Genomic DNA, 57,671 nt, shown 5'->3' on the forward strand with positions numbered 1-57,671 from the left:
TGGTAAGTAAAGATAAATGTCAACTTCTTGTCCTCTGAATTTGTTTTTTACATCTGTCAGAAAATAGTTATCCAAAAGTAAATGATTTCCGTTAATTTGAAACTTATAATTAATTTTTTCTGCTCTTTTTTTAGCATTTGTAAATGAATTTCCTCTTGCACTTTTTTCGATCTGAATAAACGGAGCCGATTCGTCTGTATGTAATACGTGTAAACGTACATCATTAGAATAAATCAATTCGTTGTTTGCAGAATCTTGTACAAATTCGAATTCTCTATAGTGGTTCAAGCTTTTTGTATAATAATCATTGTACTTGAACTTGATGTATAAAGTATCGACAGGTTTAATTGCCAGAACTTTTTTCTCTACTATTTTATTATCGTATGAAATTTCAGTTGCCTGTTTGATTCCAATACTAGTAAGAATTGCAATAGAAATAATCCAAAGAGCCAAAAGCGTATATTTTGTAATGTTTCCAATTGATTTTAAGTTTGGAGATAACAGTTTAAATCCTAAAAGAGTTAAGAAGAAAAACGGAATTCCAACAGCAAAGAACATCAATAAACCAAATGACCAGATAGGATAATCAGTAAAGTTTCCGGCTTCTATAAAGTTTTGCCATGGAAAATCAATAAAGATATTTGTTCCCAAAGTAAAAACTCCAATTAATAATCCGATTAAAACACTAATCCCTGATATGATTAGAATTACTCCTAAAAATTTAGCAAAGATTTTAAAAACCGTCATGACAAAGTCTCCAAATGAACTACTTATTCTCCCAGCTCCCGACTTTACCTGGTTTCCCATTTTGTCATAATCTGCATTTTTGAATTTTTCAGAAAGTGAATCAATTTCTTCGCGAACTTTTTTTTCGATGTTCGAAATAGTTACTGGTTCTCCTGTCATTTCCAATTTTTCAGAAGTTGTAACTGCTTCAGGAGTTACAATCCAAAGAACGAAGTAAGCTAAAATTCCAGTTCCAAAACCTGCAAAAACGAAGATTAAGAATATGATTTTAATCCAAACAGCGTCAATTCCAAAGTAATGTCCTAAACCTGTAGCCACACCTCCAATCATACCTTTTTCTTTATCGCGGTATAATTTTTTGTGTTTTCTTGCACCGTAATTATTGTAAGATTGGTTTGTGTTTTCCTCGTCTTCAATTCGGTAGTCTTCTGGCTGTCCCATTACCGCAATCACTTCGTCAACATCTTTCAGTCCAACAACATGTTTTTCGCTTTTTTGTTTTTCTGTCAGTAATTCAGAAACACGCATTTCGATATCTTTAATGATTTCATCTTGTCCAGATGAGTTGTTAAGTGATCGTTTTATAGCGTCAAAGTAGCGTGTCAATTTTAAGTATGCATCTTCATCGATGTGAAAAAACATCCCGCCTAAGTTAATATTTACTGTTTTGTTCATGACTTATTGATTTTGATTGGTGATTAGATTTACGGCGTCGGATAACTCTGTCCAAGTACCGCTAAGTTCGTTTAAAAAAGTTTGTCCTATTTCGGTTAATCCATAATATTTTCGCGGTGGCCCAGAGGTCGATTCTTCCCAGCGATAATTAAGTAAACCATCATTTTTTAATCTAGTTAACAACGGGTAAACGGTTCCTTCTACAACTAGTAATTTTGCGTTTTTTAAAGTGTCTAATATTTCAGATGTATATGCGTCTTTTTCTTTTAGAACTGATAAGATGCAAAACTCAAGAACACCTTTGCGCATCTGTGCTTTTGTGTTTTCAATGTTCATAATTTCATTTTGTTTTTTTTTGATTGAACAATTCGTTTTTTGATTGATGATGATTTGATTGATGATTGATTTCGAAACTTATATGATTTGATTGATGTTTCGACTATAACTTTTAATTTTTTTAGTGTCACTTTATAAAAGGAATCGTAATTGGATATTTGTATAATTCTCCATTTGAGGCTTTTATCGAAGCGTAGATTACCAAAAAGAATTCAACAAATTTTAATAATCCGAAAAGTATAACAGCTGTTATGGCTACACTTAAAGTTCCAATGTGCCCTTCGAAGTTGAAATTTCTAATTACAAGATTCTCATTGTACATAAATGCTTCGATTGGAATATTTTGTAAAACTACTGTTATAAAAATTGGTATCGCAATAAGCGCTAAAATCAAAGAATAAAGCAAAATGCTTAATTGAAAGTTCAAAGCCTGTTTTCCGTGATGATCTGCAAATTCAGATTTGTCTTTATAGTTGGTCCAAATGATTACCGGAAAAATATAGTTTCCAAACGGAATTATATATTGGCTTAATGTACTCAAATGAGTAAATGCTGCCGTATTCTTTTCTGATGTTTTTTCCATGATGAGTGGTGTTGTTGTTTCCATGATTAAAAGTATATAGTAATTTCTTATGCAAATATATGTCTAAAAGACAGTATCTTGTTTTGCATAGTACTAATTATTAACAAAAATTTAACAAATATTCAAGTAGGAAATTCTGTTTAAATTGCTGAAAATCATTCGGAAGTACCATATTTATTGAGGTTATTTTGATAGTTTAATAATTTATTGTGCGTGCATAGTTTTTTTGTATTTTTACATAAAAAATTTATTCTATGGCACTTTCGGTATCAAAACTTAATAAATTCGTCTTATTCAAATTGCCTTCAGCATACTTTTGCGGAGTGCGTGTAAAAGATATAAACGATAGCAGCTGTACAGTTACAGTAAAACACAGATGGATCAATCAGAATCCGTTTAACTCGATGTATTTTGCAGTTCAGGCAATGGCTGCTGAGTTGACAACTGGAGCTTTGGTGATTTCTCAAATTCAGCAAAGCGGTAAAAAGATTTCTATGTTAGTAGCCAACAACAAAGGTAACTTCACAAAAAAAGCTACGGGACGAATTGCATTTGTCTGCAAAGACGGACATTTAATTGCTGATGCCATCAAAAAAACAATAGAAACTGGAGAAGGACAGACGTTTTGGATGAAATCTATTGGAACAAACGAAGAAGGGGTTCAAGTTTCAGAAATGGATTTTGAGTGGAGTATTCGAGTTAAATAGTTTTGAATCTTTTTGCCACGAATTTCCCAAATTTTCGCAAATTTTTAAGTTGGAAAACTAAATGAGTTATTTAATTTACACAAATTAATTCGCGTTAATTCGCGGAATTAGTGGCAAAGAAATAAATATAAAAAAGGCCTCAAATATTTTTTGAGGCCTTTATCTTGAAATTAGCATTTCAATTATTTTTTAACACAGCAAGATTTTGTGTCTTTTTTGTCTGTTGTTTTTTTACAGCACGATTCTTTTTTGGTTTTGTCTTTTGTTGTTGGTTTTGTGTCCTGAGCCATTACGCCAATAGAAAAGAAAGCAACTGTTACTACGGTGATTACTTTTGTCATTTTGTTTAAATGTTTTTTGTGTTAGAGATTATAATTGGTGAATCAAATATAATTCGAATTCTTATAGCTTATTCTTACAAATTGTTAATGTTTTTGTAAAATCTGTTAATGAGTTGTAAAGTCTCCACTATTGTATTTAATAGTTAAGATTAACCCCAAACCCAATTCCCATATCGCTATCATAATGTGTTGTGATTCCGAAGTTACGACCAACGATATATTTCAATCCGGCCATGTATTCTTTATCAGTATTCCACATTAAATTCATTCTAAGTCTTTGCGAAAGCGGAATATCTTTTCGTTCAAATTGTACTCTTACATTTCCGTCAGTATAAACCTCAACTTGTGCTTTTATGAGCATTGGTAAAGTATATTCGACACCGGCACTAAAAACCGAACGATTGTCTTTGGTGTTTTTTTGACCAAAAAGATTCTGTTCCTGTTCGTCCATTCCCATTTTTCGGTATCGCCAGTCAAAACCAATAAAAGGCATTATCAACTGATTTTTTCCAAAATAACGGCCAATATGAGTTTCGGTTTCATAACCATGTTTATCGTTATAACCCAATCTCCATTCGGTTCCAATGCTCCAACGCGTATTACTGAACATCGCTTCACCATCATTTCCATTTGTGGCAAAATCATTTTCTGCCATAAAATGAAACATTCTGTCATCCATTTTCAACATTTTGAAAGCCATTTCCGGATGATGAATCAACGGATTTGGAGCAGAGTTTTCATAAGTAAAAATCCTTCCCATTCCGGCCATCATGTGGTATAAAATATGACAATGAAAAAACCAGTCGCCATCTGCGTTGGCTTGAAACTCGATCGTATCGGTTTCCATTGGCATAATATCAATCACATTTTTTAGTGGAGAATAATCTCCATGTTCGTTCAGAATTCTAAAATCATGTCCGTGCAAATGCATTGGGTGACGCATCATCGAACCGTTGTATAAAACAATACGAACATTTTCTCCTTTTTTAATTAAGATTTTATCGGTTTCAGAAACCACTTTATTATCCAAACTCCAAACATAACGATTCATATTTCCAGAAAGCGTAAAACGTAATTCTTTTACAGGTGCATCTTTTGGAAGATTAGTTTTAAAAGGAGATTTCAGCATTCCGTAATTCAAAGTTACAATTTCTGAAGTTTCAGTACTGTCGCTTTCCATTTTCATGTCTTCCATGTTATGATTTGAATGATCCATTTTTGGTTTTGAATTTTCACCTTCACCAGAAATTTCAGGATACATTATGGCATTCATGTCCATTTTGTTCAAAGTCATATTCATGCCCATGTCGTTCATTTCGCCGTTCATTTTCATCATATCATTCATCATTTTCATCCCTTCAAAATATTTTAATTTTGAAAGATGATGAACAGGCTGTTTTTCTCCACTTCCTAAAAATAGAGATGCAGATCCCGTTCTATCTTCGGCTGTAGCCAAAAAAGCAAAAGATTTATTATTTTCTGGAACGGTAACGACAACGTCATAAGTTTCAGAAACCGCAATAATCAAACGATCCACTTCTACAGGATCAACATCATTTCCGTCGCTGGCTACAACTGTAATTTTTCCTCCACCGTAAGTTAGCCAGAAATAGCTGGAAGCACCACCATTGGCAATTCGCAATCGAACTTTTGAGCCTGGCTTAAGATTTGAAAACTGCTGTTCGTTTTTTCCGTTGATTAAAAACTTTTCATAGTAAACATCGCTCACATCCATTGCATTCATTCGTTTCCATTCGTTGGTCACTTTGGTCGAAAAATGTCCTTGTTTTATGGCTTCTGCATAACTTTGTGTTGTTCCTTTTTTGATAGCAAACCAATCGTTGGCATTGTGAAGCATTCGCTGAATATTCTCGGGTTTCAAGTCTGACCATTCACTTAAAATAACTGGAATTGTTGGCAAATCGTCAATTCCCTTACGAATAGTTGGATCATCTTTTTTCTTATTGATGATAAAAAGTCCATATAAACCAATTTGTTCCTGAAGACCAGAATGGCTGTGATACCAATACGTTCCGTTCTGAATAATTGGAAAAGTATATTTGTGAGTTGTTCCAGGTTCAATTGGCATTTGCGTCAGATATGGAACTCCGTCTTCTTTATTTGGCAGAAATAATCCGTGCCAGTGCATCGAAGTGCTTTCTTTTTTTAATTCGTTATGCACATAAATTTCTGCAATATCGCCTTCGGTAAAAGTCAAAGTTGGCATCGGAATTTGTCCGTTCACAGCAATCGCCCGTTTTTCTTTACCTGAAAAATTGACAATCGTATCGCGAACATGTAAATCGTAACGCACAACTTTCTGAGCCTTTAGCTGAAAAGCAATTAAAAAAAGGATTAGTATATATTTAATCTTAATCATTAGTTTATAATTTTAAATCAATTGAGAACAATTTAATTTTGTTAAGCTCCGGCGGAGCTAAATATTTATAGAAATTCAATTCCGTTGATATAAAAGAGCTCCAGCGGAGCGAAATATACGATCAATGAAAAAAAGTTGTCGCTCCGCTGGAGCTTTTACGATCGAGACTAATACTATGTCTATAAATATTTCGCTTCTCCGAAGCGTATTTTTTGTCTAATTTTTTTCGCACAGCATCATTTAAATTAGTGAAACGCCATTAACCACATTCCGTATAGTTATTGGGAATGTTTCTATGTGTTTAAAATAATTTCACTCCAACTTACAATTTTAAATTTCTCAATCGCAACGCATTTACGATTACGGATACAGAACTTAAACTCATTGCTACAGCAGCCAACATCGGCGAAAGCAATATTCCTAAAAACGGATATAAAATTCCTGCTGCAATTGGCACGCCTAAAGTGTTATATATAAAAGCAAAGAATAAATTCTGTTTAATATTTGACATTACAGCATGGCTGAGGTTTTTGGCTTTTACGATTCCATTTAAATCGCCTTTTACTAAAGTAATTTTAGCACTTTCAATTGCAACATCAGTTCCGGTTCCCATTGCAATTCCAATGTTGGATTGAGCTAGAGCAGGCGCATCATTGATTCCGTCTCCAGCCATGGCAACGATTTTTCCTTGTGCTTGAAGTCGTTGAATTTCTTTCAATTTATCTTCTGGAAGACAATCTGCCTTAAAAGAACTCAAATGCAAATGTTCGGCAACAGCTTTTGCCGTATTATGATTGTCACCTGTCATCATGATAACCTCAACCCCTTGAGCAATTAATTCTTTAATGGCTTTTGCGCTGTTTTCTTTGATGGCATCGGTAATGGCTACGAAGCCTAAAACGCTTTTTTCAATGGCGATGTACGAAATAGTTTTTCCTAAATTCTGTTCAGAAATTACTTTTTGTTCTAAATCATTAGAAACAGAAGCGCCAATTTCATCCATTAATTTTTTGTTTCCTAAAGCGACACTTATGTTTTCTATAGTTCCTAAAACACCTTTTCCTGCAATAGTTTCAAAACCTTGAACTTCTTTGAATGAACTATTTTTTGCTTTCGCGAAATTGACTACGGCTTGCGCCAAAGGATGTTCGCTATGCTGATTTAGAGAAGCAATGTTTTGAAGCAGAAAATCTTCGTCATTATTTATGGCATAGATTTTTTCTACAGATGGTTTTCCTTCGGTAATTGTTCCTGTTTTGTCGGTAATTAAAACATCAATTTTATTCATGTTTTCCAGCGCTTCGGCATTTTTGATCAGGATTCCGTTTTGGGCTCCTTTTCCAACACCAACCATAACCGACATCGGAGTCGCGAGTCCAAGGGCACAAGGGCAGGCAATAATTAAAACGGCAATCGCATTAATTAATCCGTAAACGTACGCAGGTTCTGGACCAAATTTTGCCCAGACAAAAAAGGTTACAATCGAAATGATAACAACTGTCGGTACAAAATATTTAGAAACGCGATCGGCTAATTTCTGAATAGGAGCACGAGATCTGCTGGCATCATTTACCATTTGGATAATCTGCGACAACATGGTTTCTGAACCAACTTTTTCAGCAATCATAACAAATGATTTTGTTCCGTTTATAGTTCCAGAAATTACGGCATCGCCTGTTTTTTTGTCTACCGGAATTGGTTCTCCCGTTATCATCGATTCATCGATACTGCTTTCACCAGTTGTTATTTTACCGTCAACTGGAATTTTTTCTCCTGGTTTTACACGAAGTAAATCTCCTTTTTTGATATTGTGGATTGAAATCACTTTATCAATTCCGTTTTCAACCAAAGTTGCTTCTGTTGGAGCTAATTTTAATAATTCTTTTATGGCTCCGTTGGTTTGTCCGTGCGCTTTGGCTTCTAATAATTGTCCCAATAAGACTAAAGTGATGATTACCGTTGCAGCTTCAAAATACAAATGAATCGTTCCATGATGCGATTTGAATTCGGATGGAAAAATATCAGGAAAAAACATTCCGACAATACTAAAAAGAAAAGCTACACTTGTTCCAATTCCGATTAAAGTAAACATGTTTAAATTCCAAGTCACGATTGATTTGTAAGCGCGAACGAAAAACATCCATCCTGCATAAAACAAAACGGGAATCGAAAATAAAAGCTGAACCCAATTCCACTTTTCAATAGACATTATATTGTAAAGCGGATTATTCGGAATCATTTCTGACATGGAAATAATGAAAATAGGAAGCGTGAATAAAATCGCAATTTTCATTTTTTTCAATAAATCAGTATAGGTTTTGTTTTCTTCGCTTTCAGAAGTCTGCATCGGAACCAAATCCATTCCGCAGATCGGACAATCGCCCGGTTCGTTTGAAACAATTTCAGGATGCATCGGACAAGTAAATTGTGTTGCAGTTACAGCAACTTGCGGTACTAAATCCATTCCGCAGACTGGGCAATCTCCAGGTTTGTTGTATGTTTTGTCACCTTCGCAATGCATTGGACAATAATAAATGCCATTTGCACTATGCTGATGCACTTTTTTAGTTTCTGTTTTATGATGATTGTGATCATGATGCTCTTTTTTGTGACTAGAGCAGCAAGATTTAACGGCAGTTTCTCCATGATTTTTAGGAGAATCCATTTCAATAGTATATTTTCCAGCTGCAGATAAAACTTCCTGAAACTTTTCAGTAGGAACATGTTTCTCCATTGTTATGGTAGCCGTTGGAGGATTTAAGGTTACTTCTGCCTGAACGCCTTCAACTTCATTTAAAGTTTTCTCTACTTTTTTGCGGCAGCCGTCACACGACATTCCTGAAATTATATATTGATGAGTCATTGTATTGGTTTTTAAGTATTACAATGCAAATTTCCGAAGTAAGTCTGAGTTAGGTTTGTAGAATTTTGGGAATGATTTGTAAGATTTACAAAGATTTTTGTTTCACGCAGATTTTGCGGATTAGGTCAGATTTTTTTTAAGATAATATTAATCTCGCAAAGGCGCAGAGGCGCGAAGTTTTATATTTAATAAGATAATTAAAAATACTCTCCCGCAGATTCAGCAGATTTGGCAGATAAATTAATTGTAAGTATTAAAATTTAAATCTGTTAAATCTGCTGAATCTGCGGGAGAGTAAAAAAAACTTTGCGCCTCTGCGACTTTGCGAGAAATTGACTTTTTTACAAATTCTCTATCTGAATACGCATTTTATCTTTTGATTGTTTGAAAGAAGTAGGAGTAAAGCCTGTAATTTTCTTGAATTGATTGCTTAAATGTGCTACATTACTGTAGTTGAGAATATCGGCAATTTCGCTTAAGGAAAGCTCATTGTAAATCAATAATTCTTTTACTTTCTCAATTTTCTGACTGATGAAATACTTTTCGATTGTGGTGTTTTCGATTTCAGAAAACAGATTGCTCAGCGAATTGTAATCTTGATTTAAGTTTTCTGCCAGATATTCTGATAGGTTGATTTTAAGATCATTGTTCTTATGATGAACCAAATCGACGATTAGGTTTTTTATTCTTTCGACGGTTTTTGTTTTTTTATCATCGATTAAATCAAAACCCAAAGCTTGCAGGTTTTCTAATAAAACTTCTTTTTGTGCATCATTGATTTCTTCTTGTAACTCAACCTCTCCTAATTCTACAGAAATAGGTTGAAGTCCGAGTTTTTCGAACTCAGACTTCACTACCATTTTGCATCTGCTGCACACCATATTTTTGATGTAGAGCTTCATATTTATTTGATCGTTTCTACCACGTTACCACAAGTCAGCATCGAAGAACCGTAGTACGGATTCTTAACTGCTTTTTCTTTGCTTAACCAATCAGCGTCTGCCATTGGGCAATATTGTTTGTAGATTGGTTCACTTGGGCTTGAAACTTTTATTAAATCGTAAGTGCTTTTAGATAGAGATTTAAAAGTCTCACGCTGTTTTTTAAGATCTGTTGTTGCTGAAATACTTTTGGCATCGGCAGTTAATTTTTTAACTACTTTCATCCAAACTGTATGTTCATTGCTTTTTAGTTTGTCCATTTTTACGGCAGTAATAGCAGTCAATAAAGTTGCAGCTTTCGCCGAAGTTAGTTTGCTATCACTTTTAATAAGTGCATCTTTTACAGAAAAATAAGCATCATAAACAGATTGTAATTGAGAATCTGCCATTTCAATTTCTGTTAAGTCAGAATTATTCGTTTTTGCCTGAATCGTATTTGCAGTTAATAATACTGTTACTGCCATTGCTAAAGCTATAATTGATTTTTTCATTGTATATAATATTTGGTAAAGGATTTTTAATTCCTTTAAAATTAATTAAAAAATTTGATTTTAAAAAGACCCAATATGGGCTATCACAAATACAAACAATTATATTTTCGGCTTCAGCCAGATAGAAGTAAATCCTGAAGAAATAGTAGAATTGCTATAGGAAGAAATTGTATTTTTTAACGAAAAATTGAAAACATCGTTTTGTAAATCAAAATCATTTAAAGTTAAAAGAAGGTTTAATGTTGAGGTATTACAGCCTGAGTGACGGCACTTTCCTTCGCAATTATGTTTTTCCTGTTTTGAAGTTTTCTTTTCACAGCATTTTTTAGAACAGCTGTTTTCTTCTTTGGTGGCAATTTCCTTTGAGTTTCCAGTATGGCATGCGTAAGTATAACTCGGGTTCAAAAAGAAACCAAGTGTTATAAAAAGCATTATTATGTGGATTTTCTTGCTCAAAGAAATTGTTTAGAAATGCAAATTTAGCTAAAAATGCTCGAGAAAATTATTTTTTAAGATTTCGATAACTAGAGTTTTTTGAAATCGGTGGGTTTCATGTTTTTACGTTTCTTGAAATAATTGGTCAAATGGCTTTCGTCGGTAAAACCAAATTCATAGGCAATTTGTTTAATAGGCAATTGATTGTTGTGAAATCTTTTTTCGATTAAAGTCAATCTTAAATTATGAATGTATTCACGATAACTGATGCTGAAAGTTCTTTTAAAATAAGCACTAAAATAGGTTTGAGCGATATTAAAATGTTCTGCAATTACTTTTACCTGAACCAATTTTGGCTGATAAATATTCTGATGGATGTAATTGGCTATTTGTTCATTATCCAGATGTTTTGATGTCATCTGTAAATTCATACATCGAATGGTTTCTTTGATCAACCCAAAAATGGAAAGTATCTGATAGAATACAATTGGGGAATTGGTAACATCAATGTACTTGCCATATGTTACAATGTTTTCAACTGTGTTTTTTAAAATCGTTTTGCAAGGTTCATCAAATTTTAAAACTGTTTCTTTTAAAATTTTATCACGCATGAAACTTTCAGGTGTGTGAATCAAGAATTCGTCGCAGGTTAAGTTTTGTTTCGAATTAAAATAATTATCAGTGAATTTTATAAAAATAAAACGAGTGCTTTTTTTAATATCGAAATAATGTTCGTCATCAGGTGAAATCACAAAAAGATCTCCTGCTTTATAATGAAGCAGATTATTATTTATATGATGAATACCGCTTCCTTTCTTTATATAAATGATTTCGTAATATGTATGAGTATGCGGAGGAAGATGAAATTTTTCTTCTTCAAACTCATCCAGAACAAGCGTTTTAAACTGATTTAATTTCGGCATAACTTAATTATACAATTTTATGTCACAAATATACAATTTTTAATTCGCTTAACGGTGTTAATTTTGCGTCGTAGAAATCTATTCCTTTCTACAATAATCAAAATGAAAAAAAGTCTCATTGCACTCTCTTTAGGAGGGTTAACTATTGGAATTACAGAATTTGTAATGATGGGATTACTCCCAGATATTGCTTCAGATATGAAAGTTTCGATTCCGGTTGCTGGATATTTAATTTCGGCTTATGCACTTGGAGTTGTTATTGGAGCACCTTTATTAGTAATCGCAGGAAGAAATTATGCGCCTAAAAAAATGCTATTAATTTTGGCTTTGATGCTGGCAGTATTTAACTCATTGTCTATTATTGCTCCCGATTATACTATTTTATTTGCATCCCGTTTTCTTTCTGGTTTGCCACACGGAGCATTCTTTGGAGTGGGAGCGGTAGTTGCAAGCCGTTTGGCAGATAAAGGAAAAGAAGCGCAGGCAATCTCAATTATGTTTGCCGGTTTGACGATTGCAAACTTAATAGGTGTACCGATCGGAACTTATATTGGTCATCATTTTATTTGGCGTTATACATTTGTATTGATCGCTATTGTTGGATTGCTAACCTTTCTGGCAATTTATTTATGGATGCCAAATCTTGAAAAAGGAGAAAGCGTAAACATGAAAACGCAGCTTCAGTTTTTTAAGAAAACAGAGGCCTGGTTAATTATCGGAATTACAGCAATTGGTTTTGGAGGTTTGTTTGCTTGGATCAGTTATATCGCGCCTCTTTTAATTAATGTATCAAAGTTTTCGCCAGAAGATGTTTCATCAATCTTGATTTTAGCAGGATTAGGAATGGTAGTGGGTAACTTCGTGGGAGGTAAATTGGCAGATCGTTTCTCGCCAGCTCCAACCACTTTAGCTTTATTGCTTGTTATGTCTACCGATTTGGTTTTGGTTTATTTCTTCTCGTTCAATCAATACATATCTTTATTTCTGACTTTCTTAACGGGGGCTATTTCATTCTCAGTGATTGCGCCAATCCAAATGTTGATGATTCGTACAGCAAAAGGAGCAGAGATGATTGCTTCGGCTTCTCTTCAAGGAAGTTTTAATATTGGAAATGCTTTAGGTGCTTTTCTTGGCGGATTGCCTTTGGCGGCAGGATTCAGCTATTCTTCTCCTAATCTTATCGGGGTAGTAATGTCGGTTATCGGAATGGTCATCACATTCGTATTGATGAGGTTACATCAAAAGCAATTGCAGTTGCAGCGCATTTAAGCACTCAGAATTTAATTTTTTTAAGCCCTTAACTTTTGTTTAAGGGCTTTTTTTATGCTTATAAGGATATGAACTTATGGTCAAAATTACTTTTTCTATTGTCTCGGGGGTCTTATTTATAGGTAAAATCGTTGTAAATTTTAGAATATAAAGGAAATCTCTTCATTTTTTTTAGCACTACTTTAACTTTTTAAGTGTAAAAACAACACCTAATAATTTCGTAATAGTTATTGATGTAATCGATTGTTTTTTTTATAAAAATCGAATCAAACGGACAATTAATAAAAATATATTTAATATTTTAAATCGGGATAAATTATATATGTAATAGAAAAAACCGATATAATTTTTAATATGTAATTTTTTTTATGAAATTTTTATGAAATTTTATTTTTCGTTTTAAAAAAATATCTATGTTTGTGTAATCGATTACAACTTTATTTTTAACCTTCGAAATCGATTAAGTTGTAAGATGGAAAACAGAGCAGGAATAAAGCTTTGGAGAGGAGGTAAATAAATTACTGTTAAATAAAAACCACAAATATTAACTATAAAATGAATTGAAAGTAACCACAAAAAACCACTTAAACCAAAAAGAAAAAACTTTTAATAACTTAAACAATCAACCATGAACTTTAAAGAACTATTAAACAAAGGAGCAAATTTTTGCTTTAAACTTGTTTTCTTACTGTGCTTATTGATCGGCAGTCAAGTACACGCACAGGGCACAACGATTGAGGGAACCGTGAAGGATGCTGCGGGACTTTCTCTTCCTGGGGTAAACGTCTTAGAAAAAGGAACTAAGAACGGAACTTCTACCGATTTTGACGGGCATTACAAAATAAAACTAACCAATCCAAAAGCGGTTTTAAGTTTTTCTTTCATCGGATTTAAAAGTATTGACATTTCTGCAGATGGAAAATCGAAAGTAAATGCAACGATGTCTGAAGATTCTAATAATTTAAATGAAGTTGTTGTAATTGGATATGGAACTTCTAAGAAATCTGATTTGACTGGTGCAGTTGCTACGTTTTCTGGAAGCGAGGCACGTAAAATTCCAGTTCCAAACGTAGCAGAAGCTTTAACGGGACGTGTTGCGGGGGTTCAAGTAACTTCTTCCGAAGGATCACCAGATTCAAATGTGCAAATTAGAATTCGAGGAAATGGTTCATTAACGCAAGATGCATCTCCATTGTATATTGTAGATGGATTTCCGGTAAACAATATTAATGATATTTCTTCTTCTGATATTGACACTATGACGATATTAAAAGATGCATCATCTACTGCAATCTATGGTTCTAGAGGAGCTTATGGAGTTGTTATTGTAACTACTAAAAAAGGTAAAGATGGTAAAATTGCTGTAAACTTTAATATGTTCTATGGAATGAAAAAAATGGCTAATACTATCGGTGTTGCATCTCCAGAAGACTATGTAAAATGGCAGTACGAATATGCGATGCTTAAAGATAATACTGATGTAAGCTCTTACGAAAAATATTTTGGAGCGTGGCAGGATTATGATATGTACAAAGGCATGAAAGGAAACAATTGGCAAAAGCAAGTTTTTGGACGTACCGGAGAAGTGCAGAGCCGTGACTTATCTATTCGTGGTGGAAGTGAAAAAATGAATTATAACTTCAATTATGCGCATTATGATGAAAAAGCAATTATGTTGGGATCGGATTTTAATAGAAACAATTTATCTCTTGCATTAAATAGCAAAGCTTCTGATAAAATTGATTTAAGTTTCACGATGCGTTATTCTGATACAGAAATTAATGGTGCAGGTATGAATGAACAAAACGAAGCTTCTTCAGCAGATTCTCGTTTAAAAAATGTTGTAGGATATGCCCCAATTCCAGTTCCAGGTTTGACAACAGATGATACAGATGAGGCAGTTTCTGATAATTTAACACATCCTTTTGTGGCTATTACAGACAACAACCGTCAGCAGTTTAGAAAAAATTTCAACATGTTAGGGAGTTTTTCATGGAAATTCACTCCAGATTTAGTTTTCAAGACAGAATTAGGTTTAGATAACTATAACTATCAAGATTATCGTTACTATGGACGTACAACTTATTACGTGAAAAACACTCCAGCAGCAGAAAGACAAGGAATGCCAGCGATGATAATGGGAGATAGAAAAGATACACGTTTTAGAAATGCAAACACGCTTAACTATGACATGAAAAAAATAGTTGGGGAGGACCATTCTTTAAAATTTCTTCTTGGTGAAGAGTCTATCGATTTTAAAAGAAACGATTTGACAAATACTATTCACGGATTTCCATTATCTTTTGATTTAGATGATGCGAAAAAATTAACCACACAAGGAACTCCAGTTTCAGTTGATAATTTCTACTATCCAGATGATAAATTACTTTCTTTCTTTGGACGTGTAAATTATGACTATAAAGATCGTTATTTATTTACAGCGACATATAGAGCGGATGGATCTAGTAAATTTTCTGAAGGTAATAAATGGGGATTCTTCCCTGCGGCAGCGGCAGCTTGGAAAATATCAGGGGAAGAGTTTATGAAAAATGCAACATGGATTAATTTGCTTAAACTAAGAGTAAGCTACGGTGAAGCGGGTAACAACAATATTCCAACAGGACAGATGGTTCAAAGCTTTGTTTCTACAAATTCTACTTGGATTAATGGCGTTAATAATTATTGGGCATCTTCTAAAATTATGGCTAACCCAGATTTGAAGTGGGAAACTACTGTAACACAAAATATAGGTTTAGATTTTGACTTGTTTAAAAATAAAGTAACAGGATCTGTGGAGTTTTATAAAAACATCACGAAAGATTTATTGATCAATTTCCCAATTTCGGGAGGAGGTTATGATTCTCAATACAGAAATATGGGTGAAGTTCAAAACAGTGGAGTTGAAGCTACTTTAAACCTTAACCTAATTGAAAAAGCTAAATACGGATTAAGCTTATCTTTCAATGCAGGATTTAACACTAATAGAATTAATTCACTTGGCGTGATGAACAATTTTGGATGGGCTTCGGGATGGGCTTCTACAGCCATCGGAAATGACTATTTAGTAAACGTAGGACAGCCAATTGGTATTATGTACGGATATAAAAGTGATGGGCGCTACGAAGTTTCAGACTTTGATTATAATGCAGGAGCATACACTTTAAAAGCAGAAGTGGCAGATGGGACTACAATTGTTGGACCAATGAAACCTGGCGCTATGAAATTAAAGGATATTGATGGTGACGGTAAAGTGAATGCTAATGATCTTACTGTTATCGGAAATGCTAATCCTAAAACTACAGGAGGTTTTGTTCTGAATGGAAATGCTTATGGTTTTGATCTTTCGGCAGCATTTAATTATAGTATTGGTAATGATATCTATAATGCTAATAAAGTTGAATTTGCTACTTCAGTTCCAAATGGACAATATAGAAATTTAAATTCTGAAATGGCAGATGGAACAAGATGGACAAATCTTGATCCTAATACTGGACAATTAGTAACAGATCCCGCAGCTTTAACAGCTTTAAATGCAAATACTACAATGTGGTCTCCTTATATGCCGCGTTATGTTTTCAGTGACTGGGCTGTTGAAGATGGGTCTTTCTTAAGGCTTAATACTTTAAGTTTAGGTTACACTACACCAGAAGCTTTAACCTCTGCATTAGGGGTTTCTAAATTGAGGTTTTACCTTACAGCTAGTAATGTTTTTGTTTGGACTAAATATTCAGGTCCAGATCCTGAAGTTTCAACAAGAAGAAACACGCCGCTTACACCAGGAGTTGATTATTCAGCTTATCCAAGAAGCAGACAGTTGATATTTGGTTTAAACCTTAATTTCTAATTCAGTAAAATTTTCACAAGATGAAACATAAAATATTAATTGCAGGAATTGCACTGGTAAGCCTTTTTACTTCCTGCTCAGAAGATTACTTAGATGCTCCAGCAAAATCAACATTAGACGAATCAGTTATTTTTTCTAGTCCAGGATTAGCTGAAGGAGCAATTGACGGGATTAAAATTCCGTTTGCAGAAACTAACTCTTATAGAGGCCGTTTTCTTCCTTTTTACGGATTAAATACAGATACAGAATGGTATAATTCTTCACAAACAGTTAGTGATGCATCAGATTTATGCACTTATGATGCCAAAACTAACAACTCTCAGATGAATACGACAAACAATGCTTGGGCAATGATGTATTCTGGTATTGAGCGTGCAAATATTGCCATCAGAGGTTTGCGTACTTATGGTAATCCAACACCTGGTTCACAGTTAGGATATTTGCTTGGAGAGGCTTTAACGTTAAGAGCTATTTATTATGCCGACTTGATTAAAGCTTGGGGAGATGTTCCTGCTAGATTTGAACCAGTAAACAATGCAACACTTTATGTTGAGAAAAGCAGTAGAGATATTATCTACAAACAACTTCTTGCTGATTTAGCAGAGGCATCTACATTAGTTCCTTGGCCAGGTGAAAGCACAGCAACAAGTACCGTAGAAAGAATTAATAAGGCATTTGTAAAAGGATTTCGTGCTCGTTTAGCAATGGCAGCCAGCGGTTATCAACAATATCCTGATGGTATTAGAAGAAGCACAGATCCTGAATTGTCTGTAGGAAATATGTATGCATTAGCTTTAGCAGAATCTCGTTCTGTTATTGCAAGTGGAAAGGCGCATCTAGAATCTTCATTTGAAACTTTTTGGAAAAACTATAACCAAGAAAAAATTAATGCAGGAGGTGAGTCTCTTTGGGAACTTCCATTTGCAGATGGTAGAGGTCGTATGTTATTTACATTCGCAGTACGTCATACAACAGAAGACCAGTTTCATAGTAATGGTCCAAATCGTGGTGGAACTGCTGGTCCTCTTCCTACAGTATTTTACGATTACGATCAAGCAGATACAAGAAGAGATGTAACTTGTGTCCCTTATAAATATGGTACAGCAGTAAATAATATTGCAAAACAAGAATTAGGAGCCTTAAATACATGGTATTTTGGAAAATACCGTTACGAATGGATGACGCGTTTTGTTACTTCGGATAATGATGATGGTGTAAATAAAATTTATATGCGATACGCAGAAGTTCTTTTGATTGCAGCAGAAGCAGCTAATGAATTAGAAGGGCCAGCAGCAGCTGCACCTTATCTAAAAGAAATTAGAAGAAGAGCATTCCCAACTGCAGTACAAACAGAAAAAGTAGAAAACTATGTAAATGGGCTGACTTCTAAAGAAGCGATGTTTAATGCTCTTGTTAACGAGAATAAATATGAGTTTACAGGTGAAATGGAACGTAAACAAGCTCTTATTCGTTGGAATTTATTGAAGGTAAAATTAGATGAAGCCAAAGTAAAAATGAGACAGCTTGCTGATCGCACAGGTGATTATTCAGATGTTCCTGCAACATTATATTATAAATACCAAGCAGATAATGTAAGTTTAAATATTTACGGACTTAATCGTGGGGAAACGACTAATCCAGGTGCAGACTGGACACAATTTGCATGGACATGGACAGGTGCTGCAACCGAAACTAAGATCAGTACTTTATATAAACCTGGAGTTAATCCAGACAATAGACAATTCTGGCCAATCTGGCAAGTATTCCTTGATGGAAGTAACGGAAAATTGACTAATGATTATGGGTATTAATAACTTGGTGAAAATTAATAAAGTATTATTATGAAAACAAAATATATAGTAAAAGGATTAATTGCCACATTAGCACTCATGCTTACTTTTTCTAGTTGTGAGACTTTTAATGAGGCCGTGATTGAAAATTTGGATGTAAGTAGAGAATTCTCTCCACTTGGACTTACAGCTAAAATTAGAAATTCAACTACAGTAGAATTAAACTGGACTGTTAAAAAAGAAGAAAATCCAGATCATTATGTAGTAGAATTTAGTGCTGATGATCCAAATTTTACAACAATTTTTAAAACTGTAAATGTAGCGCCAACAGAACTCCCTGTTCAAGTAGCATTAGAAGGAGAAACTGTTTATTCTATCAGAGTTAAGGCAGTTAGTGCTACAGGGCTAGAAGATTCTAAATGGTCTGTAACTACTGCAACTACTTTGTCAGAGCAAATTTTCTTTCCAGTGCAAGATGCAGATATAGATGCTACTAAGGTAACTTTGAGATGGACTCCAAATAGCGCCGTTACACACATTACGGTTATGCCAGGTAATATTACACATACAATTACTGCTGACGAAAAAGCAGCTGGTGTTGCTACTATAACAGGCTTAACCGGCGAAACTGATTATGCGGCGACTTTGTATAATGGAACAAAGAAAAGAGGTAATGTAACTTTCAAAACAGGAATCGATATTGGAACTGGTATTTTGGTTAAACCAGAAGATGATTTAAATGCGAAAATTGCAGCTGCTGAAGCAAATGCTGTTTTAGTATTAATGCCTGGAGATTACAATGTTTATACGGGAGAAATTATTTTAAACAAGCCAATTACGATAAGAGGTTTGCGTGTTGCAAATAAACCAAAACTGAGCGTTAGATTTACTTTAAATTCTGGAGCATCTGCTTTAAGTTTAATAGATTTAGAATTAGATGGTAAAAACACACAAACAGATATTGTAAAGTACAACCAAAATGGCAATTACGGAAAATTACTAGTTAGTGGTTGTACAATACATGATTATCAAGGTTCATTTACTAATACAGCAACAGGTGTTGCGGCCAAAATTGAATCTATTACTGTAGAAAACTCTGTAATGACGAATATCGATACAGCTTCTACTGGAGAATTTATTGATTTCAGAACTAGTATTGTTTCGAGTATTGTTTTAACAAAAAGTACATTTAATAGTTGTGCAGCAGCTAGAGCATTTATTAGATTAGATGCTGCTACGGGAACAGGAACAGGTCTAATAAGTAATGTTTTAATAGATGGTTGTACGTTGTATAAAGTTACAAATACGACTTCGGCTGGAGGTTATCAAATATTATACATTCGTTTTGTGGGTAATGCTACAACAGTGCGTAATTCATTATTTGCGGAGACAATTGCTAGATATGCAAATCAAGCAGCTACAGTAGCTCCAACATTTGCAAATAATAATTATTACATTGCAACAACACTTAATGCTGCGGCTCCAACAGCTCCTTTGAAATCAGATAGTGCTGGAACTTCATTAAATCCTCAGTTTGTTGATGCTGCAACAGGGAACTTTAAAGTTCAAAACCAAACAATTATTGATAATAATATCGGCGATCCTCGTTGGTTAAAATAAAAAATCGTGGTTGATTAAATAGAAAAAGCGGGATACAATTTACTTTGTAATCCCGCTTTTTTAGTCTTCAGTCGCGGTCCCAGTCTTCAGTCACAATCTTCAGTCATGGGGGGAGCTGAAAACTGAGACTGAGACTGAAAACTAACAATTACTCAATAGATAAATCAAATTTTTCTAATAAACCTGCAAGAGCTGTGTGAGAAACCTTTGTTCCTTTAATCTTATTTTCTGATGGATCAAATGAATAATTTCTGGAACTTCTAAAATCGGTTTTTTCTAGAATGCTTTCCACGAAAGTGGCACCAGAAAGATCGCAATTTTTAAAAACAGCTAAAGATAAATCGGTGTTCGAGAAATCAGTTTCTTTTAAGGAACAATCAGTAAAATTGGTCTTCTTCAATTTTTTATAAATAAAGGTTGAATAGTCCAAAACGCAATCTTCAAAATTCATCGAAAACAAAAAACTATTGCAGGCGCTAAAGTCCAATCCCATCAATTTGCATCCAATGAATTTGATGTTTTTCAATCCTGTATTTCGCAAAGTTGCCAAAGAAAGATTGCAGTTTTTAAAAGTAGAATCCATGAAATCATTATGGCTCAAATCGCTTTTAGAAAAGTTGCAGTTAATGAATTCGCAGTTTACAAATTCGGTATTGGCCAAACTTTGATCCGAGTAATCAATCGCTTCAAAAGTTCTGTTTTGGTATAATTTTGATTCCATAATTAAATTTAAAAGGCATGTAGGGGGTTATTCTAATTCGGTACAATCGAACACAGGATTGTTTTGAAGTAACGCTGTAACATTCAATTCGCTATCCACTCTTAAGATATTATCGCAATCTTCAAGGTCGAAATTCCATTGAGATTCTGGTAATAATTGATTTAGTAATGCAGAAGCCGATTCGAATTTGGTCTGATTATCAACGGAAGTTTTAAAAACATAAATCATAGTTTGCATTTTTGAAGAAGCAAATTTCTGAAAAACATCTACATATTTGTTAGGATTCTCTAATCAATAATTGGGACTTATCAATCAATTTTCGGTATCGAATTGGAGAGATTCCTTCCGTTTTTTTGAAAAAACGGCTAAAATAAGATTGGTCTTCAAAGCCTACTTGTGTTGCAATTTCACCTACAGAAAGCGTAGTTTGAAAGAGCAAATATTTAGCTTCGAGCAATATGTTTTCGTCAATCCATTTAACAGCAGATTTTCCTGTTATGGTCTTAACGCATTTGTTCAAATGGTTTGGAGTGACATTTAGTAAAGAAGAATAGTAATTTACCTGATGCTGGGTTTTTATATGATCGTGAATCAGTTCCTTGAATTTTGCTGTAATGGCTTCGGCAGCTGAGATATTTTTCACAGTTTTTATAGCATTTTTATTCATCTCATAAAATAGCGTAATCAAATAAGACTGCACAATATTCAAATCTGCAATGGTGGTTTCTGAATATTCCTTTTTCAATCGTTCCAGAATATTTGTAATCGGGTCAATATCTTCGGGAGCCAGTTTGATTTTCGGATTTCCAGAAATCTTTAAAAAATCAAAATCATTCAACAACTCACGACTGCCATATTTCCGAATCAAAATATCAGGATGAAACTGGCAGATATAACCTTTATGAATATTATTGATATTATCAAGCGAAAAAATCTGACCAGCCGGAACCACAATCATTTCGTTATCGGTTGTAACATATTCCTGATAACCCAATTTCATAACATGCTGACCAGAAGAAATAAAAATTAAAGTATGGCAAGAATGCTTAGAAGGCGGAACAGGATGCTGCATCTGCATCATTTCTTCGATTTCAAGACAGAAAAAATGATCAGAATTCGATTTGAAAAGCAAATGAATAGGGTTATCTTCTCCTAAAAACTTCTCTCGAAATCCTTTTGGCCCATAGGTTTTTATTTTCTCTGCCTGATTCTTTTTCATTTTTAATAGTATAATCTAAAATCAAGCAGTTTGCAGAGATTGTAATGTTTGGCATAAAGATCTTCGACCACTTCAATCAAATTGTCGTTTTCCTGATATAGACTAAAAAACGCCTTGTCAATTGTACTGCAGCTGGCAATTTTATTATAAGTCGAACCATAGCCAGAAATAGCCCTAGCACCAGTAATATCTAAGAAATATTGCGCTTCTTCTTCGTTTAAATCTAAAACTTTAAGATTCGCAAAATGAATAATTTTGCCTTTCATTTTTCCTTCAAACAATTCTGCAATTTCTTCAATGCTGTAATAATAATCGTGAAGGCAGATATTGTTTTCCTGACCTGGCATTGCCAGATAAATAATTTCATAATCTTTGAAATTATGATCTTCGTAAAGCAAAATATTCAAGCTTTCTTCTAAGCCTTCAATCGTGTCGCAAGTTTTATGAATGCTCGAAATACCTTGATCAATAGCCAATTCTTCCAGACATTTTACCACATGTGTTGGCGTATGATCGTCTATATCTTTAACGCCTTCAAGGCAGAAAATAAATTTTTCATTATCCATGCAGTTACTCTTTCTGGTTTTAAATTTTTTACTGGTTTTAGCAAATGTATTTTTTATATCATAAAATCCAATAGAGAAAACAGACTTTAACGTCTTTTTTTGATTTTAAGTTTAGGTTACAGCGGCATAAATTTTAAAGCGTATTTTTGTAAACCGAAAATAAGTTACACATGATACAAATTAACCAAACGGCATCTTTTGCTGTTGAAGATATATTATTCTGTTTTGCTCTCGAATCTGAAGCAGCGAAAGTTTTTAAAGGCCACAATGTCTTATTTACTGGAATAGGAAAAGTAAATGCAGCTTATGAGTTGATAAAAGCGATCCAAAATAAAAAGCCATCTGTAATTATAAATCTAGGGTCGGCAGGAAGCAGTAGTTTTCAAAAAGGAGATGTGATTTGCTGCACTAAATTTGTTCAAAGAGATATGGACGTTCGCGGTTTAGGTTTTGCATTGTACGAAACGCCTCTTTCTGGTTTACCGCCAGTTTTAGAATATGGTTTATTAATGGACAATCTTCAAGAAGGAATCTGCGGAACAGGAGATAATTTCGAAATGGAGCATCGTTCAGACGCTTATAATGTTGTTGATATGGAAGCTTACGCTTTAGCCATGATTGCCATGAAGGAAAATATTCCATTTTTAAGCTTAAAATATATTTCTGATGGAGCCGATGATAATGCCGCCGAAGATTGGACAGTTCAAGTTCATAAAGCAGCTATTGCTTACGGGAAAATTTTGGGATTGATAAAAGAATCAGAAGCCATTTCTTAATTGAAATGGCTTTTTTTATTTAGATTGCAGACACAGAAACTCAAATATTTTGAAATAAATAATTATGGAAGATTTTATTAATGAGATTTTAGGAGATGATCTTGAAATAGTTGAAATAGTAGATTTTAATGATTTTGTTTTTGTTTTTTTTAAGCCCAAAGGGTATAGCAATCCATATAAAGACGAAAGACTAAATTTAGTATCAAGTTCAGGACCATTAAAAATAAACACAAAGACAATGGAATATGAATTTACTCATATATATGAGTTTTATTCAGAATATGGAGATAACGAAATAATTTTTCCAAAAAAAGAAGAAGTTGCTCTTGATTGGGATGAGGTTCTATACAATATTAAAATGAGGGAGCGTTTTAATTCAGAAGACTTTTTTTTTGCTATTAAAAAACTATAATCTACCTCTTGATAGTTTTGATATTTATAGTATTAATAGTCAAGATACTATTGAGATTGAAATAAAACATGATGAAGCTGTTAACTATTTAATAGAGTTTCTTGAGAAAAATAATGGCAATTATATAAAAAAACACAGCAATCATTTTCTCATACAATTAGATATCTAATTTTTCAGTGATAACAAGATGAAGATAAAAAAAGCAACAGGAATATTTTTAATTAGGTGTTGCTTTTTTATTTTAACAATTTTCGAAGGATATATCAAATTGCGTGCTCTAACTTATTTTCCTTAACTTTTTGAAGTCTTCCCACAACTGATTTGTTTTTTCTTGATTAGGAATTCCTCCACTTCCGCTTCTTATGCATATTTCATCTATATATTCTAAAAAATCATAATCTAATGAGGGTAGACGAAAATCGGTTTGTCTTTTGATAGATAGATTATCAACTTCAATTGTCGACATTTCTCCTTTATAGACATGATTCCCTCTTAATAGAATTTTTATAACAGGTTCATAGGGATCAGGAAGATTTTGATATTTTTCAAAACGTGGTGAGTTTTTAAATATTTGCCAGTAAATGTATAGGTAAACATATATATACTCAAAGCCTCGATATTTACTATTTAAAATAGTTACGTCGTTAAGATAATTAATTCTAAAATCTTCTAAATCAATTAAATCGTTGTTGAATTCTGGAGCTAGCAAATGAAATAAATTATGTCCGTCTTTTGTTTTATAAATGTTAATTAGCCATTTTTCTTCAATTCCTAATGCAACATACCACTCATACATTTTTGACAGATAATCTTTATAAAGTAGAACACCAGAAGTATTTTTGTTTTTTTGGACTTCAATTATTTGAGATTTTAATTCCGCTAATTTTATATTAAATGTTTCAGTTGTCGTCATTTTTACCTAGTTAATTTTTCATTTAATCGAGCATTATTTTTTTAAGCCAAATGAACGCTTCTAATCATTTCTTTAATCAATTTTAAAGCTTCAGTAGATGTTTTTCGAATGATGATTTTATTCTTTTTATCTTTTATTAAAGCTGTAAACTGATTGTCTTCTATATTGATGTCAACAATAGTTCCGCCATATTTTAAAGTGGTTTCTGCAATTGCAACTGGTAAGTTTGTTGCACCAGAAGTTCCTAGAATAAAAAGTACTCCAGAATTTTTAGCAATTTTCAAGGAACTGAATTTTTTATTTGTTTGTTCATCGTAGTATTCATCAAACCATAAAATATTTGGTCTCATCCAACTTCCACAACTTTTGCATTTTAAAAGTTCTATTTCTTTTTCAGTTAAATCTTCGTCAATCTCTTTTCCTTTTATTTCTTCTGGTAGATTTATGATTTCTTTGCAACCGTTTGAGCACTTTATTTGTCTATTATTTCCATGAATTTCGAAAATTCTTTCTGTTCCGCTTAATCGGTGTAAGTTGTCTATATTTTGAGTAATCAGATGAAATCTGTCTTTTAAAATATTTTCAATTTCAACCAATTCGTGATGACTTGCATTTGGTTTTGCATTTTCGAACATTTTCTTTCTAAACAATGAATATTGCCAAACTTCCTCAGGATTTTCTTTGAAGTATTTAAAAGTTCCAAACTCTTCAGGTTTATGAAATTTCGTTCCCTTAATCCAAATGCCATCAACACCTCTATAGGTCGGAATTCCGCTTTCAGAAGAAATTCCAGCACCTGTTAAAAAGGTAAAAAGGTTTCTTTTATTTTTAGTTGAAACGTGTTTTATTATGTTTTCTAATTGTTCCATGTTTAATGAAAAAGGATAAATCTTTTAAAGATTAAATATAAACTAAAAATTAATATCAAAAAGTTCTGAGTCTTTATGAAGTGCTCCAGCGGAGCAAAATATTTGTAGCATAATTTAGACCCTCAAAGTCAAAAAGCTCCAGCGGAGCGACATATTGAGAATATCTGATTTTAGTACAAATAAACAATGAAAAACGAATAAATACGCCTCATAACATAAAACTGATAAGTATTTGATGGGTTATTTTTCAGTAATCTGGAATGTTTGTTTACTAGTGAATTTGAGAAACTTTTTAACTTTATAACCTTCATATTTTACTAACTAAAGACCTTCAAAAACCAAAATGATTTTAACTATGAAAAAGATAATAATGCTGTGCTGTATTTTTCTGTTAATTGGAAAAACAGTAGCGCAGGAAATTCCGTTGGTATCCAATATTTCTTCGCGAAACAATATTACTTTAAACGGAAAATGGAGTTATATCGTAGATCCGCTGGAAAATGGATATTTTAATTACCGTTTAGAGCCTTTTAAAGACAACGGATTTTTTGAGAATAAAAAATGGAACACCACAGAACTGAGCGAATATAATTTTGCGACCTCAGCAGTAATGGATATTCCGTCTGATTGGAATTCGAAAGATCAAAGATTGTTTTTTTATGAAGGAACGGTTTGGTTTCAGAAAGATTTCAATTATAAAAAAGATGCAAAAACTAAAGGCATTCTTCATTTCGGGGCAGTCAATTATGATGCGAAAGTTTATGTAAACGGAAAATTGGCAGGAACACATATTGGCGGTTATACGCCTTTCAATTTTGATGTAACCAATTTATTAGTCGATGGAAACAATTTCGTAGTAGTAAAAGTCGATAACAAACGCCACAAAGATAATGTTCCAACGGTAAATATGGATTGGTGGAATTACGGTGGCATCACAAGAGACGTAACTCTGGCTCAGGTTCCGAATACGTATATCGAAGATTATTTGGTTCAATTGGATAAAAAAGAAAAAGGAAAAATTTCGGGCTGGATAAAACTAAATAGCGAATCAGCAAATCAGTCTGTTTCGGTTTCAATTCCAGAATTAAAAACCAAAAAGAGCGTTACGACCGATGCAAAAGGAATCGCCTATTTTGAAATTAAAGCCAATCCAGTTTTATGGACGCCTGAAAAACCAAAATTATATGATGTAACCATTTCTAAAGCAGATGAAAATATCGCCGATCAAATTGGTTTTAGAACTATCGAAACAAAAGGAAAAGAAATTCTGCTAAACGGAAAAAAAGTCTTTTTACGCGGTATCAGTATTCACGAAGAAGCGCCTTTCAGATCTGGAAGAGCTTGGTCTCAAGATGATGCTATAACTTTGTTGAATTGGGCAAAAGAATTGGGCTGTAATTATGTTCGTCTGGCGCATTATCCGCATAACGAAAATATGGTCAAAGAAGCTGAAAAAATGGGATTAATGATTTGGTCTGAAGTTCCGGTTTATTGGACTATTTCGTGGACAAATCCAAATACATACGCTAATGCCGAGCGTCAGTTGCACGATATGATTTATAGAGATAAAAACCGTTGTGGAATCGTGATTTGGTCAATTGCCAATGAAACGCCACACGGCGATGACCGAGATGCTTTCTTGAGCAAATTGGCGAAATATGCGCGTACGCAAGACAATTCTCGTTTGATCAGTATGGCGATGGAAGTTACTTCAAGCTCCAATAATATCAATACGCTTCATGATAATATGAATGAATATGTAGACATTGTTAGTTTCAACCAATATTTGGGCTGGTACAGAGGAACAAACGAATCTTGCAAAGACATGCAATGGGTAATACCGTACAACAAACCTGTTATCATTAGCGAATTCGGAGGTGAAGCTTTACAAGGCCGTCACGGAGATAAAAAAGAACGCTGGAACGAAGAATATCAGGAAGAATTATACATTCAAAACACACAAATGTTCAATCGCATTGAGGGATTAGCAGGAGTTTCTCCTTGGATTCTAGTTGACTTCAGATCGCCAAGAAGACAGTTGCCAAATATTCAGGATTTCTTCAATCGTAAAGGATTAATCTCAGATCAGGGAATTAAAAAGAAAGCTTTTTATGTGATGAAAGACTGGTACAAGCAAAAAGAAGTAGAATATAAGTAAAGATCGACCAAGTAGAAAAACCTTCAAAGTCATTTTGATTTTGGAGGTTTTTTTTATGTTTTTTCCTTAATTTTATTTGAAAAAATAGAAGACTTCAATGGAACTAGAAATTGTCATAAGATTGCTTTTAGCAGCATTTTGGGGAGCTTTAATTGGTGCCGAAAGAGAATATAGCGGAAAAGCGGCTGGTCTTCGCACCACAATAATGATTTCTGTAGGAGCTTGTTTCTTTACCTTTATGTCTGAATGGATTGGCGGAGCAGGAAACCCTGATAGAATAGCATCTAATATTGTAACCGGTTTAGGTTTTCTTTGCGCAGGAGTGATTTTTAGATCAGACAGCCATGTTACAGGTATTACGACAGCGGCAACGATATGGTCGGTTGCTGCGGTGAGCATGGGGGTAGGAGCGGGTTATTATTTTGCATCGGCTTGCGCGGCTTTGATGATTCTTTCAATTCTTACGGTGCTTACATTTCTTCAAGATAAAATTGACCTCATCAACGAACATAAAACGCTTCGAATAACTTTTAAACGTTCGGACGATGGTCTCGAAAGATGCAAAGAACTTTTTTCTGCTAGTGGCGTAAAATCAAAACTGATTACACAGCGTCGTAGTTTAGATCATGTGGTTTTAGAATGGCAGATACATGGTTCCAAAAAATCTATAGAATCTTTGTATGCATCACTTTTGCAAGAACCTATTTTTGAGGAATTAGTATTATAACAACAAAAAATATGAATTTTAATTTACAGCCCGTTTTAGAAAATGATCTTTGCATTTTGTCTCCTTTAGAAGAAAAAGATTTCGAAGCTTTGTACAAAGTAGCTTCTGATCCTAAAATTTGGGAACAGCATCCAAATAAAGACCGATGGAAAAAAGAAGTCTTTGAGAATTTCTTTGAAGGAGCCATGAAAAGCAAAGGCGCTTTTAAAATTATAAGTAAAGAAACAGGAGAGTTTATCGGAAGTACGCGATTTTACGATTTCAATCAAGAAGAGGATAGCATTTTCATCGGCTATACTTTTTATGCGGTTTCGTGTTGGGGAAAAGGTGTGAACCAAAGCGTAAAAAAAATAATGCTGGATTACCTTTTTCAATTTGTTTCAAAAGTGAAATTTCATATTGGCTCAGAAAATATCAGATCACAAATTGCAATTTCGAGAGTAGGAGCCGAAAAAGTAGCCGAAGAAGAAGTGGCTTATTTTGGAGAAAAGCCAAAGTTGAATTTTGTGTATCAAATAAATAAAGTAGACTAGAAAAACAAAAAGGCCGACTTAAAATAGTCGGCCTTTTTGTTTTGTGAAACTGCTCCAGCGGAGCAAAATATTTATAGCAAATACAGAAGCAAGTATCAAAAAGCTCCAGAGGAGCGACATATAAAAAATTATTTCACTAAATAATCAACTTGATCGGCTTCGCAAAGTCTGAAATAACCAAATGCAAAATTATTAGCATCAGAAGTATTTATAATGTTTCCTCTAATATTTCCTGGAGGAACAAGAAACGGATTTGAACTTGAAGCTTCTAAAATTAGTTTCCAGTAATTGAAGAAGTTTTTAGAAACGCCTCTGTGAGTAATTTTTACCGTATTTCCAGGTTTCATATCTTCATGAGAATATCTTGTGCTGATTTCGTTTCCGTTGTAAAACTCATCATTTGTAATCTCGTATTCTGGATAAATCAAGAATTCACTTTGATAATCGGTTACATAAAAATTAACCTGATCAGCTGGATCGTTATAATAAAAAGTCAATTCGATTGCATCTTCCCCGCCAAAATCAGGAACAATTTTTTGTTCAATTTTATTGATTGGAGTTGCAGAGGTCAGTTTTTCAACCGCAGTAAAACTCTGTCCTTCAGCATTAATAAATAACTTATATTCCATATCAAGTACAGGAACAAAATTAGTGCATTTGTAAACTCCAGCTTCGGTTTCGTTAAAGGTAAAAACATCTCCGTTGCTGTTTTCTACGCGCACCTGCGCGCCCGATACTTTTGGAGTAGAACCGCTGTAATAAGGAGCCGTTTTACTGATTTTTATAGTTTGTTCTTTTCCGTCAGTTCCTTTTTTCCAGATAATTTCGGCATCAATAACCAATTTGGTTTCGCCAGTTTCCAGATCCAGATTTACCACATCTTCGCAAGAAGCAAAAGAAAAAACAAAAAGAAGACTTATTAATGCCAGCGCTCTATTCATTATTGTATATTTTTTCAATTTATTCATCGCATTAAAATTTAAAATTATAAGAAACCCCAGGTACGATTCCGAAAATAGAAAGTCTTCTGGTTTCATTTGCTCCAGTGTCTTCATTGGTTGTAAAACTCATAGAAGCCGCATTTTTTCTGTTGTAAATATTGTAAAGGCTAAATACCCAATAGCTCTGCCAGCCTTTCTTTTTATCTGGTTTTGGCGTGTACGTTGCGGCAACATCTAAGTGGTGGAATAGTGGCAAACGGTTTTCATTTCTCAAAGAATAATTCGGAATATGAATGCCTCCCATTTCGTAATATCCATTTGCGTATGTTACCGGCTGACCTGACTGTAAAGTGAAATTTCCATTAAAAGACCATTTCGGATTCAGTTCATAACTTCCCACAATACTCAAATTATGCAGTTTGTCGTAACCAGACAAATACCAGTCGCCATTTGCAATTCCCGGTTCTTCGGGAGTTCTTCCAGGAGTTTTTTGTTCTGCTCTAGATAATGTATACGAAATCCATCCAGTGAAAACTCCAGTGTTTTTTCTGAATAATAATTCCATTCCATACGATCTGGCTTTTCCGTTTAAAATAACCTGCTCAATATTGTTGTTAGCCAAAACATCAGCTCCGTCAATATAATCAATACGATTTTGTACATTTTTATAAAATAACTCGGTTTCTAAAGAGTAATCTCCATCTTTGAAGTTTCTAAAATACCCCATCGCATACTGATCCAAAAGCTGAGGTTTTGTAAAAGGGCCGCTTGGTGTCCAGATGCTCATTGGCAAAGGAGACTGTGTGTTTGATAAAATATGAATGTATTGCGCCATTCTGTTGTAGCTCGCTTTTATAGAAGTTTCGTCATTAAAAGCATAAGACAAGGCAGCTCGAGGTTCAAAATTATTGAACTTGCTGATGGTTTTTCCTTTTCCGTACGAAATGCTTCCGTTTGGTGTTCCTTCCTCATAAATTTTGTACAACGTATTATATACTACCGCTTGACCGTTTTCGTAAGTGCTGATGGTTTCATCTCCTAAACGATAAAACATGCTGTAACGAACTCCGTAACGGAAATTCAGTTTCTCAGTAATCTGATTTTCAAAATCAACAAAAGCAGAAGCTTCTAAAGCATACTTTTTATCCAGCTGCATATAATTAAACTGCGAATCTAAACTAGTTGGCTGTACAACTCCAGGGTTGAAATTGTAATACAAACCATCAATACCATAATTGATTTTGAATTTTTCTGACTGCTGGAAATTCCAATTATATTTCAATCCGTAACTCGCAATATTGCTATCCCATTTAAAACTTTCAACCGGAATTTCTAGATTAAATCTATAATCACTGTAGAAGGTAGATAAATTGCTATTTAAGCGGTCAGAAAATTTATGTTTCCAGCTCAAAATACCCATTGTGCTTCCGTAAGTGCTGGCAAAACGATCGCTGATATCAAATAAATCATTTCCGAAATAACCAGAAAAAGACAGCGAGTTCTTAGCATTAAAACGATAATTTAATTTGGCATTCAAATCATAAAACATGGCAGAGTTGTTATTATCTGCCAGTTTCATGAACAAATGCGCATACGAAGCTCGCCCGGAAAGGATAAACGAACCTTTTTCTTTTTGCAATGGACCTTGAACCAATAATCGGCTTGAGATAATTCCGATTCCTCCGTTTACTTTGTATTCTTCAAAATCTCCAGTCTGTTGCGTAACATCTAAAACAGAAGAAACGCGTCCTCCAAATTTCGACGGAATTCCTCCTTTATATAAATCTAAACCATTAACAATATCAGCATTGAAAATAGAAAAGAACCCAAACATGTGTGAATCTGCGTAAACAGGCGCGCCATCCAAAAGAATCAAATTCTGATCAGCAGCACCTCCACGAACATTAAAACCCGAAGAAGCTTCTCCTGCATTGGTAACTCCTGGCAAAGTCAAAATTGATTTTAACGGATCAGGCTCTCCCATTGCAACAGGAATTTTTTTGATTTCCTGCATCGAAAGTTTATTCACACTCATTTGAGTAGTTTTAATATCGACCGCTTTATTGTTCGTGACAATAACTTCTCCCAGTTGCTGGCTGTCAGCATCTATGTTGAAGTTCACTTTGGTGTCGTCTGAAACAGAAACACGTTTTTCTTCATTTTTAAATCCAACATAACTCACCTGAACGGTATAACTTCCGTTTGGGACATCAATATTGTATTTTCCGTTAGCATCTGTTACAACGCCAGTCTCCAATTCTTTAATATAAATATTGGCACCAATTACAGGCTGTCTTTCGTCATCATAAACTTGACCGGTTAGCTTGCTTTTTTTTTTGGCAGGTTTCGGAGTTTGCGCTTTCTGCTTTACAAAAATATTGTTGCCCACTATAGAAAATTGTACAGATGAAGTTAGATTTAATTCAGTAATAATTTTGTCAACTTCGACATTTTTAAAAGTGCTTTTTTTGTTAAAATACTTTTTATTGGTATCTATCTGATCGGTAAAAGCAAATTTAAAATCGGTTTGACTTTCTATCTGTTTGAAGAATTCTTTTAAAGTTACATTTTGATCTACAGTTACTGTAACGGTCTGTGCAGACATACATAAACTGAATAAAAAAAAGCACGCTGAAATTATATGCTTCATGAAATTTCGTATTTTTGAATATTATTAAATGGAATAACCTCGTGTTATCCTGAAAATTAGGAGGATGTGTAGTTTCGCGGCTTACATCCTTTCTTGTTTTTTATTGAAAAGTGATCTGTTTTAAATCTTCATTTATTTCAAAATTTAGGTTATACATTTCGGATAGTAATTGTACAATTGTTTTTAAATCTTCTCTTTTATTGATTCGGATAGTGATTTTCTGATCAAGATTTTCTTTCGGAATATTGACTTTATAGCCGTAGTTTTCTTCAATGTATTGGCTGATAACGGATAGTTTTTCGTTGTCAAAATCTACAAATCGGCTAAATTCTGTTACTGAGACAGTTTGGTTTCCGTAGGTAAATTTATCACCCGGTTTCAAAATCCATTTTTGGCTTTGGCCTTTTACATTCATTTGAACGCTTCCTTCAAAAAGTTCAACTGTCACTTGTTCGTTTTCAGATTCTTTAACTGTAAAAGAAGTCCCTAAAACCGTAGTTGTGGTTTCGTCACAAAAAACCTGAAAAGGATGCTGTTTGTCTTTTTTTACATTAAAATAGGCCTCGCCATCAATTTCAATTTTTCTGTTTAAAGCAAAATTAGCTCCGTAAGAAATTTTAGAATTTGGACCCAGTTCTACTTTTGAGCTGTCTGGTAAAACAACATATTTTATTTTTGCTGTAAGGTTTTCAATTACAGTCTCGGCAATAACAGCATTTTCATTTGTAGAGTCATTATTGAAATAAATTCCAGTTCCAATAAGTGCAAAAAGTAAAACCGAAGCCGCAGCATAAATATGCCAAGACCTAAATTTTCTTTTCTTTTCAGAAAATGTTTTGGCATGAAATTGTTCCCAAGAAGCTTCTTTTTCGCTGTTCGAATGAGAAAGGGGAGACTCTTCCCATAACTTTTTAAATTCCTCGTCAAATTTTTCCTGATCCATCTTTTCTAGATATTAAATGATTTGACAATGAAATCCCTGTTTATTAAAAACACCGTAAACCATTTCTTTAATGTCTCGGTTAGTTTCGATTTTAAGGATGTTTTCGCGTCCTTGACGATCAAAATTTATGATACAATCAGAAATGATAAACTGTAAGTGAGCTAGAAGTAAACTTGCCTCTTTCTTTGTTTTAACATTAGTTTTATACGCTTCGATATGCATTTTTAGTTCTTGTTTTTTAGTATAACAAACGAGAACTAAAAAGTTCCTAATGGTTTTCGATTTTTTTTCGAATAAATTTACTGGCGAGATAAATATGATTGGCAATGGTCTTTTCAGAAAGATCCGTTAGTTCTGCAATCTCCTTATAGCTAAGGTTTTCCAGTTTATGTAAAGTGAATATTTTTTGCTGCTGTTCTGGAAGCTGATTAATAAAATTTTGAAGTTTTTCTTGTCTTTCTTCAAAAATTCCTGAATCACTTTCTTCATCGATCATTTCAACTTGAGAAGGGTCAAGCTGGACTATTTTATTTTCTCTGTTAACATGATTGAGAATGATGTTCTTGCAGATAACAAATATCTGTTTGTCAAACAGCACCTCTTCGTTAAGCAATTCTCTTTTATTGTATAGTCTTATGAAAGTTTCCTGAACAAAGTCTTCGGGAGTAAATACAGAAGAATTAAATCGTTTGGCAATATTTATAAGTTTATCGTAATAGTTGAAGTAAACTTCTTTAAAAGCTGCTTCATTACCTTTTTTTAAACTTAAAATAAATTTTTTATTGTCCATAACGAAAAATCTCGTGACTAGCTTCCTAGTTCTAAACTCTTTGGAGTCAATATTATTGTATTTAGAAATTGAGTAATCTTAATCAGGAATGTAATAAGTTACAAAGAACCGTAATTTAATTTAAGATTTGACGCTTTTGTATATTAAATGTTACAATTTGTATACTTCTTTTTTATTAAAAAAAACAAACCAGCAAATGAAAAACAATGCTAGTATTGGCATTTTTCGAGGCATTACAATGATAAACCGATTATTATCCTTAAATTGTTGGTTAGAAAATTCAACTGCTATGACTTTGCAAAAACTTTTAGTTTTAATCTTTATTCCTCTTTTAATTTCCTGTAATAACAAAAAAGAACAAGAACTTACAGAAAGAGAAAACGCGCTTTTGGAACGCGAACAGAAATTTGCCGATAAAGAAGCCGAATATGAATTATTGTTGAAGATGAAAGACAGTCTTCAATTGGCTGTTCAAATAAAAGATACTGTGTCCAAAATTCAGACTTGGCCAGATAGCCTAAAAATTAAATGGAGCAGTAAAATGATATGCAGAGAGTCCAATTGCACCAACTATGTTATTGGGGATCAACGTACAGAAATCTGGGACTTTGCATCAGATTCTACAGGAATGTATGCCAATGTATTAAGCAATAATGAGATTAAAAGAGTTTTTAGAGGACAATATTTGGTTAATAAAATAGTACTCGATTCAGCCAAAGAAAGTTCTGCCAAAAGCAATATTAAAATTAATGTCGTATTGGATGACATCAAAAAGAATGTCATTAAAGGAACTCAGACCATAACTGGACAAGACAATTGTACCGCAAAATTCTCAGTCGAACTTACGCCATCTAAAAAATAATTTATGTTTTTGAGTATACACCATATAACTCTCCCAATAGAAGACCCGCTTTTAAAATTTCTTATCGAGATTGTCATAATCTTGTGCATTCCTCTTTTATTGAATAAAATTAAAGTGCCGCATTTGCTAGGGCTTATTATTGCTGGAGCTGTTGTTGGCCCTAACGGATTCGGATTGCTTTCAAGGGATAGTAGCGTTGTGGTTACTGGTACAACAGGATTGCTGTATATTATGTTTCTAGCTGGATTGGAAATTGATATGGCCGATTTCAAAAAGAATAAATGGAAGAGCATTACCTTTTCTCTCTACACCTTTGCCGTTCCTTTTGTTTTGGGGCTTGTTGGCGGTTATTATATTTTAGGCTTTTCATTTCTGACTTCTGTACTTTTTGCCAGTTTGTTTTCATCGCATACTTTAATTGTGTATCCAATGGTCAGCAGTCTGGGAATAGCTAAAAATCTTGCTGTAAATATAACCGTAGGTGGAACCATGATTACAGATGTTCTTTCTCTTCTTGTTTTGGCTGTTGTAGTCGGAATGTCGCAAGGAGAAGTAGGTACAGCGTTTTGGCTGAAGCTTTCCATTTCGATGGTTCTTTTTACTTTGATTGTTTTATTAGTATTTCCAATAATTGCCCGCTGGTTTTTTAAGAATGTAGAAGATAAAATTTCGCAATATCTTTTTGTTATTGTAATGATTTACCTTGCGGCACTGTTGGCAGAACTCGCTGGGATTGAATCTATTATTGGAGCATTTTTTGCCGGACTGGCATTAAACCGATTGATTCCTCATACCTCATCTTTAATGAATAGGGTAGAGTTTGTAGGGAATGCCATTTTTATTCCTTTCTTCTTGATAAGTGTGGGAATGCTTATTGATTTTAGTGCTTTTATACAAAGTTGGGAAACCTTATGGGTAGCCGCAATTATGCTCATTGCTTCAATTGGAGGAAAATATTTTGCAGCAATCTTAACCCAGAAAACATTTAAACTTACAAATGATGAAGGCAAACTGATTTTTGGAATGAGTTCGGCTTCCGCTGCGGCAACGTTGGCTTCTGTTATGGTTGGATACAATATTATTATTGGAGAAAATGATGCAGGCGAACCGATAAGGCTTTTAAACGATCATGTTTTAAATGGCAGCATACTTCTGATTTTGATCTCTTGTACTGTTTCTTCTTTCGTTTCTATGGCAACTGCCCAGCGTATAGCAGACGCAGATAAAGACAATAAAGTATCGGGCAATAGCGAAGAAAAAGAAAATATACTTTTGGCGCTTAACCATGAAGATACCGTAGAGAAAATGGTAAATCTGGGACTTATGGTGAAAACATCGACCAACACAGATCGTATTTTTGCTGTAAATGTTATTAATGAAGAAGAAAATGAATCGTCGGTAAAAAATGCAGAAAAAATTCTAGAATCGGCAGTTAAAGCAGCTTCGGCGGCCGATGTTATGCTAAATCCGATTACGCGCCATGATAATGACACCGCCAGCGGAATTAGTAATGTCATTAAAGAAAAAGAAATTACCGATCTTATTGTAGGATTACAAGGCGGAAAAGGTTTTTCGGCTTCTTTTGTGTACAATTTGTACAACGGCTACCTTCGAAATAAAAATATAAATCTCATGGTTTATCATGCCGTTCAGCCGGTATCGACAATTAAAAAATATGCTGTTCTGATACCTGAAAATGCAGAAATGGATGCCGGATTTTTTCATTCGATGTTAAGAATCTGGAATATCGGACGCAATTCTGGCGCAAAAATGAGTTTCTACGGAAAAGACAAAACCATGCTCATTTTGAAAAGAATTGTAAAGAAAGCATCAATTGAAGCTACATTTGAAACGATTGCTTCTTGGCAAGAAGCTCAAGAAATTGCTTTTGATCTAGGGCAAGACGTTGGATTGATAATCATGATGGCCGATAAAGGAATGCATTCTTATGTGCCACGAATGCATGATGTGCCAGATCTGCTTAACAATAGAGTGAGCAATAAAAATTACATACTCATTTATCCTTTTACCAAAACAGAAGTAAACACCACAGAGAAAAGAGCCGTAAGCAGTCACGACGATTTTGTGGAGATTGGTAAAGTTATTCGAAATATTTTTAAATAATAATAAAAAACAAAAACCCCTTAAACAGATATCTGTTTAAGGGGTTTTTGTTTTTTGGGATATTTAAGAATTCAGCGTAAGCATCATTTGAATATCTACTCTATCGTAAGACGACGAAATGCCTGTTATTGCTTTAAAACCTAATTTTTCATACAGTGTAATAGCAGGTTTCAGTTTGGTATTGCTTTCTAGATAAATTTTAGAAGCGCCTTTATCTGCTGCCCATTTAATTGCCGATTCGGCCAATAATAATCCAACGCCTTTTCCTTGCGCTTTCGGACTAACAGCCATTTTGGCCAATTCATAATCATATTCTTTTTCGTCACTTTTTATTAAAGCGCAAACGCCTAAAACTTCATCATTTAAAACCGCAGAGAAAATTTCTCCACCTTTATTTATAATATAATCTTCGGCATGATCTAGCGCTTTTACATCATTAGGTTCAACTACAAAATAATTTGAAATCCATTCGATATTTAAATCCTTAAAACTTTTTTGATACTTTGGGCTATAAGTTACTATTTCGACTTGTTCTTTATTTTTCATAATGCATTAAATACTATTTTTTATTATTCTGCCCAGTTTTTCCAAATCAGATTCTACGCGCTCATTCCATTCTAGTGCATAATTCAGTCGCATGCAATTATTATATTGATTGTACTGTGAAAAAATTCTTCCGGGCGCAAAATTAATTTTCTGATTTAAGGCAGTATTGAATAATTCTGTTGTTGATATTCTTTGATCTAATTCCAGCCACAACATAAAACCACCTTTTGGTTGTGCAATTTTGGTGTTATCTGGAAAATAAGCTTCTACAACACGATTCATCTGAAGATAATTGGCATAAAGCTTATTTCTAAAGGTTCTTAGATGATGATCATAGCGCCCGTGCTCTAAGAAATCTGTAATAACATCCGAATACAACGAAGAATTACAAACTGTCTGAACCAATTTCTGACGAATAATTTTGTCTTTAAATTTTCCAGGAGCTATCCATCCAACCCGATATCCAGGAGCAAGTGTTTTTGAAACTGAGCCAAGCCATAAAACCAAACCGGCTTCATCATAAAATTTGCAAGGTTTCGGACGTTCTGAGCCGAAGTAAACATTGCCGTAAATATCATCTTCAATCAGCGGAACATTATATTGAGTTATCAATCTAACTAGTTCTTGTTTGTTTTCATCAGGCATTTGAAATCCCATCGGATTATTGAAATTGGTGATAAAACAGCATGCTTTAATTTCGGGAAGCGCTTTTTTTAAAGCTTCAAGATCTAACCCAAACAAAGGATGCGTCGGAATTTCAACTGCTTTTAAACCTAATTCTTTTATAGCCTGAAGTATTCCAAAATAAGCGGGACTTTCGACCGCAACACTATCACCAGGAGATGTCACCGCCATAAGAGCGTTGTAAATCGCATGCATCGCGCCAGAAGTAATGACAATGTCATCTTCAGTAATTTTTCCTTCCATAACTAGCGCCCATTTTGCAATGGCGCGACGTAAACTTTCTGATCCTTGAACTGGTTCGTAAGCAGTGCCTGCATCGTCTCTGTTGCGAACGGCATTGATAATTCCTTTATTTAGTTTTGCAACGGGCAGGAAATTCTTTCCAGGTATCCCAAGTGCAAATTGTGTTACATCGACTTGGGTGATGGTGCCAAAAACTTTATCGATAAGTTCTTCGGGAGTATTTTCCGTTTCCCGATTGTCTATACTTGCAATTGTAGGAAGTGCTGTTGTACGCTGTGAACTTTTGCTTACATAATAGCCCGTTTTCGGACGAGATTCTATAAGCGAGCGACTTTCCAATTCTAAATAAGCTTGTTTAATAGTGTTCAAACTAACATTATACAATTTTTGTGCGCTCCGTACAGAAGGCAATTTGTCGCCAAGTGCTAAGGTTTCATTGTGAATTTGATCCTCAATGATTTTGGCAATTTTTAAATATAATGTTTCGCGATTTTTCATTTTTGCTTTTTCTTAAGCGTTTAAAAGGACAGGCAGTGAATAAACTGGTCGGTGCTTTGTCTGAGTTGTGCCGCATTATTGAAATTGGCGCTTTTTTTCTTCTTCAGAAAATTTTGAATGTAATCATTAAATACTGCTTTATCTTCGTCTGTTAAGCTTCCATTATCATAAATTCTGAATTCAATTTGATTGTTTTGATTTAGAATCAAACTGGCAAACGAATTTATTTTATTGTCTTTTTCGCAGAGAAGAAAAGGTATTCCAAAAAGCATTTTGTCTTCGGCTTTCTCACGCATATTTTGGGTGAAGATGTTTTGCAAAATATCCATATCAAAAATATAAACTTCTCTAAATGTTATTTTTTTCTGTGTTGCCGCTTTAGATTCCATATCTTTTTTTAGCAAAATTATTGCTCTTAAAGATTTGGGTACAGATACAGAAAATACTTTTTTTACGGGTACAGATAAAATTACTGTTTTTTGAGAAGAGGAAGAAATAATTACAAACAAAAAAGTCCTTGAATATTTTTATTCAAGGACTTTTGATATTTTTTAAAATTAATGAGGAAAGACTAGAAAATACTTATTGCTTTTCCTGTTCCAAATCTGCAGCAGAAATCTGATCTAAGATGTTGGTTTGATTTGGCGAAATGTAGTTTTTGTTTTCGCTAATTTGTTCTTTCTTAAAAAGAAGATCAAGCGCATTGTAAAGTTTTAATAAAACATCTTTGTCTTCTTTGGCAATATCTAAAGCAGTATTGAAATTAAAAACATAATTATTCGAATTGCGTACTTCGACTTTGATTGTTTTAGATGTGATCTTAAATTTTACTATGTCCATATATTACAAAATTACCTTTGCAAAATAACTATTTTAATGGGAGTTATTGTAGATATTTTTTGATTTTTTAATTGCTAAGAATTTTTATTTTCTTGTTTTAATTTTAGTAGGACATCCATTGCCTTTAGAGCATCATTTTCGTCAACAAAGATATGGTCGTGCAAATAAGCGGCAACCACATTGCAGCTAATATTGGCATTTCCTAATGCTTGAGAAAATGCAGCAGTCAAACCTACAGCGGCTAAAGAAGAATGAACTTCCAGGGTAATCCAAGAAGCAATATAAGAGAAATGAAGATTAAGTTCTTCCGCAAAGCGCTTTTCTAATACTACAGTAATCCCTTCTTTTTCTTTAAATAGAAACAAAATTTTTGAAAAAGGAATCTGATCTAGTGAATCTACTTTTGTAAAAACATATTTTCCGTCATTAAGAACTGGATTAAGATTTTCTAAAATAGTATTCAAATTTATTTCGCCTTCCATAAAAATCAGGTTTGTTTTTTGTTTAAAAATAATAAAAAACCCTTAAACATTTCTGTTTAAGGGTTTTACCTTTTAGTAGCGAGGACGGGAGTTGAACCCGTGTCCGCGTTGGCGGATAAGAATCCTGCTATGTGTGTTGTTGAATCAGTTTTTTTATGAACTCTCGGCCAATTCCTGTTTTTAAAAATTTTTCCCTTTTCATAGCATCACTCTTTGAATTGAAAAACTCGACATAAATTACTTCCCAAGGTCTAAATTTGATAGTGAACCCCTTTTTTGCCATAATATTATGAGACTTAAATCTTTCTATCAAGTTGGAAGTGAATCCAGTATAGTTCTTGTTGAATTTTTTAGAATAAAGTATATAAACCACAAATTCTTCCATAACTTTTAAAATGATAATGGTAAAAAAAAAAACACCACTTTGAAAAAAGTGGTGTTTTTACCTGTAGCGAGGACGGGAGTTGAACCCGTGACCTCAGGGTTATGAATCCTGCGCTCTAACCAACTGAGCTACCTCGCCTGGACTGCTATCATGAATTCCTGATTGCGGGTGCAAAGATAGAAATAATATTAAAGCACGCAAGCATAAAATGAAGAAAAAAAAATATTTTTAAAAATGCATTGTTTTTGGACATATATTCTTATATTTCGAAAAAAATTAAAGTAGCACATGGATTCAAAAATACGTTACGAAATCGAGTTTCCGATCAATTCTTCGCCACAATTATTGTATCAATATATATCAACGCCGTCAGGTTTACAAGAATGGTTTGCTGACAATGTGAATTCGAGAGGTGAATTTTTTACTTTCATCTGGAATGATTCGCAGGAAAAAGCGCGCTTGGCTTCAAAAAAATCTGGCGAAAAAGTAAAATTTAAATGGGTTGATGAAAGCAGTAAGGATACTGAGTACTTTTTCGAACTTCATATTTTAGTTGATGAATTAACTAAAGACGTATCCTTAATGGTAGTCGATTTTGCTGATAAAGAAGAATTAGGCGAAGCTAAACAATTGTGGGAGAACCAGATCTCAGATCTAAAACATCTTATAGGATCTGTTTAGTAAAAGTCTATTTTATACCTTATATTTGCCCTGAACAAAATTCAGGGTTTTTTTATGATTAATTTTAACGGAAACATAGGGCAGGAAGACAATATATTAACTCTTAACCGCGCTTTTTTGTATGGTGACGGAATATTCGAAACAGTAAAAATTGTCAACGGAAAAATCTTGTTTCTTGAGGATCATTATTTTAGGCTAATGGCTTCAATGCGCGTGGTTAGAATGATGATTCCTATGGATTTTACAATGGAATATTTTGAAGAGCAGATTCTTAATCTTGTAAATAAACAAGGAATCGCTGCTTCAGCGCGTGCAAGAATTACTGTTTTCAGGAATGATGGAGGTTTGTATCTTCCTAAAAGCAATGATATTTCATATTTAATCAACGCCATTTCTCTTGGAAATAAAGCTTATAGTATAAATACAAGCGAATACGAAGTCGATTTGTATAAAGACTTCTATGTAACAAAACAATTATTATCGTCTCTTAAAACAACTAATAAGATGATTAATATAACAGGAAGTATTTATGCAAATGAAAATGACCTAGCCAATTGCATTTTACTGAATGATAGTAAAAATGTTGTAGAGGCACTTCAAGGAAATATTTTTATGGTAATGGGTAATAAGCTTATAACACCTCCAGTTTCAGAAGGTGCGTTAAACGGAATTATGCGTAAACAAATTTTAGCGCTGGCTAAAAAAGTAGAAGATATAGAAGTATTGGAGGAAATAATTTCGCCGTTTGACCTTCAAAAAGCAGACGAATTATTTCTTACCAATGTAATCACAGGGATACAGCCGATAACTAAATATCGAAAAAAGGAGTTTACAACAAATTTGGCTCATTTATTAGTGCAACGATTGAACGAATCCATCTCTGAAAATTAATTCAGATATGGATTTTCTGGTGCGTTAGACCAAATAAGATAATCGCCGCCAAGTTCAATAATCTGCTCTTTCCAAAAATGGGTAGTAGATTTTCCGATAATTTTATTTTTATAATTATTATCAGCAATGATCCATGAGTTTCCTTGCATCTCATTCTCTAGCTGATTTTCTTCCCAACCGGTATAGCCCAAGAAAAAACGTATATTGTTTTTACTAATCGATCCGTTGTTTATTAGGTCCTTAGTGGACTCGAAATCGCCTCCCCAATAAATCCCATTAGAAATTTCCACACTGTTTGGAATTAACTCAGGAATATTGTGAATAAAATAAAGGTTGTCTTGTTCTACAGGGCCGCCGTTATATATCTTAAAGTTAGCATCAATCTCAGGGATCAAGTCATTAATAGTATATTTTAATGGCTTGTTAATTATAAAACCTATTGATCCTTCCTTGTTATGGTCTGCTAATAAAATTACCGATCTGTTAAAAGATAAATCTCCAATTATTGAAGGCTCGGCAATAAGCAGGTGTCCTTTTTTTAATTTTTCTGAAATCATACGGTTACAATTTTTATTAAATTTAGTCATAAAAAAATTAAAATCCCAAATAAAATCGTTAAACCGCATAAAAAAACCTTCCAGATGGAAGGTTTTAATTATATTATAAGTTTAGAGAACTTTCTTACTTAGTTCACTGCACCTTCTAATTCAGCTCCAGCTTTGAATTTTACAACGTTTTTAGCTGCAATTTTAATAGTTTTTCCTGTTTGAGGGTTTCTACCGTCTCTAGCAGCTCTTGAAGATACTGACCATGATCCGAAACCTACTAATGAAACTCTTCCTCCTTTTTTCAAAGTAGTTCCTACATTACCTAAAAAAGACTCTAAAGCTAATTTCGCCGCAGCTTTTGTGATTCCTGCATCAGCAGCGATAGCATCGATTAATTCTGATTTGTTCATAATAATTAGTTATTAATTGTTGGTTAAAAAAAATTGTTAATACACAAATTTAGTAGGAAATCCGTTGCGTGCAAGTGTTTTCTTTATTTTTAGCAAAAATTGTTAATAACTTGCTTTTTTTGTTCATAAAGAGTGTTGTTCATCGATAAAAAACAGGTACAAACCCCTGTTTTACTGACCTTAATACACTTTTGCAACTTCTGAAAAACTTACTCCATTTAATAATTCTGAAGCAAGCATTCTCTTTTTTCCTGGAAATTGTAGACTTAATAACTGAATAAAGCCATCTTTTATTGCAATCTTGATTTCTTTTTTACTGCTAATTAGCTTCCCAACCTCGTAAGAATGTGATTCTGAGATTAGTTTGGCTTCATAAATTTTGATGTTCAATTCTTCATTTTGGTCTTTCAAGAAGCACCAAGAAGCAGGATAAGGACTTAAACCGCGAATCAGGTTATTGATTTCAGCTCCAGATTTTGTCCAATCAATTTTACAGTTCTCTTTGTTTAGTTTGTACGCCGTTTTAATATCGTCGTTATCTTCTTGAATTGTTGTAGTAACATTTCCGTTTTCAATAACCTTTAAAGTGTCAATTACAGTAGTACTTCCTAAATTCATCAAGCGATCGTGCAGCTGTCCCGCTGTTTCTTCTGGTTCAATATTGATTTCAGAATTTAAAATCATGGCGCCAGTATCGATTTTATCATCAATAAAGAAAGTGGTAACTCCGGTTTTGGTTTCGCCATTAATAATGGCCCAGTTAATAGGAGCAGCCCCGCGGTAATTTGGCAATAAAGAAGCATGAAGATTGAAAGTTCCTAAACTTGGCATTTCCCAAACCACTTTTGGCAACATTCTAAAAGCAACTACAATTTGTAAATTGGCATTTAGCGCTTTTAATTCGGCTAAGAAACTTTCGTCTTTTAAATTGGTTGGCTGTAATAAAGTAAGATTGTTAGCAAGAGCATATTCTTTTACAGCCGAATATTTTATTTTTTGTCCGCGTCCTGCAGGTTTGTCTGCTGCAGTAATTACGCCAACAACTTCGTAGTTATTTTTGATAATGGTATCCAAAATGCCAACGGCAAATTCTGGTGTTCCCATAAATATAATTCTCAATTTCTCCATTATGATTTTAAAGTGTATTTATTATTCGCTTGTATAATGATATGATTGTTTTCGAGCAATTCCTGAAGAACCGATAAAATATCTTTTGTATCCATTTTTATCTGATTCTCTATTTCTCTTGAAGTCAGTGAAGCTGTTCTAAGCAAAGACAAAATCTTATCTGCAATCGAATCGGCTTCGGTAATTTTTCCTTTTAGTGTAATGCAGTACGAACAGATGCCACAGTTTTCTTTTGTTTCTTCTCCAAAATAATCCAAAACCAATCTATTTTTGCAGGTTTTGGTGTCTTTTATATAATGAAGAACCGATAGAAGCTGTTCTTTTTTAACTTCGTTTTGTTTTTCTAAATATTTTGAAACCCTATTTATAGTGTGATCGTCTTCGCGAACTTCATTAAACAAAATAGTAGCGTCATTATTTTTAGATTTATATTCTATAATTTCTTTTTCTTTCAGCTTTTCTAAAACAGCAATAACCTGTTCTTCAGATCGGTTTGATTTCTTAGCAATCAACCCTAGATTCAGATTTGATTTTACTTCGTAAACTCCAGGATAAGTTCTTAAAATTGCCAAGATGATTTCTTCGTCATTTGGATTTAAACTCACGTATCGAATCACTTCTTTGGATTCAATAAGAAACTGAATGCTTATCTTCTCTGAGAATTCCTGAGACATCGTAATAATTCCCTGCTGATTTAAAAACTGTAAGGCATTGTAAGTTTTTAAAGTCGGGAATTCATATTTATTGCAGAAATGATTCAGTTTGAAAGAGAAAGATTCATCTAAACCTTCTCCATAAGCAATCTGAAAATAATTGCAGAGTTTGTTGTACATGGTTTTTAGGAACTTCTTGTCTGGAAGAATACTCAAAAACTGCTGTTCGGTGTGAATGGAATCTGAATTGTTATACAAAAGAACCGAAAACGCTTTTGCGCCATTTCGTCCCGCTCGCCCAGATTCTTGATAATAGTTTTCTAAGTTTTCTGGGAGTTGTGTATGAATAACGGTTTTTACATTGTCTTTGTCAATTCCCATTCCGAAAGCATTTGTAGCTACAATAACTTGCGCCTGCTTAGACATCCACAATTGCATGTTTTTGTCTTTTTCTTTAGACGAAAGTCCGCCGTGATAATACGTTGAAGTAAAACCTAACGATTGCAATTGCGAAGACATATTCAGGCACGCTTTGCGATTTCGGACATATATAATAGAAGGCTGCGGATTCTTTTTAAGAATTTGTTCAGTTCGATATAATTTATCTTCAACTTCAAAAACCATGTAAGCGATATTTTTTCGTTCAAATGATTGTTGAAAATGTCTTGGATTTTTTAATTCTAATTGCGTCCTGATATCTTCAATAACTCTAGGAGTTGCCGTAGCAGTTAAAGCCAAAAACGGAATTTTTGGAAAGAACTTTTTCAGTTCTGAAATTTTAAGATAGGCAGGTCTAAAATCATGACCCCATTGCGAAACACAATGTGCCTCGTCAACAGCAATTAAATTGATGGGTAAATTTTTAATACGCTCCAGAATCCAATCCGATTGTAAACGTTCTGGAGATAAATAAAGGAATTTGTAATTTCCGTACTGGCAATTGTCAAGAAGATCAATCAGTTCTTCGGTGTGAATTCCCCCCGTAAGAGCAATTGCTTTAATATCTCTTTTTTGCAGATTGGCTACTTGATCTTTCATTAAAGCAATCAAAGGAGAGATAACAAGACAGATTCCTTCCTGCATCATGGCGGGAACCTGAAAACATATCGATTTTCCGCCTCCCGTCGGAAGTACCGCAAAAGTATCCTGTCCATCAAGAACCGAATCGATAATTTCTTTTTGCAACGGTCTAAAACTGTCGTGTTTCCAGTATTTTAGAAGAATTTCCTGCGCTCCGAGCATTGCCTTGGTTTTAAAGTTAAAAATTTAGAAAACAGTTTCTAGTTTTGCAACTTTAAACCATACCGCTAAATTTTGTCTAAGATATAAAGAATTCTGTTTTCAACTGTATCTTTAGGAACTTCAATCAGTTCGTAACCATATTTTTTGTAAGTTTCAACAAGGTGCTCTTGGATTTTTACTGCCTGATCAAAATTTTCATAACGCTCAGAATCACTTTGGTAAATCTCTTCCCAAGGCGGTAAAATAAAAGTTTTAGAATATTTATAATCCTCGCATGCTTTAACGAAATTCTCTGGATATTCATCACCAATATAATCCATATAAGCTACCACATCTGGAATTCCTCTGTCAATAAAAACCACATTATCAGGTTCTTCAAGAGCATTTTTATATTGTTCAATACGACCTTCCAATAACATTTCGCTAAACAAAAGCGGCTGTTCCAGAAACAACTGTTCAATGCCTTCTTGTTGCGCTTTCATGGTAACCTGTCTAGAGATTTCAGGATAGCAGCAAAAGCCACGAGCTACCAATTCGTTAATAAGTGTTGATTTTCCAGTACCAGGTCCGCCAAGCAAGACTATAATTTCTTTTTGCACTATTCTAAAAATAAAGCGCAAATTTACCTAAACTTATTTATAATTAAAAAGAATATTTATCAGAAACGAAAGATTTGGCATTTTTAGTTGGCATGGTTTCCTGCTGTTCGCTGCAATCTTTTGCTTTTTAAAGAAAAAAGCAAAAGGATTTCCACTTCCATCAGGGTTAAAAAGGAGAGATGGTTTTGTTTTTGGGATTATTTGAAAAAAATATAAGCTTTCACAGAAAGAAAGTCCCAGAGGGACGAAATGTTTATAGAAAAATTATGCGTTATTAATATAAAGCTCCAGCGGAGCGACACATTTAGAGTGATTTATATGTCGCTCCGCTGGAGCTTTTTGATTTGCGAGAAATTGTTTTTTCTATAAATATTTTGCTCCGCTGGAGCAGTTTTTATTTGAATTGCCGTTGGTTTTAACCAACGGGTTTAAATGATTATTTAAATCTTGGCTTTAGCCAAATAAACTATTCGCAAAATGAATACTTCCCAGAACTTTTTCCATTTTTAGAAGGCATAATCAAATGCGATTGGAACTTTTTACCATTCAAAACATCATTCACAAAATCTAAAACATATTGCTGTCCTTGATGAAAAAGATAACCCGAAAATTCATGTCCGCCACCGCAGAAAGTAATCAGTTCGATATCTTTATGTAAATCATTCATTTGATTATAAACCGCATAAGAACCAAAAAGAATCAGCCAGCCAGAAGCATTTGTCGGACAAGAACGGTGCGAACCTGCTGAATAAGGAACCGTATCATCATTATTTCCATGTGCTAATAACATCGGAATTGCTTTTTCTTTCGTAATCAAATTAATATCCTGAATCGCTCCCGAACCTCCAATGAACCCTTTGTATTTAAAGTTTTCTGGGAGATTGCTTTTGTATAAGTTCATTAATTTATAATCCCAAAATGAAGCGTGGAAACCAATTTCGGCTCCGGCACTAATTCCAGAAATAAAGATTTTTGAAGTATCAAGATTATATTTGTCAGCATTCTCAACTAAGAAAGCGGTTGCCTGCCACATATCGCTCACGCCAATTTGAATCGCTTTTATTTTTTCAGTCAAAGTTCCTTTACAGCCAAAATCTTTTCCTTTCATATACAAACTATATGAAATGCTTGCAACGGCATAACCATTTTGTGACATGAATTTTCCAAAATCTTTTTCATTTGTTCGTTCTCCGCCCGAAAATCCTCCACCAAAAGCAAACATAATCAACGGGATTTTTTCGTCTGCTTTTTTCTTTGGCAGATATAAATCTAGATCTAGTTTTAAAGTGTCGTTTTGGAAATAAGTTAAAGTTTTAATTTCTTGTGCTTGAACTGAATTTAGTGTAAAAGCGATAAGAAGTAAAAGGAGTTTTTTCATTTTAAATGGTTTTAATCTCGCAAAGCCGCGAAGTCGCAAAGTTTTTCTGCCACAAATTTCACGAATTTTCGCTAATTATTATTTTTTGATTTGCCAAGTTAATTAAAATTAGGGAAATTGAATTTTAGGATTTAATAATTTGTGTTAATTAGTGTAATTTGTGGCAAAAAAACAGCCTCATTTTTAGAGTCAAAAAATCTAAAATCTAAAATCTGAAATCTGAAATCAAAAGCGTATATTTGCGTTTATTTTTAATTACGAATGGAGAACGATAAAGAAAAAAACACCGCCGAATTTTACGAAAGATTAAAAGTAGAGCTAGATAACGCAAACACTTGGCCAGCAGAATATTTGTATAAATTTATTGTGCCTTCTGTAGGTGATAATGTAGAGCGTGTTGAAAAAGCTTTTGATAGAATGGGGGCGGTTATTAAAACAACAAAATCAAAAACAGGTAAATTTACCAGTGTTTCTGTAGATGTTACGATGCACAGCTCAGATGATGTGATTAGTAAATACAAAGAAGTTTCTACAATAGAAGGTATAGTTTCATTATAAACTTATGATCGAAAAATATAAAAGAGAAGCCGCAAGCGACGTTGTGTATAATTTAGAATACAATTCTGAAAGACAGCGTCTAATTATCCCAGAATACGGTCGTCATTTGCAAAAACTGATTGATCAGGCAACTGCAATCGAAGATGATGAAACGCGCAATAAAGCTGCGAAATATATCATTCAGGTTATGGGAAGTCTGAATCCGCATTTGCGTGACGTACCAGATTTTCAGCATAAACTTTGGGATCAGCTTTTTATTATGTCTGATTTTAAATTGAATGTTGAATCTCCGTACCCAATTCCATCAAGAGAAGTTTTGGAGCTAAAACCAGATGCTTTGCAGTATCCGCAGAACTTTCCAAAATATAGATTTTATGGTAACAACATCAAATATATGATTGATGTTGCGAATAAATGGGAGGAAGGCGAAATGAAAAATGCGCTTATCATGGTGATCGCCAACCATATGAAAAAATCTTTCTTAAGCTGGAACAAAGATACCGTAAAAGACGATGTGATTTTTGAGCATTTGTATGAATTATCAGGAGGCAAAATCAATTTATTGCATAGCACGGAAGAATTGTTAAACACAACAGATCTAATGCGTACAAACAAACGCATGTCTAATAAAACAGCTTCTGGTGCTCAGCCAAAAATTCAGAACAACAAAAATAACAATAACAAAGGCGGTCAGAAAAAGACATTTCAAAAAAACAATAATCAGAAGTAAAAAAGGAGCTAAGAGGCTATCCTGATAGCTATCGGGACTAAGTTGCTAAGTTTTTTTACTTAGATACTTTAAAAAAAACAAACAAAAACAAGAATAAAAAAGCTGCTAAGCTACTAAGCGTCTAAGTTGCTGAGTTTTTTTACTTAGAATCTTAGAGTCTCAGAATCTTAGAAACTTTGAAAGAACCTAAAAAAAATCTATGGGAATTTTTAAAATCGAAGGAGGAACTCCTTTAAAAGGAGAAATCACTCCGCAAGGAGCAAAGAATGAGGCATTACAAATTTTATGTGCCGTGCTTCTAACAGGAGAGAAAGTAAAAATTAATAACATTCCTGATATTATAGACATCAATAAATTAATCACTTTGCTGGGGAATTTAGGGGTGAAAATTCAACGTAACGAACCGGGTTCAATTACTTTTCAAGCTGATGAGGTTAATGTTGGATATTTAGAAACTGAAGCTTTCAAAAAGGAAGGTGGAGCGCTTCGTGGTTCTATTATGATTGTTGGTCCGCTTTTGGCTCGTTTCGGAAAAGGATATATTCCAAAACCAGGTGGAGATAAAATTGGCCGTCGTAGATTAGATACTCACTTTGAAGGTTTTATTAACCTTGGAGCAAAATTCAGATACAATAGAGAAGATCATTTTTATGGAGTAGAAACTCCTGAAGGAGGTCTTAAAGGAACAGATATGCTTCTAGATGAAGCTTCTGTAACTGGAACTGCAAACATTGTAATGGCAGCAGTTTTAGCAAAAGGAACAACTACAGTTTACAACGCAGCTTGTGAGCCTTACTTACAGCAATTGTGTAAGATGCTAAACTCTATGGGAGCTAAAATTACAGGAGTTGGTTCTAACTTATTGACTATCGAAGGTGTTGAAAGTCTTGGAGGTTGCGAGCACAGAATTCTTCCTGATATGATCGAAATTGGTTCTTGGATTGGTCTTGCGGCTATGACAAAAAGCGAAATCACAATCAAAAATGTAAGCTGGGAAAACTTAGGTTTGATTCCGAATACGTTTAGAAAACTTGGAATTACAGTTGAGAAACGTAATGATGATATTTATATTCCAGCTCACAAAGATGGATATGAAGTAAAAACAGATATTGACGGTTCTATCTTAACTATTGCCGATGCGCCTTGGCCAGGATTTACACCTGACTTATTAAGCATCGTTTTGGTTGTAGCAACTCAAGCTAAAGGAGACGTTTTAATTCACCAAAAAATGTTCGAAAGCCGTTTATTCTTCGTGGATAAATTGATCGATATGGGAGCAAAAATCATGTTATGTGATCCGCACAGAGCTGTGGTTATGGGACATAATTTCGAATCTCAATTGAAAGCAACTACAATGTCTTCTCCTGATATTCGTGCGGGAATTTCATTATTGATCGCTGCGCTATCTGCAAAAGGAACAAGCACAATTCAGAATATTGAGCAAATTGACCGTGGATATGAGCGTATCGATGAGCGTTTAAGAGCAATCGGAGCAAAAATCGTGAGAGCTTAAAAAAATATTTGCCACGAATTCACGAATTAAACTAATTCAAAATTTTTAAAGTCAAATTAAACGAATTTCATTTTAAAAATTAGAGAAATAAGATAAATTCTAAATTTTGTTTAATTCGTGAATTCGTGGCTAAAAAAAATGTCTTTAAATGACAAACGAACAAAAAGCTGTAAAAGCTACTATTTTTAGTATAATAGGAAACACCTGCCTGGCCCTGATAAAAGGTCTCGCAGGTTTTTTTGGCAATTCTTATGCCTTAATTGCAGATGCAATTGAATCGACAACAGATATATTTGCGTCATTTTTGGTGTTATTTGGAATCAAGTATTCGAATAAACCGGCTGATGAAAACCATCCTTACGGTCACGGCCGTGCAGAACCTCTTATTACGTTTTTGGTTGTTGGGTTTTTAATTACTTCGGCAACAATTATCGGTTACGAAAGTATTGCAAATATTGGGACTTCGCACGATTTACCGAAATCTTGGACTTTGTATATTTTAGGTGCAATTATTATTTGGAAAGAATATTCTTTTCGTTTGGTAATGAAACGTAGCCGACAAACAAATAGTTCTTCTTTGGCAGCCGATGCATGGCACCATAGAAGTGATGCTATAACTTCTGTAGCAGCTTTTATCGGAATTTCGATTGCCTTGATTATGGGTAAAGGTTACGAATCTGCAGATGATTGGGCAGCACTTTTTGCGGCTTTTTTTATCCTGTATAACAGCTATAAAATATTTAGACCGGCACTTGGAGAAATCATGGATGAAAATCTAAACGATGATTTAGTAGAAGAAATACGTGTTGTTGCTTTGACAGTTCCAGGGATTCTTGGAACAGAAAAATGCTATATCCGAAAAGCAGGAATGCGTTATCATGTTGATCTTCACGCCATAGTTTCGGCTAAAATTTCTGTAAAAGAAGGTCATGATTTATCTCATAAACTTCAAGATACTTTAAAAGAACAAATTCCGCAGTTAGGAAATGTTTTGATTCATATAGAGCCAGATGATTATTCTTAAGGTGCAAAGTTGCAAAGGTTCAAAGGGACGAAGGTTTTTTCGCTGAAACTTTTATCAAAGATTGAAATAAAAAATCCGTTTATTAATATAATAAGCGGATTTTCTATTTGATATATTTGTCTTCTGAGCGTGATGAAGTTTCGAAAAGAAATCTCACAAAGTATTTAAACTCTGAACCTTTGTCTCTCTGAACCTTTGCGCCTTAATCTAATGCATTTAAAATCTTCAAACCAAACACAACGCCATTTTGCTGAATTCCTCCTTGATAAGAATGGACATAATCTACTCGAAATAGTTTAAATTTTCCGAAACCTAAATTGTCTAAACCAATTGTAAATTCAGAGTATGGTTTTTTGTCTGGAATCGCTAAAGCATGAAAACCGATATTCATTGTTGATTTTAAAAGATTCAATAACGGAATTTTATTCATGATAAAACCAGTGTCGTTGTATTCTGTATGCATTTCAAAATAACTGTCGTTTGTGCTGTTAGAATAGTAAGGCATCATGTTGAAAACATTTAAATAGCGTTCGCTTGTTCCAATATGAGTTTGATTTCCGTTAAAATGTCTGTAATCGATAAATGAGATATTTTCAGCATTAAAGAATTTTCCGCCTCTAAAATTGGTTCCTAGAAGGCCTTTATTTCCAAGTGATAAATCATATTGAACAGAAGCTCCAATTCGTTCGTATTCATACTTTTTTTCGCTTGCTGCGAATGCTTTTTCGAATGCAAGATAAACTGTGGGATATTTATCATCTTTAAAATTAAATCTTCCGTCTGGTCTTGAAATGTATTTGTTTCCAAAATTAATTCTTGTTGTTACGAGAGTTTTAAACAGATGATGCTGATCAAAAGCCGGAGTTGTAAAATCGTTTGGAGCCAAAGGATTATTAGAAGAATAAATATCATCTTTTTTAAAGAAAGAATAATCAGTTGTATTGAAAAGCGGTTTGCGCTGCTCGTAACCAATTTTTGCAGTAAGATTTATTCCGTTTGCAATATCTTGTCCGTAATTGATTTCAGCAAATTCTAAGTTGTACAGTTTCATATAGTTGTCTTTAAAAAATAAAGAACTTATAGAATTGATAAATTTGCTAATTGGTTCAGCGCTATTAAATTGGGCTGTTTTTACACCTCCAGAACCCCATATTGTAGCATAATTTATTGTATTGAAACGATGGCTAAATTCACCAATTGCACGAAAACGTTCATCAGAAAAGCCATAATTAAAAGTAGTGCTTATTGAAGTGTTTGTTCCTTTTTCTTCATCCCATTTTCTAAAAGAAAAGCCTGAATCTAGATTAAAACCCTGTACGGTATTAAAACTTAGAGAAGCAATATTTAATAGACCTTTATAATCAAAAGAATATTTCTTAAAAGTGTTTTTATAATCATAGCCCATTAAAACATCCCAAATCTTAAACTTATTGTTTTTGGCGTCAATAGAATCGGTGTATTTTTTTGATTTTCTAATGATTTGCAAACTGTCTTTTTTTGCATAATCACTGCTTTCTTCAATAGTTAGCGGAATCGGACGAATTTCATTCCAGAAAGCATCGTCTTTTTTATTCGCATTGAGGTCAAAAGCCACTAGTTCATTCCCGAAAGTTTTCTTGTCAAACGATGCTGGAAATTCATAATTCGAATATACATAATTGAAATTTCCAGAAAACTTTACGCCAAAAATACCCGCATTAAAAGAAAGCGTCTGTGCATTTTTAGACCAGATTTTATTTTTGGAATTATAGCTGAAACTCTGTTTTAAAGTCATGATTTCTGTAAACTCGTTTTTCATTCGATACCCCTTGATGTCTAAATCAATGGCATAAATCGCAAAACTGTCATCTACAATATAAATATAACCTTCAAAAACAGGTTCTTTATCGCGCTTTGGAATTACTTTAATTTTATTAATCTGTTGATTGTTGTCGTCATAAAAAGTGCTTTCTAGTTTGTATTTGTAATAATTGAAAGCATTATCGGCGATAGGAGAGATGAGTTTTACATCAAAATCTAAAGTGTTGTCATAAAAATCATAAGTCGATAACGCAGCTGTGTTATAGCTATAACCGCGATTGTTTCCTGAAATTTTAGAAGCGATGATTTTCTCTTTTAGTTTATCAGGTTTTTCAAAAGTAACTTTCGAAATAGTTTCAGATAAATACAAAATTCCTGTTCCAGTCGAATCTAAGTTTGAAGCCATGTCATCACCTAGATCTACTTTTTTGCCGAGAATTTTTTTAGGAAGATCTTTGACTTTAAACATTCCTTTAGAATAAAAATCGGCTGTATATCTTTCGGTTTTATCTGAGTTTTCTTTTTTATGAGCTATTGCACTTTTTATAATAGCATTAGCAGGATTGTTTTTAGGGTCAATGATAACTTCATTTAAAGCGAAACTTTCTTCTTGAAGTTTAACATCTAAATTAACTGTTTTTGTTGCCGCGAGAACAGTAATTTTTTGAGTTTTATAACCTAGATATTGAAAAATGATTTTATTTCCTCCAATTTCTTTTACGTTTAGCTGATATTTTCCCTGTTCATTTGTAGTGGTTCCAGCATAAGTGTTTTCTTCAAAAACCGATACAAAAGGAAGCGGATTTCCTTTGTCATCTGTTACAGTTCCTCTTATTTGAGCAAAATTGGAAAACGAAAAAAATAGAAAGGCAAATAAAGTATAGTTTCTCATACAGGTGTGGTTATCCTACAAAAATATAATAAGTTAAATCTGAGCTTATTAATAATTTGTTAAATTGAATGAGAGGATTTGTCTAACTGAACGAAGTCGAAGTTATTTATTTTAAAAGCCTTCGACTTCGCTCAGTATAACATTATGCTATAAAAAAGACTGAATAGCCAATTCGTAACTTTTTAGGCCGAAGCCTAGAATAACGCCTTTTGCGTTTCCAGATAAATAAGATTGATGTCTAAAGCTCTCACGTGCATAAGTATTTGAAATATGAACTTCAATTACTGGAGTTGTAACCGCTTTCATGGCATCACCCAAGCCAATAGAAGTGTGGGTATACGCACCGGCATTCAGAATAATTCCATCAAATGAAAAACCAACTTCTTGAATTTTACCAATCAGTTCGCCTTCAATATTACTTTGATAATAAGAAAGTTCAATGTTTGGGAATTTTTGTTTCAACGTTTCAAAATAATCTTCAAAAGTTTGGCTTCCGTAAACTTCTGGTTCGCGTTTTCCTAAAAGATTCAAGTTCGGTCCGTTGATAATGCAGATTTTCATATGTATTTTTTATTTTGAGATATGGGCATTGCTATTGATTTTTGCAATTGCCATTGAACTTTGTAAAAATAAAAAAAACCGCACTAATAAATAGAGCGGTTTTTATAAAAGTATGTGATATTCTTTTTTAGAACATATATCCAGCTGAAAGTTGGAATACAGAGTTTTTAAAATCAGCTTCTTCTGAAATTTCTGTTAAACCTATTCCGTAACGAGCTTGAACAAAAAGACCTCCAACAACTTTTAATCCTAAACCTGCGTTAAGAGAAAAGTCAAATGTTTTTGGATCTGCAGCATCAAATTCTTTTTTATTGCTAACAAGGAATGATGCCTGTGGACCAAGCTCTAAGCTTAAAGATTTAGTCATATAGATTTTTGCCATTACTGGAATAGCGATATATCCCATTTCATTTTTAAATTCTGAAATAGCATTTTTATAAGTAGCTCCTTGTGTAGAATATAAAAGCTCTGGCTGAATTGAGAATTTTTCTAATAACTTAAGTTCTGCGACAAGACCTGCGTGGTAACTTGTAATACCTTCTTTGTCAACAGAAATTCCTTCGAAGTCAGAACCTCCAGTTTGGTTAGCAAAGTTAACCCCTGCTTTAACCCCGATTTGTACAAATTGTGCGTTTACTGCTGCTGATGTTGCTAGAAACAAAACAGCTGCTAAAAGTATTTTCTTCATAAAAAGGTTTTTAAAAATTGGTGTTTTAAAATGTTATTTAAAGTTCAAAACTACATATTTAGCATTTTATTGCATTATAATTTGCATTAAATAATTACTAAAATTCCCACTCAAATTGATTTTTTATGTTCGAAAAACCTCTTTTCTTCTTTCAATGCTTTGATTTTCAATTGTTCAATACCGGTTTTATTTTTGTCTTATTTTAATACTTTTTAAACTTATTGTGGAGTATGTTTTGTAAGTCTAATCTTAGTTTTGTTGAATATTAATCAAATAATATTTAGAAAATTATGAAAAAAATTGTTTTGGCTGCTATTGCAGTATTAGGCTTTACATTTGCTAATGCGCAAACGGGAGGATTTGCAAAAGGAGCTACATTTATTTCTGGAGCTTTGAATGTAAGTTCAGAAAAAACAGGTGATGCTAAAAGTAGTGGTTTCACAATTGAGCCAAAAGTAGGTTATTTTGTTACCGAAAATATTGCGATTGGTGCAAAATTAGGATTTGGCTCAGACAAAGTAGGTGATGATAAAACAAACTCATTTACTGCGGGAGCTTTTGGTAGATACTATTTTACGCCTGCTTCTCAATTTTCAATCTATGGACAAGCTGGTCTTGATTTTACAAATTATAAACATAAACCGGGTGATTTTAAATCAAACGAGATTGGAGCAAACGTTGGTTTAGGTTTGAGCTATTTCCTATCTAATCATTTTGCAATTGAAGCTACTTGGCTTGGTTTAGGATACAGCGTAAATAACAATGGAGGGCACGGAGCCGAAAAAACTAATTCTTTTGGTTTTGGTACAGACTTAAGAGATGTAAGTTTCGGAGTTGTTTATAAATTCAAATAAAAAACATTTAGTTAGTTTTTTAAAGGCCTTTCCTTAATTTTTAAGAAAGGTCTTTTTTATGCTGAAAACTCTAATTTTTAAATGGCTTAATTTAAAATTAACAATTAGCGTGGTAGTTACTATTTTATTTGTTAAATTCCTAATATACATTTATGAAGAATATTTTTATATTTGACTCATTAATTTAACCCAAAACAAATTAGAATGAAAAAAATTATCTTATCTGCCATTGCAATTATGGCTTTTGCATTCGCAAATGCTCAGTCAACAAGATTTGGAGTAAAAGGAGGTCTTAATATTTCAAATGTAGTTGGAGGAGATGTGGAAAATAATAAAACATTAGTAGGTTTTCATATTGGTGGTTTAGCCGAAATTCACGTAGTTGAAAAGTTCTTTATTCAGCCAGAGCTTTTATTCTCTGCTCAAGGAGCTAAATTCGATGGGCCTTTTGGAACTGATGGAGACTTAAAATTGAATTATTTAAATATTCCAGTATTAGCAAAGTATTACATTGTTGATAATAAATTTAGCGTAGAGGCAGGTCCTCAACTTGGTATTTTATTGTCTTCTAAATTAGATGGTGAAGATTTTAAGGATTATACAAGGTCAACAGACTTAGGCTTTAATTTAGGAGCTGGTTATAATTTTACAGATAATTTTTCTGTAGGTCTTCGTTACACTATTGGTTTATCTC

The 57,671-nt window shown here is 33.7% G+C and carries 56 protein-coding genes and 1 tRNA gene (2 of these 57 cut by a window edge); 20 read left to right on the forward strand and 37 right to left on the reverse strand.

What is annotated here, in order from left to right; translation table 11 throughout:
- The 3 genes from RB618_RS11225 to RB618_RS11235 form a co-directional block, all read right to left on the reverse strand.
- Positions 1–1,422, reverse strand: the 5' portion of a protein-coding gene (locus RB618_RS11225) for a PspC domain-containing protein (RefSeq protein WP_308068800.1). It extends 321 nt beyond the left edge of the window; only the first 1,422 of its 1,743 coding nucleotides appear in the window; the start codon lies at positions 1,420–1,422; the stop codon falls past the left edge of the window.
- Positions 1,423–1,425: 3 nt separating this feature from the next.
- Positions 1,426–1,758 carry a PadR family transcriptional regulator gene (locus RB618_RS11230; protein WP_008464689.1) on the reverse strand — a complete coding sequence of 111 codons (333 nt, stop codon included), beginning with the start codon at positions 1,756–1,758 and terminating at the stop codon, positions 1,426–1,428.
- Between the two features lie 127 nt (positions 1,759–1,885).
- Positions 1,886–2,365: a DUF4870 domain-containing protein gene (locus RB618_RS11235; protein WP_308068801.1), complete on the reverse strand. Its 480-nt coding sequence runs from the start codon at positions 2,363–2,365 to the stop codon at positions 1,886–1,888.
- A 230-nt stretch (positions 2,366–2,595) separates the two neighbouring features.
- On the opposite strand from RB618_RS11235, the gene RB618_RS11240 reads away from it, so the two are divergent.
- Positions 2,596–3,048, forward strand: coding sequence for a DUF4442 domain-containing protein (locus RB618_RS11240; protein ID WP_308068802.1), 453 nt, complete (start codon positions 2,596–2,598; stop codon positions 3,046–3,048).
- A 182-nt stretch (positions 3,049–3,230) separates the two neighbouring features.
- On the opposite strand, the gene RB618_RS11245 is transcribed toward RB618_RS11240, so the two are convergent.
- The 7 genes from RB618_RS11245 to RB618_RS11275 form a co-directional block, all read right to left on the reverse strand.
- Positions 3,231–3,389 (reverse strand): hypothetical protein, encoded by a 159-nt coding sequence (locus RB618_RS11245; RefSeq protein WP_162615514.1) that lies wholly within the window; start codon positions 3,387–3,389, stop codon positions 3,231–3,233.
- Positions 3,390–3,525: 136 nt separating this feature from the next.
- Entirely contained in the window at positions 3,526–5,769 is a 2,244-nt protein-coding gene (locus RB618_RS11250) for a multicopper oxidase domain-containing protein (protein ID WP_308068803.1), read from the reverse strand.
- 322 nt (positions 5,770–6,091) lie between these two features.
- Positions 6,092–8,632: a heavy metal translocating P-type ATPase gene (locus tag RB618_RS11255; protein ID WP_308068804.1), complete on the reverse strand. Its 2,541-nt coding sequence runs from the start codon at positions 8,630–8,632 to the stop codon at positions 6,092–6,094.
- Between the two features lie 341 nt (positions 8,633–8,973).
- Positions 8,974–9,534: an AraC family transcriptional regulator gene (locus tag RB618_RS11260; RefSeq protein ID WP_308068805.1), complete on the reverse strand. Its 561-nt coding sequence runs from the start codon at positions 9,532–9,534 to the stop codon at positions 8,974–8,976.
- A 2-nt stretch (positions 9,535–9,536) separates the two neighbouring features.
- Positions 9,537–10,064 (reverse strand): DUF3347 domain-containing protein, encoded by a 528-nt coding sequence (locus RB618_RS11265; protein WP_308068806.1) that lies wholly within the window; start codon positions 10,062–10,064, stop codon positions 9,537–9,539.
- A 99-nt stretch (positions 10,065–10,163) separates the two neighbouring features.
- Positions 10,164–10,496: a hypothetical protein gene (locus RB618_RS11270; RefSeq protein ID WP_308068807.1), complete on the reverse strand. Its 333-nt coding sequence runs from the start codon at positions 10,494–10,496 to the stop codon at positions 10,164–10,166.
- Between the two features lie 92 nt (positions 10,497–10,588).
- Positions 10,589–11,422, reverse strand: coding sequence for an AraC family transcriptional regulator (locus tag RB618_RS11275; RefSeq protein ID WP_308068808.1), 834 nt, complete (start codon positions 11,420–11,422; stop codon positions 10,589–10,591).
- 102 nt (positions 11,423–11,524) lie between these two features.
- Between RB618_RS11275 and RB618_RS11280 the strand changes: the two genes are divergently transcribed.
- The 4 genes from RB618_RS11280 to RB618_RS11295 all read left to right on the forward strand — a co-directional run bounded on the left by RB618_RS11280 (position 11,525) and on the right by RB618_RS11295 (position 19,945).
- Complete coding sequence (locus tag RB618_RS11280) at positions 11,525–12,691, forward strand: MFS transporter (protein WP_308068809.1); 1,167 nt, start codon at positions 11,525–11,527, stop codon at positions 12,689–12,691.
- Positions 12,692–13,319: 628 nt separating this feature from the next.
- Positions 13,320–16,535, forward strand: a complete 3,216-nt coding sequence (locus RB618_RS11285) for a TonB-dependent receptor (protein WP_308068810.1) — start codon at positions 13,320–13,322, stop codon at positions 16,533–16,535.
- Between the two features lie 20 nt (positions 16,536–16,555).
- On the forward strand, positions 16,556–18,346 hold the full coding sequence (locus tag RB618_RS11290) for a RagB/SusD family nutrient uptake outer membrane protein (protein ID WP_308068811.1): 1,791 nt from the start codon (positions 16,556–16,558) through the stop codon (positions 18,344–18,346).
- Positions 18,347–18,376: 30 nt separating this feature from the next.
- Complete coding sequence (locus RB618_RS11295) at positions 18,377–19,945, forward strand: DUF5123 domain-containing protein (RefSeq protein WP_308068812.1); 1,569 nt, start codon at positions 18,377–18,379, stop codon at positions 19,943–19,945.
- 148 nt (positions 19,946–20,093) lie between these two features.
- Here RB618_RS11295 and RB618_RS11300 read toward each other — a convergent pair whose 3' ends face one another.
- From RB618_RS11300 to RB618_RS11315, 4 genes are read right to left on the reverse strand one after another with little or no spacing between them, the layout of a single operon-like run.
- Entirely contained in the window at positions 20,094–20,666 is a 573-nt protein-coding gene (locus RB618_RS11300; RefSeq protein WP_308068813.1) for a pentapeptide repeat-containing protein, read from the reverse strand.
- 27 nt (positions 20,667–20,693) lie between these two features.
- Positions 20,694–20,903 carry a hypothetical protein gene (locus RB618_RS11305; RefSeq protein ID WP_308068814.1) on the reverse strand — a complete coding sequence of 70 codons (210 nt, stop codon included), beginning with the start codon at positions 20,901–20,903 and terminating at the stop codon, positions 20,694–20,696.
- Positions 20,904–20,943: 40 nt separating this feature from the next.
- Positions 20,944–21,885: a helix-turn-helix domain-containing protein gene (locus RB618_RS11310; protein ID WP_308068815.1), complete on the reverse strand. Its 942-nt coding sequence runs from the start codon at positions 21,883–21,885 to the stop codon at positions 20,944–20,946.
- Positions 21,886–21,887: 2 nt separating this feature from the next.
- Entirely contained in the window at positions 21,888–22,451 is a 564-nt protein-coding gene (locus RB618_RS11315) for a DUF6642 family protein (RefSeq protein WP_111380078.1), read from the reverse strand.
- 170 nt (positions 22,452–22,621) lie between these two features.
- On the opposite strand from RB618_RS11315, the gene RB618_RS11320 reads away from it, so the two are divergent.
- Both RB618_RS11320 and RB618_RS11325 read left to right on the forward strand, forming a co-directional pair.
- A complete protein-coding gene (locus RB618_RS11320; protein ID WP_308068816.1) occupies positions 22,622–23,227 on the forward strand; it encodes a nucleosidase in 606 nt (201 codons plus the stop codon).
- A 64-nt stretch (positions 23,228–23,291) separates the two neighbouring features.
- Entirely contained in the window at positions 23,292–23,639 is a 348-nt protein-coding gene (locus RB618_RS11325; RefSeq protein WP_308068817.1) for a hypothetical protein, read from the forward strand.
- Positions 23,640–23,916: 277 nt separating this feature from the next.
- Here the strand turns inward: RB618_RS11325 and RB618_RS11330 are convergent, their stop codons facing one another.
- Together RB618_RS11330 and RB618_RS11335 are read right to left on the reverse strand one after the other, a co-directional pair.
- Complete coding sequence (locus RB618_RS11330) at positions 23,917–24,552, reverse strand: hypothetical protein (protein WP_308068818.1); 636 nt, start codon at positions 24,550–24,552, stop codon at positions 23,917–23,919.
- Between the two features lie 41 nt (positions 24,553–24,593).
- Positions 24,594–25,421 carry a Sir2 family NAD-dependent protein deacetylase gene (locus RB618_RS11335; RefSeq protein WP_308068819.1) on the reverse strand — a complete coding sequence of 276 codons (828 nt, stop codon included), beginning with the start codon at positions 25,419–25,421 and terminating at the stop codon, positions 24,594–24,596.
- Between the two features lie 355 nt (positions 25,422–25,776).
- On the opposite strand from RB618_RS11335, the gene RB618_RS11340 reads away from it, so the two are divergent.
- From RB618_RS11340 to RB618_RS11350, 3 genes are all read left to right on the forward strand, one after another.
- Positions 25,777–27,579, forward strand: coding sequence for a glycoside hydrolase family 2 TIM barrel-domain containing protein (locus tag RB618_RS11340; RefSeq protein WP_308068820.1), 1,803 nt, complete (start codon positions 25,777–25,779; stop codon positions 27,577–27,579).
- 97 nt (positions 27,580–27,676) lie between these two features.
- Positions 27,677–28,306: an MgtC/SapB family protein gene (locus tag RB618_RS11345; RefSeq protein WP_308068821.1), complete on the forward strand. Its 630-nt coding sequence runs from the start codon at positions 27,677–27,679 to the stop codon at positions 28,304–28,306.
- A gap of 11 nt (positions 28,307–28,317) precedes the next feature.
- Entirely contained in the window at positions 28,318–28,839 is a 522-nt protein-coding gene (locus RB618_RS11350) for a GNAT family N-acetyltransferase (RefSeq protein ID WP_308068822.1), read from the forward strand.
- A gap of 128 nt (positions 28,840–28,967) precedes the next feature.
- Here RB618_RS11350 and RB618_RS11355 read toward each other — a convergent pair whose 3' ends face one another.
- From RB618_RS11355 to RB618_RS11375, 5 genes are all read right to left on the reverse strand, one after another.
- On the reverse strand, positions 28,968–29,807 hold the full coding sequence (locus tag RB618_RS11355) for a DUF4249 domain-containing protein (protein WP_308068823.1): 840 nt from the start codon (positions 29,805–29,807) through the stop codon (positions 28,968–28,970).
- A gap of 4 nt (positions 29,808–29,811) precedes the next feature.
- Positions 29,812–32,430 carry a TonB-dependent receptor gene (locus tag RB618_RS11360; protein WP_308068824.1) on the reverse strand — a complete coding sequence of 873 codons (2,619 nt, stop codon included), beginning with the start codon at positions 32,428–32,430 and terminating at the stop codon, positions 29,812–29,814.
- 100 nt (positions 32,431–32,530) lie between these two features.
- Positions 32,531–33,373: a FecR family protein gene (locus tag RB618_RS11365; RefSeq protein ID WP_308068825.1), complete on the reverse strand. Its 843-nt coding sequence runs from the start codon at positions 33,371–33,373 to the stop codon at positions 32,531–32,533.
- Positions 33,374–33,385: 12 nt separating this feature from the next.
- Positions 33,386–33,595, reverse strand: coding sequence for a hypothetical protein (locus RB618_RS11370; RefSeq protein ID WP_308068826.1), 210 nt, complete (start codon positions 33,593–33,595; stop codon positions 33,386–33,388).
- A 46-nt stretch (positions 33,596–33,641) separates the two neighbouring features.
- Positions 33,642–34,163, reverse strand: coding sequence for a sigma-70 family RNA polymerase sigma factor (locus RB618_RS11375; protein WP_308068827.1), 522 nt, complete (start codon positions 34,161–34,163; stop codon positions 33,642–33,644).
- 196 nt (positions 34,164–34,359) lie between these two features.
- On the opposite strand from RB618_RS11375, the gene RB618_RS11380 reads away from it, so the two are divergent.
- The gene (locus RB618_RS11380; protein WP_308068828.1) at positions 34,360–35,025 is read left to right on the forward strand and encodes a hypothetical protein; all 666 of its coding nucleotides are present in this window, start codon (positions 34,360–34,362) and stop codon (positions 35,023–35,025) included.
- Positions 35,026–35,028: 3 nt separating this feature from the next.
- On the forward strand, positions 35,029–37,149 hold the full coding sequence (locus RB618_RS11385; protein WP_308068829.1) for a cation:proton antiporter: 2,121 nt from the start codon (positions 35,029–35,031) through the stop codon (positions 37,147–37,149).
- Positions 37,150–37,212: 63 nt separating this feature from the next.
- Here the strand turns inward: RB618_RS11385 and RB618_RS11390 are convergent, their stop codons facing one another.
- The 7 genes from RB618_RS11390 to RB618_RS11420 form a co-directional block, all read right to left on the reverse strand.
- On the reverse strand, positions 37,213–37,695 hold the full coding sequence (locus tag RB618_RS11390; protein WP_308068830.1) for a GNAT family N-acetyltransferase: 483 nt from the start codon (positions 37,693–37,695) through the stop codon (positions 37,213–37,215).
- Positions 37,696–37,701: 6 nt separating this feature from the next.
- Entirely contained in the window at positions 37,702–39,120 is a 1,419-nt protein-coding gene (locus tag RB618_RS11395; RefSeq protein WP_308068831.1) for a PLP-dependent aminotransferase family protein, read from the reverse strand.
- Positions 39,121–39,140: 20 nt separating this feature from the next.
- Positions 39,141–39,509, reverse strand: coding sequence for a hypothetical protein (locus RB618_RS11400; protein ID WP_308068832.1), 369 nt, complete (start codon positions 39,507–39,509; stop codon positions 39,141–39,143).
- Positions 39,510–39,702: 193 nt separating this feature from the next.
- Entirely contained in the window at positions 39,703–39,960 is a 258-nt protein-coding gene (locus RB618_RS11405; RefSeq protein WP_095929479.1) for a hypothetical protein, read from the reverse strand.
- A gap of 74 nt (positions 39,961–40,034) precedes the next feature.
- Entirely contained in the window at positions 40,035–40,442 is a 408-nt protein-coding gene (locus RB618_RS11410) for an ACT domain-containing protein (protein WP_308068833.1), read from the reverse strand.
- A gap of 127 nt (positions 40,443–40,569) precedes the next feature.
- A complete protein-coding gene (locus RB618_RS11415) occupies positions 40,570–40,827 on the reverse strand; it encodes a GIY-YIG nuclease family protein (RefSeq protein WP_111380104.1) in 258 nt (85 codons plus the stop codon).
- A 64-nt stretch (positions 40,828–40,891) separates the two neighbouring features.
- Positions 40,892–40,965: transfer RNA gene (locus RB618_RS11420), tRNA-Met, on the reverse strand.
- A gap of 150 nt (positions 40,966–41,115) precedes the next feature.
- Between RB618_RS11420 and RB618_RS11425 the strand changes: the two genes are divergently transcribed.
- Positions 41,116–41,508: an START-like domain-containing protein gene (locus RB618_RS11425; RefSeq protein ID WP_111285785.1), complete on the forward strand. Its 393-nt coding sequence runs from the start codon at positions 41,116–41,118 to the stop codon at positions 41,506–41,508.
- A gap of 54 nt (positions 41,509–41,562) precedes the next feature.
- The gene (locus tag RB618_RS11430) at positions 41,563–42,399 is read left to right on the forward strand and encodes an aminotransferase class IV (RefSeq protein ID WP_308068834.1); all 837 of its coding nucleotides are present in this window, start codon (positions 41,563–41,565) and stop codon (positions 42,397–42,399) included.
- On the opposite strand, the gene RB618_RS11435 is transcribed toward RB618_RS11430, so the two are convergent.
- From RB618_RS11435 to RB618_RS11460, 6 genes are all read right to left on the reverse strand, one after another.
- The gene (locus tag RB618_RS11435; RefSeq protein ID WP_008464759.1) at positions 42,396–42,956 is read right to left on the reverse strand and encodes a YqgE/AlgH family protein; all 561 of its coding nucleotides are present in this window, start codon (positions 42,954–42,956) and stop codon (positions 42,396–42,398) included. The two genes, RB618_RS11430 and RB618_RS11435, sit on opposite strands and share 4 nt — an antisense overlap.
- 128 nt (positions 42,957–43,084) lie before the next feature.
- A complete protein-coding gene (locus tag RB618_RS11440) occupies positions 43,085–43,357 on the reverse strand; it encodes an HU family DNA-binding protein (protein ID WP_008464760.1) in 273 nt (90 codons plus the stop codon).
- 180 nt (positions 43,358–43,537) lie between these two features.
- Positions 43,538–44,485 carry a methionyl-tRNA formyltransferase gene (fmt, locus tag RB618_RS11445; protein ID WP_308068835.1) on the reverse strand — a complete coding sequence of 316 codons (948 nt, stop codon included), beginning with the start codon at positions 44,483–44,485 and terminating at the stop codon, positions 43,538–43,540.
- A complete protein-coding gene (locus tag RB618_RS11450; RefSeq protein ID WP_308068836.1) occupies positions 44,485–46,380 on the reverse strand; it encodes an ATP-dependent DNA helicase RecQ in 1,896 nt (631 codons plus the stop codon). The genes fmt and RB618_RS11450 overlap by 1 nt, the downstream gene beginning before the upstream one ends.
- Before the next feature lie 65 nt (positions 46,381–46,445).
- Complete coding sequence (locus RB618_RS11455) at positions 46,446–46,979, reverse strand: ATP-binding protein (protein ID WP_308068837.1); 534 nt, start codon at positions 46,977–46,979, stop codon at positions 46,446–46,448.
- Positions 46,980–47,445: 466 nt separating this feature from the next.
- Complete coding sequence (locus RB618_RS11460) at positions 47,446–48,357, reverse strand: carboxylesterase family protein (RefSeq protein WP_308068838.1); 912 nt, start codon at positions 48,355–48,357, stop codon at positions 47,446–47,448.
- A gap of 261 nt (positions 48,358–48,618) precedes the next feature.
- Between RB618_RS11460 and RB618_RS11465 the strand changes: the two genes are divergently transcribed.
- From RB618_RS11465 to RB618_RS11480, 4 genes are all read left to right on the forward strand, one after another.
- The gene (locus RB618_RS11465; protein WP_111285800.1) at positions 48,619–48,915 is read left to right on the forward strand and encodes a DUF493 family protein; all 297 of its coding nucleotides are present in this window, start codon (positions 48,619–48,621) and stop codon (positions 48,913–48,915) included.
- A gap of 4 nt (positions 48,916–48,919) precedes the next feature.
- Positions 48,920–49,645 carry a DUF4290 domain-containing protein gene (locus RB618_RS11470; protein ID WP_308068839.1) on the forward strand — a complete coding sequence of 242 codons (726 nt, stop codon included), beginning with the start codon at positions 48,920–48,922 and terminating at the stop codon, positions 49,643–49,645.
- A 199-nt stretch (positions 49,646–49,844) separates the two neighbouring features.
- The gene (gene murA, locus RB618_RS11475; RefSeq protein ID WP_308068840.1) at positions 49,845–51,158 is read left to right on the forward strand and encodes a UDP-N-acetylglucosamine 1-carboxyvinyltransferase; all 1,314 of its coding nucleotides are present in this window, start codon (positions 49,845–49,847) and stop codon (positions 51,156–51,158) included.
- Positions 51,159–51,306: 148 nt separating this feature from the next.
- A complete protein-coding gene (locus tag RB618_RS11480; protein WP_308068841.1) occupies positions 51,307–52,182 on the forward strand; it encodes a cation diffusion facilitator family transporter in 876 nt (291 codons plus the stop codon).
- A gap of 202 nt (positions 52,183–52,384) precedes the next feature.
- On the opposite strand, the gene RB618_RS11485 is transcribed toward RB618_RS11480, so the two are convergent.
- From RB618_RS11485 to RB618_RS11495, 3 genes are all read right to left on the reverse strand, one after another.
- Positions 52,385–54,874, reverse strand: coding sequence for a DUF5686 and carboxypeptidase regulatory-like domain-containing protein (locus RB618_RS11485; RefSeq protein WP_308068842.1), 2,490 nt, complete (start codon positions 54,872–54,874; stop codon positions 52,385–52,387).
- 147 nt (positions 54,875–55,021) lie between these two features.
- Complete coding sequence (aroQ, locus tag RB618_RS11490; RefSeq protein ID WP_066035150.1) at positions 55,022–55,435, reverse strand: type II 3-dehydroquinate dehydratase; 414 nt, start codon at positions 55,433–55,435, stop codon at positions 55,022–55,024.
- A gap of 127 nt (positions 55,436–55,562) precedes the next feature.
- Positions 55,563–56,123, reverse strand: coding sequence for a porin family protein (locus RB618_RS11495; protein ID WP_308068843.1), 561 nt, complete (start codon positions 56,121–56,123; stop codon positions 55,563–55,565).
- Between the two features lie 290 nt (positions 56,124–56,413).
- Here RB618_RS11495 and RB618_RS11500 point away from each other — a divergent pair, with 290 nt between their 5' ends.
- Together RB618_RS11500 and RB618_RS11505 are read left to right on the forward strand one after the other, a co-directional pair.
- Positions 56,414–56,977, forward strand: a complete 564-nt coding sequence (locus RB618_RS11500) for an outer membrane beta-barrel protein (protein WP_308068844.1) — start codon at positions 56,414–56,416, stop codon at positions 56,975–56,977.
- Between the two features lie 204 nt (positions 56,978–57,181).
- Positions 57,182–57,671, forward strand: partial view of a porin family protein gene (locus RB618_RS11505; RefSeq protein ID WP_308068845.1) — the 5' portion only. The gene runs 92 nt beyond the window's last position; only the first 490 of its 582 coding nucleotides appear in the window; its start codon is at positions 57,182–57,184; its stop codon lies beyond the right edge, outside the window.

This window comes from Flavobacterium sp. LHD-85, assembly GCF_030929595.1.
Classification (GTDB): Bacteria; Bacteroidota; Bacteroidia; order Flavobacteriales; family Flavobacteriaceae; genus Flavobacterium.

Excerpts from the sequence above, each read along its gene's own strand:
- RB618_RS11425 (WP_111285785.1), top strand. The coding sequence starts at position 41,116 with ATGGATTCAAAAATACGTTACGAAATCGAGTTTCCGATCAATTCTTCG.
- RB618_RS11465 (WP_111285800.1), top strand. The coding sequence starts at position 48,619 with ATGGAGAACGATAAAGAAAAAAACACCGCCGAATTTTACGAAAGATTA.
- RB618_RS11275 (WP_308068808.1), bottom strand. The coding sequence starts at position 11,422 with ATGCCGAAATTAAATCAGTTTAAAACGCTTGTTCTGGATGAGTTTGAA.
- RB618_RS11335 (WP_308068819.1), bottom strand. The coding sequence starts at position 25,421 with ATGGAACAATTAGAAAACATAATAAAACACGTTTCAACTAAAAATAAA.
- RB618_RS11255 (WP_308068804.1), bottom strand. The coding sequence starts at position 8,632 with ATGACTCATCAATATATAATTTCAGGAATGTCGTGTGACGGCTGCCGC.
- RB618_RS11400 (WP_308068832.1), bottom strand. The coding sequence starts at position 39,509 with ATGGAATCTAAAGCGGCAACACAGAAAAAAATAACATTTAGAGAAGTT.
- RB618_RS11310 (WP_308068815.1), bottom strand. The coding sequence starts at position 21,885 with ATGAAAAAGAATCAGGCAGAGAAAATAAAAACCTATGGGCCAAAAGGA.
- RB618_RS11265 (WP_308068806.1), bottom strand. The coding sequence starts at position 10,064 with ATGAAAAAATCAATTATAGCTTTAGCAATGGCAGTAACAGTATTATTA.
- RB618_RS11270 (WP_308068807.1), bottom strand. The coding sequence starts at position 10,496 with ATGCTTTTTATAACACTTGGTTTCTTTTTGAACCCGAGTTATACTTAC.
- RB618_RS11230 (WP_008464689.1), bottom strand. The coding sequence starts at position 1,758 with ATGAACATTGAAAACACAAAAGCACAGATGCGCAAAGGTGTTCTTGAG.
- RB618_RS11470 (WP_308068839.1), top strand. The coding sequence starts at position 48,920 with ATGATCGAAAAATATAAAAGAGAAGCCGCAAGCGACGTTGTGTATAAT.
- RB618_RS11305 (WP_308068814.1), bottom strand. The coding sequence starts at position 20,903 with ATGCAAACTATGATTTATGTTTTTAAAACTTCCGTTGATAATCAGACC.
- RB618_RS11405 (WP_095929479.1), bottom strand. The coding sequence starts at position 39,960 with ATGGACATAGTAAAATTTAAGATCACATCTAAAACAATCAAAGTCGAA.
- RB618_RS11395 (WP_308068831.1), bottom strand. The coding sequence starts at position 39,120 with ATGAAAAATCGCGAAACATTATATTTAAAAATTGCCAAAATCATTGAG.
- RB618_RS11250 (WP_308068803.1), bottom strand. The coding sequence starts at position 5,769 with ATGATTAAGATTAAATATATACTAATCCTTTTTTTAATTGCTTTTCAG.
- RB618_RS11360 (WP_308068824.1), bottom strand. The coding sequence starts at position 32,430 with ATGAAGCATATAATTTCAGCGTGCTTTTTTTTATTCAGTTTATGTATG.
- RB618_RS11410 (WP_308068833.1), bottom strand. The coding sequence starts at position 40,442 with ATGGAAGGCGAAATAAATTTGAATACTATTTTAGAAAATCTTAATCCA.
- RB618_RS11300 (WP_308068813.1), bottom strand. The coding sequence starts at position 20,666 with ATGGAATCAAAATTATACCAAAACAGAACTTTTGAAGCGATTGATTAC.
- RB618_RS11330 (WP_308068818.1), bottom strand. The coding sequence starts at position 24,552 with ATGACGACAACTGAAACATTTAATATAAAATTAGCGGAATTAAAATCT.
- RB618_RS11240 (WP_308068802.1), top strand. The coding sequence starts at position 2,596 with ATGGCACTTTCGGTATCAAAACTTAATAAATTCGTCTTATTCAAATTG.
- RB618_RS11385 (WP_308068829.1), top strand. The coding sequence starts at position 35,029 with ATGTTTTTGAGTATACACCATATAACTCTCCCAATAGAAGACCCGCTT.
- RB618_RS11260 (WP_308068805.1), bottom strand. The coding sequence starts at position 9,534 with ATGAAGCTCTACATCAAAAATATGGTGTGCAGCAGATGCAAAATGGTA.
- RB618_RS11350 (WP_308068822.1), top strand. The coding sequence starts at position 28,318 with ATGAATTTTAATTTACAGCCCGTTTTAGAAAATGATCTTTGCATTTTG.
- RB618_RS11345 (WP_308068821.1), top strand. The coding sequence starts at position 27,677 with ATGGAACTAGAAATTGTCATAAGATTGCTTTTAGCAGCATTTTGGGGA.
- RB618_RS11315 (WP_111380078.1), bottom strand. The coding sequence starts at position 22,451 with ATGGATAATGAAAAATTTATTTTCTGCCTTGAAGGCGTTAAAGATATA.
- fmt (WP_308068835.1), bottom strand. The coding sequence starts at position 44,485 with ATGGAGAAATTGAGAATTATATTTATGGGAACACCAGAATTTGCCGTT.
- RB618_RS11480 (WP_308068841.1), top strand. The coding sequence starts at position 51,307 with ATGACAAACGAACAAAAAGCTGTAAAAGCTACTATTTTTAGTATAATA.
- murA (WP_308068840.1), top strand. The coding sequence starts at position 49,845 with ATGGGAATTTTTAAAATCGAAGGAGGAACTCCTTTAAAAGGAGAAATC.
- RB618_RS11320 (WP_308068816.1), top strand. The coding sequence starts at position 22,622 with ATGATACAAATTAACCAAACGGCATCTTTTGCTGTTGAAGATATATTA.
- RB618_RS11375 (WP_308068827.1), bottom strand. The coding sequence starts at position 34,163 with ATGGACAATAAAAAATTTATTTTAAGTTTAAAAAAAGGTAATGAAGCA.
- RB618_RS11285 (WP_308068810.1), top strand. The coding sequence starts at position 13,320 with ATGAACTTTAAAGAACTATTAAACAAAGGAGCAAATTTTTGCTTTAAA.
- RB618_RS11440 (WP_008464760.1), bottom strand. The coding sequence starts at position 43,357 with ATGAACAAATCAGAATTAATCGATGCTATCGCTGCTGATGCAGGAATC.
- RB618_RS11460 (WP_308068838.1), bottom strand. The coding sequence starts at position 48,357 with ATGAAAAAACTCCTTTTACTTCTTATCGCTTTTACACTAAATTCAGTT.
- RB618_RS11235 (WP_308068801.1), bottom strand. The coding sequence starts at position 2,365 with ATGGAAACAACAACACCACTCATCATGGAAAAAACATCAGAAAAGAAT.
- RB618_RS11430 (WP_308068834.1), top strand. The coding sequence starts at position 41,563 with ATGATTAATTTTAACGGAAACATAGGGCAGGAAGACAATATATTAACT.
- RB618_RS11500 (WP_308068844.1), top strand. The coding sequence starts at position 56,414 with ATGAAAAAAATTGTTTTGGCTGCTATTGCAGTATTAGGCTTTACATTT.
- RB618_RS11365 (WP_308068825.1), bottom strand. The coding sequence starts at position 33,373 with ATGGATCAGGAAAAATTTGACGAGGAATTTAAAAAGTTATGGGAAGAG.
- RB618_RS11485 (WP_308068842.1), bottom strand. The coding sequence starts at position 54,874 with ATGAGAAACTATACTTTATTTGCCTTTCTATTTTTTTCGTTTTCCAAT.
- RB618_RS11435 (WP_008464759.1), bottom strand. The coding sequence starts at position 42,956 with ATGATTTCAGAAAAATTAAAAAAAGGACACCTGCTTATTGCCGAGCCT.
- RB618_RS11355 (WP_308068823.1), bottom strand. The coding sequence starts at position 29,807 with ATGAATAAATTGAAAAAATATACAATAATGAATAGAGCGCTGGCATTA.
- RB618_RS11450 (WP_308068836.1), bottom strand. The coding sequence starts at position 46,380 with ATGCTCGGAGCGCAGGAAATTCTTCTAAAATACTGGAAACACGACAGT.
- RB618_RS11280 (WP_308068809.1), top strand. The coding sequence starts at position 11,525 with ATGAAAAAAAGTCTCATTGCACTCTCTTTAGGAGGGTTAACTATTGGA.
- RB618_RS11415 (WP_111380104.1), bottom strand. The coding sequence starts at position 40,827 with ATGGAAGAATTTGTGGTTTATATACTTTATTCTAAAAAATTCAACAAG.
- RB618_RS11295 (WP_308068812.1), top strand. The coding sequence starts at position 18,377 with ATGAAAACAAAATATATAGTAAAAGGATTAATTGCCACATTAGCACTC.
- RB618_RS11495 (WP_308068843.1), bottom strand. The coding sequence starts at position 56,123 with ATGAAGAAAATACTTTTAGCAGCTGTTTTGTTTCTAGCAACATCAGCA.
- RB618_RS11340 (WP_308068820.1), top strand. The coding sequence starts at position 25,777 with ATGAAAAAGATAATAATGCTGTGCTGTATTTTTCTGTTAATTGGAAAA.
- RB618_RS11380 (WP_308068828.1), top strand. The coding sequence starts at position 34,360 with ATGAAAAACAATGCTAGTATTGGCATTTTTCGAGGCATTACAATGATA.
- aroQ (WP_066035150.1), bottom strand. The coding sequence starts at position 55,435 with ATGAAAATCTGCATTATCAACGGACCGAACTTGAATCTTTTAGGAAAA.
- RB618_RS11245 (WP_162615514.1), bottom strand. The coding sequence starts at position 3,389 with ATGACAAAAGTAATCACCGTAGTAACAGTTGCTTTCTTTTCTATTGGC.
- RB618_RS11290 (WP_308068811.1), top strand. The coding sequence starts at position 16,556 with ATGAAACATAAAATATTAATTGCAGGAATTGCACTGGTAAGCCTTTTT.
- RB618_RS11370 (WP_308068826.1), bottom strand. The coding sequence starts at position 33,595 with ATGCATATCGAAGCGTATAAAACTAATGTTAAAACAAAGAAAGAGGCA.
- RB618_RS11325 (WP_308068817.1), top strand. The coding sequence starts at position 23,292 with ATGGAAGATTTTATTAATGAGATTTTAGGAGATGATCTTGAAATAGTT.
- RB618_RS11390 (WP_308068830.1), bottom strand. The coding sequence starts at position 37,695 with ATGAAAAATAAAGAACAAGTCGAAATAGTAACTTATAGCCCAAAGTAT.